Source organism: Plantactinospora sp. B6F1, from assembly GCF_040120695.1.
In the GTDB taxonomy this organism is placed as follows: Bacteria; Actinomycetota; Actinomycetes; order Mycobacteriales; family Micromonosporaceae; genus Plantactinospora.
Window position 1 is genome coordinate 1 of record NZ_JBEEAC010000037.1, and the last position, 57,671, is coordinate 57,671.

Here is a 57,671-nt window from a genome sequence, read left to right on the forward strand (position 1 = left end):
CAAGATCCTCAGCGTCCTACTGACAGACGGGCTCACAGCGCCAAGACGAGACGACGACATCCGGACGGCCCAGCCCGATTTTCACCCCGCTCGGGGTCGCGCCGCCAGGCACGCGGACTACTGACAGCGAGGAGCCGGACAGCCGGGCCGATCCCCAACGCGGGGCGGTAGTCCTTCGAGGCTTGCCAGTTCAGGGAAATATTGCCTTCCGGCGTCGGTGCGTCGGGTGAAGGCACTATTTCCCGGTCCGCCCACCCGTCGCCCCTGCAGACGAAGCGCTGGCACGACCTCCGGGACCCGACATCGGGCCATCACCAACTGCACTAGCCTGACTTTGCGGTGTTTGTTCAATTTATGTCTGATTCCAGCACGGCGTCATCCAGGCGTACCTGGGTGCCCGGCTCCTCGACGCCGTCCTCCCGCCGTTTCGCGACGCGCTGTCGGACCATCCAGACGCGCTGTCGGACCATCCACCGGAATCGGGGCGGCAGCCGGAATCGGGGCGGCAGTCAGCACCTGAGCGCGAGTGGTTCTTCCTGACGCTGGCGTTCGGGCACCGCTCGGCCCGGGAACTGCTCGCCGCGCTCACCCTCTACTCCTGCTACTCCGTCGGCGACCCCGGCCGGCAGGAGACGGCCAGGCAGGTGGTCGCCTGGCTGCACGAGGCCGCCACGGAGTGGAGCACGCCGGTCGACGTACGGCCCGGGCGGAGTCAAGATCTTCCGGGGAGACCGGACCAAGGCCGTCGAGACGTTCGCCGCCGCGTTGGACATCGACAGCCGGCTCACCGAGTCCCGGCACCGGCAGTTGGTCGACCAGATCGCCGACCGCTGGCCCGACCTGCATGAAGACCATTCGATCACGGACCGGCCGCTGGAGGAGGCGAAGCAGGTCCTGATCCGCCGGTTCGGCGCCGCCGCCCAGTTGCTCGACAGTCGACGGCGCGCCGGCATGGACGTCCCCGAACCCGGATACCAGCGGTTCTTCCAGATGATCCACCAGGCGGCGTCGTCGTACCGGATCCGGCTCACCGCCGTACGCGAAATCGCCCGGCTCGGGCCGGGCACGGTACGCGGACTGCCCGGGTGGCCGGAGCCGGCACCACCGCCCCGAACCGCGATCGGCACCGGTCCACCGGACGAGTCCGCCCCGCCCGTGAGATCGCCCGAGGAGCGCCAGATGCTCGCCTGGCTGGCCCCGCTGCACTGCGTATCGAGCAGGCCCGACGACGGGCCGGAAGACCACGAGGCGGCCCGGCAGAACCTGCGGCACTGGCTCGACCTGTTGACCGGGTCCGACACCGACGACCGGATCATCGACGAGATGCACCTCGCCCAGGGCTTCCGGCTCGCCGCAAACTGCCGGATCCCGGAAGACCGCGCGGCACACCGGCTACGGCTGATCGAACACGCCGAAACCGCACTCCGGCACAGTCGGTACTGGTACTCCCAGCTCGCTCTGGTACAGGCGCTCACCCTGCTGTCACTGCCGGAGGACCCGCGCCGTGGACTCCCGACGTACGGGCCCACGACCGACCCACGCGGCCTGGTCGACTTCTGGCTCAGCATCGCCGGCGGCGGAGCCGAGGCCCCCGCACCGGACCGACCGGCCGTGCACCCGTTCGTCCGGAAGGCCGGGGACCTCTGCGTGCAGGCGCTGCGAAGCGGGCACCCGGAACGGCACTGCTGGGTCGACGAGCAGGACATCGTCCGACGGATCGGCTCCTACACCTCGCAGCCGAACGTCCGGCGCTACCAGGACTCCTGGTGCCCGGAGGCGGTGGGGTGGACGGTCCTGACGAAGCAGGCGCAGCGCCTGCTCGCCGACGTCATGTTGTTGCTGAACCTCGCCGACCGGCCGAACAACCCGCCGGCCGACCGCGCCCGCCGGCTCGCGCAGGCGAACCGCACCGACCTGCCACCCTGCCTCACCGTCGATCCGACCCCGATGCAGCCCGGCCACAGTTGGCGGGCCAGCCGGCCAGCCGAACCCGGTTCGACCTGCCTCGGCGACTGCCCCTACCGGCTCTGCCCCCTGCCACCGCAGAGCGAAGGACTCGCGTACCCGATGGACGAGGTCTTCTGCGCGCGCCAGATCGACCTGGTTGGGCACCGATGGCCCTGGGTGCCCGGCTCGATCTCCTGGCTCACCTCACGGCACCGGGTCCGATGGTTCTGGCGCGAGATGTCCCAACGGATGCTGCCCTCCTGGCGGAAGTGAACCGGTCTGCACTCATGGACCCTGGTCGCCCTCCATCGGCGCCGGCTCCGGGGCGCCCGGTCCCCGGACGGTTCACGGCCCGCAGGTGACCTGTCCGGATCGACTCCCGTTGGTGTCCACGCCCGGGAAGCCGACGAAGGCCACGGCGTCGGCGTTGATCCCGGCCCCGGTGGCGGCATGCCCGATCACCGTCGAGCCGCAGCTGTGCCCGAGTACGACGTGGCGGGACGGCTCGCCGTCGTGGGTGGCCCGCAGTCCGTTCTGGAACTCATCGGATAGCCCCGCGGTCGGGTCCCCGGCGACCGGGGCGGCGAACGCTCATCGGACTCGCATCCCGCCGTAGCGCTGGCCGGCGCGCTCGTCCGAGCTCTGGTAGTTGTTGGCGGAGTCGATCAGGGACTGTCCGGACGCCTCGATCCGGCCGCCGAGCCCCTTGAGATATGCCTCCCAGCCGTCCGAGGCCTTGGTCACCGCGTCGAGGGTGGCCCAGCCCTTCACCCCGGGTCCAGCGGGCGGCACCAGTTGGCCCTCGACCGCCGCGACATTGCGCTTGAGTTCGGTGCCGTGGCTGACGATTTCGCCACCCACCGTCCGCACCCCGGGCACGTTGACCCGGACCGGCTGCGTCATTCCGCCTCCCCGTCAGGCTTCGGGGCCGTCACCCGGCAAACGGGGCCCGTCGGGGAAGCAATATACCAACGTCAACGTACCGGGCACGGCCATTCGATCGTCCACAACCGACAGGGTGGCCGCGCCGGCTCCTTGGGCGGCCGGGATCTGACCCGTTACGCCGCCCCGCGACCGGTCACTGACGGGTGTCCATCGACGTCTGGAGGGCGCGACGAGCCTGCTCACGAGCCTCGTCGGTGTTCTCTGGCTTGGGTGGGGTCGGCTTGGCGGCCATGGCGTGGCTCCTTCCAGGGCGGGTGGCGCCGCACGGCGCGGTCCACCGCGACAGGGTCCTGCTGATCGGCCGGGACGGGTCCGGGGTCTCCGGACGGGGCGGCCGGAACGGCGTGACCCCCGGGTCGATCGACCCTGGGAGGCAGGCGGTCTGCGACGGGTTGCCACACCTGGTCACGGGTGGGACGGGTGCGACAAACCCCAGGTGGCGTCGACGCTGGATAGCGCCGACCCTAGGTATCGTTCAGTTCCCTTACCCAAGTTATCGTTCAGGTCCACATCCTGTGCGGCATTCCCGCGATCCGGGACGGTGTCGGCTGGCCAGCCGACTCGGCGCCACAGCACGCCACCGGATGACCGGAGAGGACGACCGGGTCGCGGTCAGCGGGCGAAGAAGTGCCAGCCCACCCACCACCAGAAGCCGAACAGGGCGATTCGGCCGACCGGCACCGGGCCCACCTCGTACCGCATGACGTAGGCGCAGACGTCGCCGAAGGTCGGGATCCGGGAGCCCTCCCGGCGGGCGGCCCACTCGACCGCCACGAAGAGCAGCAGCGCCACGGTGAAGCCACCGATCGCGACGTACCTCATCGGCGCACCAGCCCCCAGAACGCGGAGAGCCACGCGAGGTAGCCGACCGAGCGGATCAACGAGTCGTCCAGCAGCGGGTCGGCGATCTTGGAGAAGGTCGGGAAGTCGTCCCGGGAGCCGAGCATGAAGGTGCTGGCCTCGAAGACCCCGAAGACGAGTATCGGCAGCAGCCACCAGACGGCGCCGGACCGCAGCCGGTGCGGTACCGGCCGCCGGGGCACCCGGTTGGAGAGCCCGATCCACACCAGCGCGCCGCCGGTGCCGATGGCGTAGATGTTCGCCTGCGTCGAGAACGACGGGAACTGCCCGCCGATCAGGGAAAGTACGGTGAGGGTCGGAACCGTGACGACCGGTCGGTCCCAGGCCCGGGGCAGATCCGCAGGAAGCTCCGGCTGCTGTTCCATGAGCCGATTGTCCCCGTGGCACCGCCCTGCGAAAAGGCAGATGCCGCCCGCGTCACTCCCGATCTTGCTGGTCCGCCGAGGTGGAGCCGCTCGGGGTAGCATCCGTCAGCCCCGCCCGGATCGCCTCGACAACCTCGGATGCCGACCCGTAACCGGTGAAGCCCGCCGCCAGCCGGTGCCCGCCACCGCCGAGGGCCACCGCCACCCGACTCACGTCGGTGGCGCCCTTGCTGCGCATCGAGACCGCCCACTCACCCTCCGCGACCTGCTTGAGTACGCAGCTCACGTCCGCCTCGGCGGTGCAGCGCACCGAATCGATCAGCGGTTCCAGGGTGTACGGGCGCTGCCCGTGCCGGGCCAGGTCGTCCAGGGTCGCGTACGTCCAGACCAGCCCCAGCCCACCGGCGGCCAACGGCTCCAACCGGGTACGTCCGAGCACGTCGCCGTAGAGCCGGACCGCGCCGAACGGCCGGGTGTCGAAGATCCGCCGGGAGATCTCGCCGGGACGGATACCGGTGGCCAGCAGCCGGGCGGCCATCTCGTGCACGGCCGGCGTCGTCATGTCGAACCGGAACGAGCCGGTGTCGGTGGCCAGTGCGACGTAGAGACACTCGGCGATCCCCGCGTCCAGCGGCACACCGAGCCGGACCAGCAGCTTCTCCACCACCACCGAGGTGGCGGCGGCGTCCGGGTCGACCAGGTGGATCCCGCCGAACCGGGTGTTCGAGGCGTGGTGGTCCAGCACGATGGCGGTACCGGCCCGGTCCAGCCGGTCGGCCAGGTCACCGAGCCGGGAGACGGCGGCGACGTCGAAGCAGATCACCAGGTCCGGGTCGGGGTCGGCGGCGGTAGCCGGGACCAGCAACTCCTGGCCGGGCATCGCCTGGAGCGGCTCCGGCACCTCCGGGCGCCCAGGGAAGGTGGCCTGGATCTGCCGTACGCCGAGCCGGCGCAGCCCGAGTCCGAAGCCGAGCATGCTGCCCAGCGCGTCCCCGTCCGGGTTGACGTGGCAGATCAGGAGTACCCGGCCGTCGGCGGGGAGCCGGGTGATCGCCGAGACCGCCGCCGCCCACTCGGCCTCGGTCGGCACTCCGGCTGTCGGTTGGGACACGTCGGTGAGCAGTACGCCGCTCACCGCCGGTCTCCGCCGTCTCCGGCCGGCGGCCGGTCCTCGTCCCGCCCCTCGTCGGAGTCGACCTCGTCGCCGTCGGAGTCGACCTCGTCGTCGGATGCGTCGAGCTTGTACGGCTGCGGCTCGCCCGCGTACGCGGCCCGGGCGGCCAGCCGCTGCACCTCCGCGTCGGCGGAACGGGCCGCCGCCAGCAGCTCGTCGATCTGCTTCACCTGGTCCTGCACGTCGTCCAGGACGAAGGTCAGGCTGGGCGAGTGACGTAGCCCGAGTGCCTTGCCGACGGTGCTCCGCAGCAGTCCCTTGGCGCTCTCCAGCGCGGCGCCGGTGGCCGCCTGGTCGGATGCGTCGCCGAGCACCGTGTAGAAGACGGTCGCGTCCCGCAGGTCGGGGGTGATCCGGGCGTCGGTAATGGTGATCATGCCGAGTCGGGGGTCCTTGATCTGGGTACGCACCACCGACGCCACCAGTTCCCGCACGCGCTCCGCATGCCGACGCACCTTGGCCTGGTCCGTCATCTCCGCACCTCCACGCCCATCTGCTTCCGGGCCGGACCGGCGGCGCTGGGCGCCGCGGCCGGACCGGCCGACCTGGGAAACACTACCCGCGCATCCTGCGGCCTCGCCGCCGCCGTCGCCATTGGCCGTACCGGCCGAATACCCCCGGCCAGCGGCCGATTCAGTCGTCCGCACCGTGCAACCGGCGCCGCACGGAGAGCAACTCGACCTCCGGCCGGCCGGCGACCAGCCGCTCGCAGGCGTCCAGCACCGTACCGACGTGCTCCGGCTCGGAGGCGACCAGGGCGACGGCGATCTGGGCCCGGCCGTACAGGTCCAGCGCCCCCACCTCGGCGGCCGAGACCTCGAACTTGCGCAGTGCGGCGACGATGGGGCGCACGTAGGACCGCTTCGCCTTCAGGGAGCGCGAGTCTCCGGGCAGCAGCAGGTCGAAAAGGGCGGTTCCGGTATACACGGCGGGAAGGGTACGGCATCTGCGCCCCGTTGCTCGACGCCTTTCCGCCCCACCCGCCGCCCCGGACCACCGGCGGTTCCGGACAGGCCGTCGACCCCGGACAGGCCGGTGGCCGGAACCGCACGGGTTCCGGCCACCGGTATCCGACTCGACTCGCTCAGGCGCGCGGCTTCTCGCGCATCTCGAACGTCTCGATGATGTCCCCGACCTGGACGTTGTTGAAGTTGCTCAACGTCAGACCGCACTCGAAGCCCTCCCGGACCTCGGTGGCGTCGTCCTTGAACCGCTTGAGCGAGCTGATCGTGACGTTGTCGGCCACGACCGTCCCGTCACGCAGCAGCCGCGCCTTGGCGTTGCGGCGGATGACACCGGACCGGACGATACAACCGGCGATGTTGCCGATCTTGGACGAGCGGAAGACGTCGCGGATCTCCGCGCTGCCCAGCTCGACCTCCTCGAACTCCGGCTTGAGCAGGCCCTTCAGCGCGGCGTCGATCTCCTCGATGGCCTGGTAGATGACCGTGTAGTACCGGATCTCCACACCCTCGCGGTCGGCGATCTCCCGGACCTTGTTCGAGGCCCGGACGTTGAAGCCGATGATCGTGACCGCCTCGGACGAGGCGCTGGCCAGCATGACGTCGCTCTCCGTGATGGCACCAACACCCCGATGGATGATCCGCAGTTGGACCTCCGCCGGAATGTCGAGCTTGAAGAGCGCATCCTCCAGCGCTTCCACCGAGCCGGAGCCGTCACCCTTGAGCACCAGGTTGAGCGAGGTCTTCTCGCCCTCCTTGAGCTGCTCCATGATCGTCTCAAGGCTCGGCCGCCGCTGCGAGTTGGCGAAGCTCGCCGCCCGCCGCCGGGCCTGCCGCTGCTCGGCGATCTGCCGGACCGTACGGTCGTCCTCGGCGGCCAGGAAGGTGTCACCCGCTCCCGGCACCGCGGTCAGACCGAGCACCATGACCGGACGCGCCGGCCCGGCCTCGGTGACCGGCTTGCCGTTCTCGTCCAGCATGGCCCGGACCCGGCCGTGCGCCCCACCGGCGACGATCGAGTCGCCGGCCCGCAGGGTGCCCTTCTGCACCAGCACCGTGGCCACCGCACCGCGACCCTTGTCCAGGTGCGCCTCGATCGCCACACCCTGGGCCGGCCCGTCGATCGGAGCGGTCAGCTCCAGCGACGCGTCGGCGGTGAGCAGGACCGCCTCGAGCAGGTCCTCGATGCCGATGCCCGGCTTGGCCGCCACGTTGACGAACATGGTGTCACCGCCGTACTCCTCGGCGACCAGACCGTACTCCGTCAACTGCTGGCGAACCTTGTCCGGGTTGGCCTCCGGCTTGTCGATCTTGTTGACCGCCACCACGATCGGCACGTCCGCCGCCTTGGCGTGGTTGAGCGCCTCGATCGTCTGCGGCATGACGCCGTCGTCGGCGGCGACCACCAGCACCACGATGTCGGTGACCTGGGCACCACGGGCACGCATGGCGGTGAACGCCTCGTGACCCGGGGTGTCGATGACGGTCAGCGCCCGGTCCTCACCCTCGTGCGGCACACGCACCTGGTACGCGCCGATGTGCTGGGTGATGCCGCCGGCCTCGCCCTCGACCACGTTCGCCTTGCGGATCGCGTCGAGCAGCTTGGTCTTACCGTGGTCGACGTGACCCATGACGGTCACCACCGGCGGGCGGCTGACCAGCCGGTCCGAGTCGACCTCGGCGTCCAGGTCGATGTTGAACTGGGCGAGCAGCTCGCGATCCTCGTCCTCCGGGCTGACGATCGAGATCTCGAAGCCGAGATGCTCACCGAGCAGCTGGAGCGTGTCGTCGGAGACGGACTGGGTCGCGGTGACCATCTCGCCCAGGTTGAACATCTCCTGGACCAGCGAACCGGGGTTCGCGTTGATCTTGTCCGCGAAGTCCGACAGCGACGCGCCGCGAGGCAGCCGGATGACCTGGCCCTGACCGCGCGGGGCGCCCGAGCTCATGGTCGGTGCGGACAGGTTGTCGAACTCCTGTCTGCGCTGCTTCTTCGACTTGCGACCCCGGGTCGGCTTGCCGCCCGGACGCCCGAAGGCACCCGCGGCACCGCCGCCACGGCCACGGCCACCACCACCGGGGCGACCGCCACCGGCCGGCGCACCGCCGCCGGGACCACCGCGGTAGCCACCACCGGCACCGCCGCCGCCACCGGGACCACCGCGGTAACCGCCTCCGCCGCCGCCACCGGGGCCGCCACGGAAGCCGCCACCGCCACCGCCACCGGGGCCGCCACGGAAGCCGCCACCGCCACCGCCGGGACGACCGGCGCCGCCACCGCCACCGGGGCGACCGGGGCCGCCACCGGGACGACCGGGCCGCTGCGTCGGCATGGACGCCGGACTCGGCCGGGGCGGCATCGAGGCCGGGCTCGGCCTCGGCGGCATGTTGGCCGGGTTGGGCCGAGGCCCACCCGAGGCAGCCGGACGCTGCCCGCCCGGCGTGATGCCGAACGGGTTGTTACCGCCACTGCGCGCCGGCGGACGGCCACCGGGCCGGCCGGGGCCGGGCGTCGGGGCGCCGGGCGGCGCGGGACGGGCGCCCGACGGGGCACCACCCGGGCGCGGCGGAACGGCACCCGGACCCGGCTTCGGCCGGTTCGTGGGGCCGCCGTCGGCCGGCGGTTCCCGCCGGACCGTGTCGTTGCGCTGCTGCCGAGCCGCCTGGGCGGCCTTGACCGTCGCCTCCTGCTCGGCCTTCAGCGCGGCCGCGCGCGCCTCGGCGGCGGCCAGCTCGATGTCGTGCGCGCTCGCCGGCTTGGCGACCGGCGTCGCCGTCTGCGGCGGACCGGGCACCGGGCCCTTGGGCTTCGTCGGCGGTGTCGGCCGACGGGGCGGTCCCGGCTTCGCGGCGACCTTCGGCTCTCCCGGACCCGGTGCCGGAGCCGCCTTGGGTGCCGGCGGTGGCGTCGGGGCGGCGGCTGGTGCCGCCGGCTCCGGAGACGCGACGAAGGCGCCACGCAGCCGCCGGGCCACCGGGGCCTCGACGGTGCTCGACGCTGACTTGACGAACTCGCCCATTTCCTTCAACTTGGCGAGAACGGTCTTGCTTTCGACCCCGAGCTCCTTAGCCAGCTCGTGTACGCGGGCCTTGCCTGCCACTGCACTCCTCACTCCGAGGTCGTGCGGGCAGCACCCGCAGCGACCTCACTCGTGCACTTGAAGCCTGGTCATTTCTGGGACTTCATCGTGTGCTCATGTCGGTCGTCCTACCTTGCTCGGGTTCCGTTGCGTCGATCCCGCCCGGCCGGATGGCCGGTCGTGGTCGTCGACGCCTTGGAGGTGCTCGGCCAACTCACTCGCGTCGGGTACGCCAGCGACACGCAGCGCCCGCCCGAAGGCCCGACGCCGCACTGCCAGCGTGAAGCAGGCCGGATCGGGGTGCAGGTGCGCTCCCCGCCCCGGCAGCTTACGGGTCGGATCGGGTCGGAGGCTGTGACCAGTCTCATCGCCGACCGCGACGATCCGCAGCAGCTGGCCGGCCGGCGCCCGGTGCCGACAGCCCACACAGGTGCGCTCCGGCTCCGCGCGTCGTACCACTGGGAAAGTCTACCCCTACCCGGCCGAGATCGCGCCGTCCGCCTCGGCCGCGTGATCAGGACCGCCCTGCCGTCCCGCCGACGCCTGGCTCGGCATCTGCTCGGTGTCGGGACGGATGTCGATCCGCCAACCGGTCAACCGGGCGGCAAGCCGGGCATTCTGCCCCTCCCGTCCGATGGCCAGTGAGAGCTGGAAGTCCGGCACGGTCACCCGGGCCGTACGCGTCGTCGCGTCGACCACCTCGACCCGGAGTGCCTTGGCCGGCGAGAGCGCGTTGCCGACGAACTGGGCCGGATCCTCCGACCAGTCGATGATGTCGATCTTCTCGCCGTGCAGCTCGCTCATCACCGCCCGGACCCGCTGCCCCATCGGGCCGATGCAGGCGCCCTTGGCGTTCACGCCCGCCACGGTGGACCGGACTGCGATCTTGGTCCGGTGGCCGGCCTCGCGGGCGATCGCGGCGATCTCCACGGTGCCGTCCGCGATCTCCGGCACCTCCAGGGCGAAGAGCTTCTTCACCAGGTTCGGGTGCGATCGGGAAAGGGTGATCTGCGGGCCACGGAAGCCCTTGGCCACGTGTACGACCACGCAGCGGATCCGCTGGCCGTGCTCGTACAACTCGCCGGGGACCTGCTCGGACTGGGGCAGTACCGCCTCGACCTTGCCGAGGTCGACCGAGACGATGCCCTTCTCGCTGCGCGCCTCGTGCGCCTGCACCACCCCGGTGACCAGGTCGCCGTCCCGGCCGACGTACTCGCCGAAGTGCACCTCGTCGGTGGCCTCGCGAAGCCGTTGCAGGATGACCTGTTTCGCCGTCATCGCGGCGATCCGGCCGAAGTCGTGCGGCGTGTCGTCGAACTCCCGGATCACCGCGCCCTCGGCGTCCTGCTCCTGTGCGTACACCAGGGCGGCACCGGTCTTGCGGTCGATCTCGACCCGGGCGTGTGCCTGGGCCCCCTCGGTGTGCCGGTACGCCGTCAGCAACGCCGTCTCGATCGCCGCGAGAATCGTGTCGAACGGGATCTCCCGCTCGCGCTCCAGGGCGCGCAACGCCGCGAGGTCGATGTTCACCGCTCCTCGCCCTCCACATCTTCGTCGTCGCCGTTGCCGACGTCGTCATAGTCATCATCGCCGGCACCGGTCGGATCGTCCTCGGCGATCTCGTCCAGCCGGCTGAACTCCACCTGGACCCGACCCGGCCCGAGATCGGGGTACGCCCAGCCGACCGGTCCGGCGTCGGTCTCCAGCACTACCCGCTCGTCGTCGGCCGCGACCACCCGGGCGGTCAGCTGCCGGTCCCCGGCCGCCGGCGGCCACTCGTCGACGCCGCCCGGCTCCGGGCGCTCACCCGGGCCTCGCACGGTCACCTTGACCAGCCGGCCGACGTTGCGTCGCCAGTGCCGGGGCCGGGTCAGCGGCCGGTCCACGCCGGGCGAGCTCACCTCGAGCTGGTACTCCCCGGCGACCAGGTCTCCACCGGTCTCCTCCGCCTGGTCGAGCGCCTTGGAGAGGAGCCGGGAGACGTCTGCCACCGCATCGAGGCTGACCCCGCCGTCGCCGTCCACGACCACCCGGACGACGTACCGCCGGCCGGCCCGGGACACCGAGAGGTCCTCCAGGTCGTAGCCGGCGGCGGTCACCACCGGTTCGATCACGGCACGGAGCCGGAGCCGACGCGCGGACGGGTCCTCGCGGGGACGGTCCGGAGTCCGGCGACCCGCCCTGGGCCGACCGGCGTTCCGGCCACGCTGCGTCATCTCCGCGCCTCCCTCGTGATCGCCGGTTCCGTCCGGCAGCCATACCAGCGTGCCACCGGACTGACGTGTCCGGCGGCTGCGCAGAGCGTAACGTGCTGGCGGGCCCGGAGCCCGATCGGCGCACCGACGACGCCGCGGTGAGCGCGCCGGCCCCGTCGGCGGCACCGATGGTGTTGACTTGCCGGGTGCGCAGCGGCAACACGAACCAGACGATCGGCGCGGCGGGGCGGTCCCGGCGCGAGGTGGTACAGGCCGTCGCCCTGGCGGCGCTGGTAGGTGCCACCGGCTCGCTCAGCGGCTGTGGGCTCTTCGGCGGCGAGCCCGATCCGCCGCCACCGGACCCACTGGCGCCGCTGATCACCGGTGCCCTCGACCTCGCCGCCCGGCACGAGGCCGCGATCGCCGCGTTTCCCGACCTGGCCGACCGGCTCCGCCCGGTCGCCGAGGCACACCGGGCGCACGCCGCGGAACTGTCCCGGGTGACCGGCACCGCCCTGCCGAGCCCCACCGCCACCGTCCCCGGCACCGACCCCGGCGCCGGGTCCTCCACGGCGCTCCTCGGCCAGTTGCGGGAGGCCGAGCGGCAGGGCCGGGAGGCCGCCGCGCAGGCTTGCGCCGGGGCGCCGGCCGACCGCGCCGCGCTGGTCGGCTCGATCGCCGCGGCCCGGGCGACGCACCTGGAGGTGCTCCGGTGACCGGGCGCGGCGACCGGCCCCGGGGAGAGCGGGACCAGGGGAAGGCGGTCTGATGTCCGAGGCGCTGGCGGCGGCACTGGCCGCCGAGCACGCGGCGATCTACGCGTACGGGCTGATCGGGGTACGGCTCTCGGATGGCGCCGCCGAGCAGGCCCGCTCCGCCGAGGCGGCACACCGCAGCCGGCGGGACGGGCTCGTGCTGCTCCTCACCGAACGGGGCGGTCCGGTGCCGGTGGCCGAGCCGGCGTACGAGCTGCCGTTCGCGGTCACCGACGAGGCGAGCGCGTTGCGACTGGCGGTCGAGGTCGAGGAGCGGACCGCGGCGGTCTGGCGGGCCGCGCTGCCGGCGACCGAAGGTGCCGACCGCACCCGGGCGCTGAACGGGCTCACCGACGCGGCGGTCCGGGCCACCCGGTGGCGCAGGACGGCCGGGGTCAACCCGGCCACGGTGCCGTTCCCGGGCCGCCCGACCTGACCGGGCCGACCGAACCGACCGGGCCGACCGAACCGACCGGGGCGGGGCGGGGCGTGGGGAAGTCTGCCCGCGGTCTTCGCAAGGACGGACGGCGGTGCGGGCCACCGGGGCGGGCGTCAGCCGGCACACTGTACCGATGTCCGCTCTGGAAAGACCGGTCTCGGCGTTCGGCCGGGCCGTACGCCGACTCGGCCACGCACGCTGGTTCGCCGCCTGCACGCCGCTACTGGTCCCGGCCGACCGGCTGGTCGCCAGGCTGACCCGGGGCCGGGTGGTGGCGCTCGGCGTGGTGCCGTCGCTGCTGATCACCACCACCGGGCGTCGGTCCGGGCGACCGCGCAGCAACCCGCTGCTCTACGTGCCCGACGGCGACGCGTTCGTGGTGACCGGCTCGAACTGGGGGCGCCCCGAGCAGCCTGCCTGGGCGCTCAACCTGCTCGCCGAGCCGAACGCCACGGTCACCGTCGACGGCAACCGGATCCCGGTCCGGGCCCGGCCGGTCACCGGCGCCGAACGGGAGCGGCTGTGGGGGCTGCTGGTCGCCGAGTGGCCGGCGTACCGGACCTATGTCCGGCGGGCCGGCGGACGCGACATCCGGGTCTTCCGACTCGAACGGCGTCCCTCCCCGCCCGGGTAGGTCAGCGGAGCACGGCGACCTCCGGCCCGGCGGCGGACCGCCGGATCGACGTACCGTCAGCTCACGCCGACGCCGACGAGCCGGCCGACCAGGTACGTCGCGGCGGTGGCCGCCGCGCCGAGCAGTAGTTGTCGGCCACCGCTGACCCACCACCTCCGGTTGGTGAACCGGGCGACGACCGCACCCGCGACGAAGAGGCCGAGACCGCCCACCCCGAGCGCCAGCCACAGGTTGGAGAAGCCGAGCAGGTAGGTGAGCAGCGGCACCACGGCCCCGACCGAGAAGCAGAGGAACGACGAGAAGGCGGCGGTCCACGGGCTGGGCCGCTCGTCGACGTCGACTCCCAGCTCCTCCTGGACGTGTACCCGCAGCGCCTCCTCCGGGTTGTGCCGGAGTACGTCCGCGACCTGCTCGGCGAGGTCCCGGGGCAGCCCTCGCCGCACCCAGGCGTCGGCGAGTTCCCGGGCCTCGCCGGACGGGTTCCGCTCCAGCTCGCGGCGCTCCTTGGCAACCTCGGCGGCCACCTGCTCGTTCTGCGACTGCACGCTGGTGTACTCGCCGAGCCCCATCGAGATCGCCCCGGCGACCAGCCCGGCGAAGCCGGTCAGCACGATGGTGTGCGACGCGGCCCCACCGCCGCCGACGCCCGCGATCAAGGCGATGTTGGTGACCAGCCCGTCCATCGCGCCGAACACGGCGGGACGCAGCCAGCCGCCGGAGACGTCGGCGTGGTGGGGCTCGCCGACCGACACGGCCGCGTCGGTCACGGGTGCCGGCCCGTCACGGCAGGGTGAGGATCTCGTGGCCATCCTCGGTGACGAGGATGGTGTGCTCGAACTGGGCCGTCCAGCGCCGGTCCTTGGTCACCACGGTCCAGCCGTCCTCCCAGACGTCGTACTCGTGGGTGCCGAGGGTGATCATCGGCTCGATCGTGAACGTCATCCCCGGCTCCATCACGTCGGTCGGCCGCGGGCTGTCGTAGTGCGGCACGTAGAGCCCGCTGTGGAACGCCTCGCCGATACCGTGCCCGGTGAAGTCCCGGACCACCCCGTAGCCGAACCGCTTGGCGTACGACTCGATCACCCGGCCGATCACGTTGATCTGCCGGCCCGGTGCCACCGCCCGGATGCCGCGCATCATCGCCTCGTGGGTCCGCTCCACCAGCAGCCGGGCCGGCTCGGCCACCTCGCCGACGCAGAAGGTGGCGTCGGTGTCCCCGTGCACCCCGTCCAGGTACGCCGTCACGTCGACGTTGATGATGTCGCCGTCCATCAGCACCGTCGAGTCCGGGATGCCGTGGCAGATCACCTCGTTGAGGCTCGTGCAGCACGACTTGGGGAAGCCCTTGTAGCCGAGGGTGGAGGGGTAGGCGTTGTGGTCGATCAGGAACTCGTGCACCACCCGGTCGATCTCGTCGGTGGTGACGCCGGGCTTGCAGTGCTCACCGGCGAGCTGGGTGGCCTGGGCGGCGATCCGGCCGGCGACCCGCATCTTCTCGATCGTCTCGGCGGACTGGACGTGCGAGCCGCGCCACTCCTTCGGCCGCTTCTTGCCGACGTACTCGGGGCGGACGATGTGGGAGGGCACCTGGCGCCACGGGGAGAGGGTGCCAGGGGTCAACGGCGCACGGACGGTCATGACTTCCAGCCTAACGTCGCCGCCCGGCCGCGCTCACGCCTCGGTGACCCGTTCGACACCCGGCGGCAGGTCACCCGGAGCCTCACAGCGGGGTGACGTAGGCGCCGGTGATCCCTCCGTCGACCACGAACTGGGCGGCGGTCATGAACGAGGCGTCGTCGCTGGCCAGGAAGGCGACCGCGGCGGCGATCTCGGCGGGCTCGCCGAACCGCCCCATCGGCACGTGCACGAGCCGCCGGGCCGCCCGCTCCGGGTCCTCGGCGAAGAGTTCCCGCAGCAACGGGGTCATGATCGGCCCCGGGCAGAGCGCGTTCACCCGGATCCCCTGCCGGGCGAACTGCACGCCCAGCTCCCGGGTCAGCGCCAGCACCCCGCCCTTACTGGCGGTGTAGGCGATCTGCGAGGTGGCCGCCCCCATCAGCGCGACGAAGGAGGCGGTGTTGACGATCGAGCCGCTGCCCTGGCGCAACATGTGCGGGATGACGTACTTGCAGCAGAGGTAGACGCTGGTGGTGTTGACCCGGATCACCCGCTCCCAGGCGTCCAGGCCGGTTTCCAGGATCGAGTCGTCCTCCGGCGGCGAGATGCCGGCGTTGTTGAACGCGATGTCGATCCGGCCGTGCCGGGCCGCGACCTGGTCGAAGAGATCGCGTACCTGCGCCTCGTCGCTCACGTCGCAGGCCACGAATTCGCCGCCCACCTCGTCGGCGGCGGTCCGCCCGGCGTCGTCCGCGATGTCGACGCAGACCACGTATGCCCCCTCGGCGGCGAGCCGGCGGCTGGTGGCCAGCCCGATCCCACTGCCGGCCCCGGTCACCACCGCCACCCGCCCGGCCAGTCGATCACTCAGCGCCATCGCGGCTCCTTTCCGTCGCCGGCCCCTGCACCGGCCCCTGCGCCGACCCCTGCACCGGCCCGTGCGCCGGCTCGGCAGGCACCGGCGCGCTTCCGGCATCCTCGCCGATGTTCCGGCCCGTGGTCGATAGCCGGGGCAGTCCGACTCCGGAAGAGGGTCACCTCGACCGGGCGTCGACGTCTCGTCACCGGGCGTCGACTCAGAGGCGTTCGAAACCGCGGCGCAGTTCCCAGTCCGTCACCGCCGCGTCGAAGGCGGCCAACTCCACCCGCGCCTGGTTGGCGTAGTGCGCCACCACCTCGGCCCCGAACGCGGCGGCGGCCAGCGGCGACGCCGTCCAGCGGCCGAGGGCGTCCCGCAGCGTACCCGGCACCCGGGGCGCGGACTCGTCGGCGTACGCGTTGCCGACGAACTCCGGCTCCAGCTCCAACTCCGCCTCGATCCCGTGCACCGCCCCCGCCACCAGCGCCGCGATCGCCAGGTACGGGTTGACGTCGGCACCGGGCAGCCGATTCTCCACCCGCAGCCCCTGGCCGTGCCCGACCAGCCGCAGCGCGCAGGTGCGGTTGTCGGCGCCCCAGCGCAGCGCTGTCGGGGCGAACGACCCGGGCTGGTACCGCTTGTACGAGTTCACGTTCGGCGCCAGCAGGAGGCTGAAGTCCGGGATCGTCGCCAGCAGCCCGGCCAGTACCCGGGTGCCGGTCGGCGACAGCCGGGCCGGACCGTCGCCGAGCATCGCGGACCGCCCGTCGGCACGGCGCAGCGAGAAGTGGATGTGGCAGGAGCTGCCCTCGCGCTCGTTCGGCTTCGCCATGAAGGTGATCGACATGCCCTCCTGGGCGGCGATCTCCTTGGCCCCGCTCTTGTAGACGACATGGTTGTCGGCACAGGTCAGGGCGTCGGCGAACCGGAAGGTGATTTCGTGCTGGCCGAGGTTGCACTCGCCCTTGGCACTTTCCGGGGTCAGCCCGGCGCCGGCCATCTCGGTGCGGATCCGCCGCAGCAGCGGCTCGACCCGGGCGGTACCGAGCAGCGAGTAGTCCACGTTGTAGAGGTTCGCCGGGGTCAGCTCGCGGTAACCCCGGCGCCAGGCCTCCTCGTACGAGTCGCGGTAGAGCACGAACTCCAGCTCGGTGCCGGCGTACGCGGTCAACCCGTGCCCGGCGAGCCGGTCGAGCTGGCGGCGCAGGATCTGCCGGGGCGAGGCGAGCACCTCTCCGCTGCCGTCCGGCCAACGCAGGTCGGCCAGGAGCATCGCGGTGCCGGGCTGCCAGGGGACCCGGCGCAGCGTACTCAGGTCGGGGACCATGGCCAGGTCGCCGTAGCCGCGTTCCCAGCTCGACATCGCGTACCCGTCGACGGTGTTCATCTCCACGTCGACGGCGAGCAAGTAGTCACAGCCCTCGCTGCCGTGCCGGAGCACCTCGGTGAGGAAGTACGGCGCATGGAACCGCTTGCCCTGCAACCGCCCCTGCATGTCCGTCAGGGCGAGCACCACGGTGTCGATCTCGCCGCCGTCGACGGCCACCCGGAGCGCCTCCAGGCTCAGCGCCGGAATTCGAGCCCTCATCGGCGTCTCCTTCGTCCGGATCCAGGGCGGGACGCAAGGTGTGACCGGCGTCACGCATCTGCCCGAGATCGTGCGCCTCTCGAAGATCCACGTCAACTGATGTGCGCCGGGTGACCGAGATCACGATCGCCACCCCCGGGTCGAGGTGTCTATTTGAAGAAGTCTTCAATTGCACACATGCAAGTTCCGTTGTACCAGGCGAAGGCCGACTTCTTCCGGATGCTCGGGCATCCGATCCGGATACGCGTGCTCGAACTCCTCGGCGAGGGTCCCCGACCGGTACGCGAGCTGCTGGCCGAGACCCAGGTGGAGGCCTCCAACCTGTCCCAGCAGCTCGCGGTGCTGCGCCGGGCCGGGATCGTGGTGTCGACCCGGGACGGCGCGACCGTCGTCTACGCGCTGGCCGGCCCGGACGTGGCCGACCTGATGCGGGCGGCCCGGCGCATCCTCACCGAGATGTTGCGGGGCCAGGCCGAACTGCTGGCGTCGCTGACGGTGGAGCCCGAGTGAACGCTGACGCCGGAGGCCGGGCGGGTGCCGACGCCGGAGACAGGGTGGGTTTCGCCGGCCTGTTGCCCGGCCGGGCCGACCTGGCCGCGGTACGCCGCAACCCCCGTGCCGATCTGCTCGCCGGGCTCACCGTCGCGGTGGTCGCGCTGCCGCTGGCGCTCGGCTTCGGCGTCGCCTCCGGACTCGGTGCCGCCGCCGGGCTGGTGACCGCCGTCGTCGCCGGTGCACTGGCGGCCGTCTTCGGGGGCTCCAACCTCCAGGTGTCCGGGCCGACCGGGGCGATGACCGTCGTGCTGGTCCCGATCGTCGCGCAGTTCGGACCCGGCGGGGTGCTCACCGTCGGCCTGCTCGCCGGCCTGATCCTGGTCGGGCTCGCGATCGTCCGGGCCGGACGCTACGCGCGGTTCGTACCCGCCCCGGTGGTGGAGGGCTTCACCGTCGGTATCGCGATCGTCATCTTCCTGCAACAGGTGCCGGCCGCCCTGGGGGTGCCGGCGCACGGCGAGCAGGTGCTGTCGATTGCCGTACGTGCGCTGGCGGCGTTCGCCGCGCACCCGCACTGGCCGTCGGCGGCCTTCTCGGTCGGGGTCGCGGTCCTGGTGCTGGTCGTGCTGAAGTGGCGGCCGCAGATGCCCGCCGCCCTGCTCGCGGTCGGGGCGGCAACCGTCTGTGCCCAGGTGTGGCACATCGACGTCGCCCGCATCGGCGCGCTGCCGTCGACGCTGCCCCAGCCGACGCTCGCCTTCCTCCGGCTGGACGCCGTCGGGATGCTGCTCACCTCGGCGGTCGCCGTCGCGGCGCTGTCGGCCCTGGAGTCACTGCTCTCCGCCACCGTGGCCGACGGGATGCGGCGCGGTGAACGGCACCACCCGGACCGGGAACTGTTCGGGCAGGGCATCGCGAACATCGTGACGCCGCTCTTCGGCGGGGTACCCGCCACCGCCGCCATCGCCCGGACCGCCGTCAACGTACGCGCCGGAGCGGTCTCCCGGCTCGCCGCCCTGTCGCACGCCCTCGTCCTCGCGGTGGTCATGCTCGCCGCGGCCCCGCTGGTCGCCGGCATCCCGATCGCGGCGCTGGCCGGGGTGCTGCTGGCCACCGCCGTCCGGATGGTGCACGTCGGCGTGCTGCGCGCGCTGGTCCGGGCCGGCCGCTCCGACGCGCTCGTCCTGGTGCTCACCGCCGGCGCGACGGTGCTGCTGGACCTGGTGGCCGCGGTGCTCCTCGGCCTGATCGTCGCCGGGGGCCTGGCCCTGCGCAAGGTCGCCGGCTCCATGCGGGTCGACCAGGTGCCGCACGGCGAACACCTGCCGCATCTCGCCGTGTACCGGCCGAGCGGACCGCTCTTCTTCGCCGCCGCGCACCGTCTCCGGCACGCGCTCTCCCGGGTCGACGGGGTCGACGTGGTGCTGCTGCGGCTGTCCCGGGTCACCGCGATCGACGCCTCCGGCGCGCTGGCCCTGCGCGACGCGATCGAGGACCTGCACCACCGGAACATCACGGTGCACCTGTCCGGGATCCGCCCGGAGCATCGCCGGGCGCTTGCCGCCCTGGGTGTGCTGGCCCTGCTGCGGGAGCGGGTGCACGTCGATGCCCCGACCGCGATCGCCGCCCTGCGCTCGGGATAGCCGCCGCCGGACGCTGCCCGGGTCCGGCGCCAACATCCGGGTGGCCGTCCGGGACGACCGCACGGCGGTGGCACAGTGGTGTCATGCGGATCGGTCTACTGGGACCGCTGGAGGTGGTGGCCGGCGACGCGCCGATGCACGTCGGCGGGGTACGGGTACGCGCGCTGCTGATCCGGCTCGCCCTGGACCCCGGCCGGGTCGTCAGCACCCAGGCCCTCGTCGAGGCGCTGTGGCCGGACGGCGGGCCCCGACGGCCGACGCACGCGCTGCACTCGCTCGCGTCCCGACTGCGGCACGCCCTACCCGACGGGTCGGTGCTGCGCTCGACACCGACCGGCTACCTGCTCGATGTCGCGCCCGCCTCGGTGGACACGTTCCGGTTCGAGCGGCTGGCCCGAGAGGGCAGTAGAGCCTTGGACGGTGGGAACGCGCCACTCGCCGCCGCCCGGCTGCGGGAGGCGGTCGCGCTGTGGCGCGGGGATCCGCTGGCCGACGTCGCCCAGACCCGGTACGCGGGGGCGGTGATCGCGCGGCTGCGGGAGTTGCGGCTGACGGCCGACGAAGACCTGCTGGCGGCGGAACTGGCGACCGGCGCCGCCGGACCGGCCATCGCCAGGCTGGAGCAGCTCACCACGACGTACCCGCTGCGGGAGCGGTTGCGTGTGCTGCTGATCCGGGCACTGCAGGCCGATGGCAGGCCGGCCGAGGCGCTCGCCGCCTACGAGGCGTACCGGAGGATGCTCGCCGACGAACTGGGCAACGACCCCGGGCCGGAGCTGCGGAAGATCCACCTGATGCTGCTACGCGGCGAGCCGACCGCGGTCACCGGGCGGGGCCACCAGAACGCCGGACCGGAGAAGAGCGCGGAGGCGGAAGCGGGCCGGCCTGCCCGGGGCAACCTGCCGGCGGCATTGACCAGCTTCGTCGGCCGGGACACCGAGCGGCGACGGATCGCGGAGCAGTTCCGGACGTACCGGCTGGTCACGCTGGTCGGGCCGGGTGGGGTCGGCAAGACCCGGCTCGCCGGTACGGTACTGGCCGACCTGCCCGGTCCGGCCTGGCTGGTGGAGCTGGCCCCGGTGACCGATCCCGACGACGTCCCCCGGGCCGTCGCGGCCCCGCTCGGCCTCCGGGTCACCGCCGACCTGCCGACCAGGCTGGTCGAGGTGCTGTCCGTCGGGGAGCCGCTGCTCGTGCTGGACAACTGCGAACATCTCGTCGACGCCGCCGCCCGGCTCGCCGCCGACCTCCTCGGCCGCTGTCCGCGACTGCGGGTGCTCGCCACCAGCCGCGAACCGCTGAACATCCCCGGCGAGGCGATCTGCCCGGTGCCGCCGCTCGACCCGGCCGACGCGGTACGGCTGTTCACCGATCGGGCCCGGTCCGTCCAACCCGACCCTCCTGCGGATCGGAGGGTGGCCGAGATCTGCCGCCGGGTGGACGGCCTGCCGCTGGCGATCGAACTCGCCGCCGCCCGGCTCCGGTCGATGTCCGTCACCGATCTCGCCGCCCGGCTCGACGACCGGTTCACGCTGCTCGCCCACGGAAGCCGCACCGCCCTACCCCGGCACCGGACGCTGCGCGCGGTCGTCTCCTGGAGCTGGGACCTGCTCGACGAGGCGGAGCGCGACGCGGCCGAACGGCTCGCCGTGTTCCCCACGAGCCTGACCGCGTCCGCCGCGGAGCACGTCGGGATCGGTTCGGAGCTCCTGCACGCCCTCGTCGACAAGTCCCTGCTCCAGTTCGACGCCGGCCGCGGCCGCTACCGCATGCTCGAAACGATCCGGGCGTACGGCCTGGAACGCCTCACCGACACCGGCCGGCTGGCCGCTGCCCGGGCCGCATTCACCGCGTGCTACCTCGACCAGGCCGAACGGGCCGCTCCGCACCTGCGTCGCGCCGACCAGCTTCCGTGGATCGCCCGGCTCACCGCCGAACGCGAGAACCTGAGCACCGCGCTGCGCCTCGCGGTCGAGGACGCCGACGCCACGACCGCCGTACGTCTGGGCGCCGCCCTCGGACAGTTCTGGACGATCCACGGCGACCACGCCGAGGGGGCGAGCCGGCTGCGCGACGCGCTCGGGGTGCCGGGCGCCGTGCCTGCGGACGTCCGGCTGGATGCGGTGGCGAGTTTCCTGCTCAGCGCCATGCTCGCCGGCGACCTCGCCGACGCGTCGGCGGTGGCCGGGCCGGTATCCGGAACCGGGCCGGTGGCCGCGCTCGCCCGGGCGCTGCTCGCCCTGGTCGACGGCGATCTCGGCGCCGGAATCTCCGCCCTCGACGGGCACCTGTCCCACCCCGAGCCGTGGACCCGGGCGATGCTCTGGCTGGCCCGGGCGTTCCTGCTCGGCACGGCCGGTGACGCCCACGCCGGTCGTCAGGCGCTGACCGACGCGGTCGCCGGCTTCCGCGAAGCCGGCGACCGCTGGGGCCTGGCCCTGTCGCTGATGTCGCTGGCCTCCACCCACCTGTCGGCCGGCGACTACGACCGGGCGGTCGCGGCACTGGACGAGACGATGGCGCTGCTCCGCGTTCTCGGCACCGACGCCGACCAGCGGGTCTGGGCGGCGATGGTCCGGATCGACGCGGGCGATCTCGCGACAGCCCGCGACGAACTGCGGGACGTGCTCGACCAGGCACCGTCGACCCGGCACGTCGCGCTGGCCCGGCTCGGGCTGGCGGACCTGGCCCGGTACGACGGAGACCTGGGGGAGGCGAAACACCTCCTTGAACTGGCCGACGTCGACGGCGACCCGGCGTACCGGGCGCTGTACTCAGCCGGAGCGGGCCGGCTCGCCGTCGCCACCGACGATCTCGACGCGGCGGCCCGACACCTCGGCCAGGCGTACGCGCTCGCGCTCACCATGCCCGACCTGCCGATGGTGGCCATGGTCGGGGTCGGAGTGGCCGATCTGCTCCGGCGCTCCGGCCGGTCGGCGCGGGCGGCCCAGGTGCTCGGCGCCGCACATGCCCTGGCCGGGGCGCCGAGCGCCCGAAACCCCGACGTGCTCCGGTTGACCCGGGACCTACCGGCCATGCTGGGCAGCGCCGGCTACCGGACCGCGTACGACCGGGGCAGACGCCTGGACCGCGACGGTGCGCTGGAGCTGGTCGGCGACATCTGAGGCGGCGGGCCAGTCGTCACACCGGCACGCCCTCCGCATCCCGTTTGGCGAGGAAGGCGTCCCGACACCCCCGGCAGCAGAAGCCGTACAGGGTACCGGCGATTTCGAGGGTGACGGCGTGCTCGTTGAGCGGGATGATCACCCCGCAGAGCGGGTCCCGGACCGCTCGTCCGGCGGCGAGGTCCGCCTCGTACGGCGCACCCAGCATGTCCACCAGGTCGGTGGAGGTCCTGGCCTCGCCGCCGATCCCGATGGACCCTTCCGTGACGCCGAGCACGTGCACCTGCACCCGGGCGGCGGCCGCACCCGCCGGTTCGGCCGGGGTCCCACCGCCGGCCTCGGAGAGCACCCTCGTCACGTGCGTGATGAGCACCTGGCTGAGGTCCTTGCGCCAGGGTGCGGGAACATACGCCCGGACGACGTAGCGGGCCGGATCGGCGGACGTGACCAGTTCCTCGCCGGTCACCCACACCTCCGGCTCGTGGATCACCACCTGGAACATCGTTCGGAAGACCTCCGCCGTGCCGGGTTGCGTCTGCGAACCATCCGAACCACCCCCCAACTCCGCCAGCGATCCGAGTCGCCTGGCCACCCGCGCGCGCTCCGCCGGGTCTAGCCGCCCCTTGACGGCGATCACCTCGATAAAGATCATTCTCTGCTACACCTCCTGTCCGGCAGGTTGGCACTCCCGGCTGTCAGAGCGCTCGCAGCCGTCTGTCGGAGCGCTCGCAGCCGCCCGCCTGTCGGAGCACTCCGAGTCGTGGCGGGTCGGACCGCTCGCAGCCGTGGCGGGTCGGACCGCTGCCAGTCGTGGCGTGTCGGCACTTGATTTTGGCAATATCATCCGGGGCATCGGCTAGGTTTTCCCGCATGAGCTTGCTGGGCGAAGCGGTGGCGGTGCTGGACGAGCGGGGCGTGCTGGACCGGCTGGGTCGGCTGATCCAGCAGGTCTACCGGCGCGCCGCGGACCGGCACGAGCCGGAGCTCGGCGACGACGCGATGAGCTTCGGCACCACCGTCTGGCGCAACCTGACCAACCTGGGCAAGGCCGAGTTCGACGGGGTGGACGGGATCCGGGTCCGGCTGGAGGACAACTCGCTGGAGATCCTCTGCGCCGGCTACGTCGTCCGGCTCTACTCGCTGCAGGGTGGGATCGAGTCGATCCGCTGGGAGGGCAGCGAGGCCCGGCTCGGCGGCGCGGTGGAGAACAGCCGCGACGGGCAGCTCGCCTTCGACGACGAGGGACAGTTCCCCGAGGTCTTCGCCGAGGTGGTACCGCCGAAGCGGCACATCCGGATCGCGCACACCGGCGACATCGTCACCGGCGAGGCGGTCGCCTACATCGGGTTGCCCCGGGACAACCGGGACAGCGGCTCGCCCTGGTTCGAGGTACGCCTCTGGTTCGGTGAGCCGGCCACCGCCGGGGCACCGCTGCCGGTCGTGGCCGGGGCGGTGCCGCAGCCCCGCATCGATGAGCCGCCGATCCCCGAGCTGGACCTGCTGGCCATCCAGCCCGACGACCGGAGCGGCCGGTCCGATGCGTTCGGCCCGACATTCGGCCGTCCGGGCGAGCGGTCCGCGTGACGGGTCGGCTCCGACCGCCGGTACCCGCCGCCGCAGCCGCCGCCGCGTTCGCGCCGCACGCGCTGGCGCTGGCCCGCCGATGGCGGCGGATGCGCAAGAACGAGTTGGCCCGGCAGGTCGGGGTGACGGCCGCGGCGGTCAGCCAGTACGAGTTGGGCCAGGCCCGTCCGTCGGCGGCCACGCTGGCCCGGCTGGCCCTGGCGCTCTCGATGCCGGTCGAGTTCTTCGCCGCCGGCTTTCCCGTCCCGGTCACCTCCGGGCAGGCGCACTTCCGCAGCCTGCGCACGACCAGCCAGGCCGAACGGGACCAGGCGGAGGCGTTCGGCGAACTCGCCTGGCGGGTGGTGGAGGTGGTCGAACGCCAGCTCCGACTCCCCCGGCTGCGCCTGCCGCACCTGGAGCTGGCCGAGCCGACCGGCCCCGCCGACGTACGCGCCGCCGCCGTCGCCGCCCGGGACGCGTTCGGCCTCGGGGGCGCCCCGGTACCGCACATGGTGCGGCTGCTGGAGTCGGCCGGCGTGATCGTGCTCGCCCTGCCGGACGTCTCCGAACGGGTCGACGCGTTCTCGCACTGGTACGGCCAGCGGCCGTTCGTCTTCCTCAACCCGGGCAAGGACGATCGGGCCCGGTCCCGGATGGACGCCGCGCACGAGTTGGGTCACCTGCTGATGCACCACGACGCCGAGCCGGGCAGCCAGCTTCTGGAGCGGCAGGCGACCGCGTTCGCCTCGGAGTTCCTTGCCCCGAGCGCCGTACTGCGCGACGAGTTGCCGCCCCGGCTCGACTTCGACCGGCTGCACGAGGTCAAGCGCCGCTGGGGGATCAGCCTGAAGGCGCTGGTCTACCGGGGTCACGACCTCGGCGTCTACCGGGAGCACACCTACCGGCGCGGGATGGCGCTGCTCGCCCAGTGGGGCTTTCCGGAGCCGGGCGACCTCGGCCCCCGCGAGCAGCCGTCGCTGCTCGGCAGGGCGGTCGAACTCCTCGGCCGGCAGCAGGTAACCGTCGACCGACTGGCGACCCTGGCCGGCCTGCCGCCGACGCTCACCGACGCGGTGCTGGCCGCCGCCACCGAGCACGTACCCGAACTGGACATCACCCTCAGTTGAGGCGACTTGACTCCGCAGCGTGGGCACCGACGCCGGTAATTGCGTTGCCGACCCGGCGTTACGCCGAGGATGATCAGAGCCGTGACAAGGCAGGAACCGCACACCGCACGTCGATGCCGACGTGCCGGGTCCCTGGCCTGACCGGACGGCATCGCGCAAGCCCGGCGCGCCGGTCCGGCATCGCCGGACCCGAACGGGCCCACCCGGGGCCCGACGCCGGGTTCTCGGACAACCCGGCCTCCCGCGGCGGCGCGGGGCGCGGTCACCTCTCTCATCAGGTACGGCGCAGGTCGTGCCAGCGCCCGCCCCGCGCCGCCGCACCGCACCGCGTCCGCACAGGCACAGGCACAGGCGCTCGCGCTCGCGCTCGCACTCGCATTGGCACCGGCAAGGGTCTGCGGATCCGCCTCGCCAGGATCAGGTGAGGACGAGGCCGACCAGCCAGACGGCGGTGATGCCGAGCGCCGCGGCCAACTCGACCAGCAGGGCGAGCCCGACCGCCGACAGCGCGTGCCGGGTGGACGGCCAGGCCTGCTTCGCGTCCCCGAGCCGGGCCAGTTCGGCGAGCCAGAGCCCGAGTACGAAGCCGAGCACCAGCCCGACCACCGGCACCACGAAGAAGCCGACCAGCCCGAGTACGCCCCCGGCGAGCAGGGAACTCGTCGGCACCCCGCTGCGCTTCAGGTTCCGCCCCGGCCAGAGGTACTTGATCGTGCTGCCGAGCAGCGTGATCACAGTGGCCAGGCCGAGCACCACCCATCGGCCGAACCCCTCGCCGTCACCGAAGAACGACCAGACCAGTACGCCCAGCCAGCACAGGATCAGCCCGGGGATGATCGGCACGATCACCCCGCAGACGCCGATCACGATCGCCACGCCACACAGGAGGGTCACCACTGACTCGGTGTCGGTCACGTCCACGCTCCCCAGGGTGCCCTACCGCCGCCGGTCACGCCGCACCCGCCACCCGGCGCCGCCACCCGGCACCTGACTGCTGGCCGCTGCCTGCTGTCTGCTGTCTGCTGTCTGCTGTCTGCTGTCTGCTGCCTGCTGTCTGCTGCCTGCTGACATCAGGTGACCCGGTCCCGACGTCGCTCGGCGCGGGCGGTCAGCCACCTGGTGATCTCGCCCTCCGGCGCCGGCGCCGCGAAGTAGCGGCCCTGGGCGGCGTCGCAGCCGAGCGCCCGGAGCTGGTCCGCCTGGCCGGGCGTCTCCACCGCCTCGGCGGTGACGGTCAACCCGAGCGCGTGGGCGAGCCGCACCAGCGCGTCGACGATCCGGCCGTCCACCAGGCCCTGCCGGTCGCTGGACCGGATCCCCTCGACGAACGGGCCGGCGAGCTTGAGGTTGTGGATCGGCAGCCGGCGCAGGTACGCCAGGTTGGAGTAGCCGGTGCCGAAGTCGTCGATCGCGAGGCGTACCCCGAGGGCGGCCAGCCGGCGCAGCGCGGGCAGCGGCTCGCCGGCGGTGGCCATCACCGCGCTCTCGGTCAGTTCGAGTTGCAGCAGGTCGGCCGGGAGCCCGGTCTGACGCAGCACGTCCGAGACCGTGCCGACGACGGCCGGGTCCCGGGCCTGCCGGGCGGCCAGGTTCACGCTGATCACCAGCCGGGCGTCGGGGAACTCCCGGTGCCATCGGCTGGCCGCCTCGCAGGCCCGGGTCAGCACCCAGCGGCCGAGCTCGACGATCAGCCCGGTCTCCTCGGCCAGCCCGATGAAGCCGTCCGGGCCGAGCAGCCCCAGCTCCGGATGTCGCCACCGGACCAGCGCCTCCACCGCACAGATCGCCTCGTCGGCCAGGGTCACGATCGGCTGGTACTCGACCATGAACTCGCCCCGCTGCAGCGCCGTGGACATGCCGGCGATCAGCGCCGACCGGGTCTGCTCGCGGGCCCGCCGCGCCGGGTCGTAGCTCACCCACCGGCTCCGCCCCTCGGCCTTGGCCCAGTAGAGGGTGACGTCGGCGGCCTTCATCAGCTCGGCGACCGAGGTGGTGGCGAGCGGCCCGGAGACCACGCCGATGCTGGCCGACACCGACAGCCGGTGCTCGCCGACCTGCACCGGCTCGGCGACCGCCGCCAACGCCAGGTCGGCCACGGCCTTGACCGCCCGGCAGCCGGCGTTGTGGTCGATCAGGATCACGAACTCGTCGCCGCCCATCCGGGCGACCAGGTGCCCCTGCTCCGCCACGCAGTCGGCGAGCCGCCGGGCGACGGTGACCAGCAGGTTGTCGCCCAGGTCGTGCCCGAGGCTGTCGTTGACCGCCTTGAAGCCGTCGAGGTCGAGGAAGCAGATCCCGACCCGGTCGTCCGGCGCGCCGGTGGCGAAGAGCTCGCCGAGCCGGTCGAAGAAGAGGGTACGGTTCGGCAGCCCGGTCAACGGGTCGTGCAGGGCCTGGTAGCGCAGCCGCTGCTGTAGCTCGTGCCGTTCGGTGATGTCCTCCACCATCGCCACGGTGAACCGGGGTCGCCCGTCGTCGTGCCGGATCAGCGAGACCGCGAGATCGGTCCAGACCGCGCTGCCGTCCTTGCGGTAGTAGCGCTTCTCGACCCGTACGGCGTCCTGCTTGCCCTCGATCAGCTCCTGGTACAGCTCCCACATCCCGGCCGCGTCGTCGGGATGGAACAGCGCGGCCACGTTGATCTCACGCAGTTCGGCGATGGAGTAGCCGAGCAGCTCGGCGAAGGCCGGGTTGACATCGACGATCTGCCCGTCGATGTCGGCGATGCCGATCCCGATCGCGGCGTCGACGAAGACGGCCCGGAACCGCGCCTCGCTGTCCCGCAGAGCCCGCTCGACCCGGTCCCGGGCCTCCAAGACGGACTGGGCGATCCGCTCCTGCTGACCGAGGGTCCGCTGGCGCAGCGCACCGGCGAATCCCGCCGACAGGGTGCCCTGGAGGGCGGCGATCCGGGGTGTCGCCACCGGCTCGGGGAGGTCCGGCAGGACGACCCGGCGGAACCGCTCGCCGAGGGCGCGTACCGACCGGTCCAGCACGTCCGGCCCGGTCAGGTGCGCCTCGACCAGGGCTCGGCCGACCTCGTACCCGGGCTGTGGGGTGAACGGTTCGGCCAGCACCGCCTCGGCCAGCCGTACGGTGTGTGCCAGCATCTGTCGCCGGTTCTCGGCGGTACTCGTCGGCACGTACCCGCAGCTGGCCACCTCCCGCGCCCAGCGTTCCGCGTACCGCTGCGCGCCGGGCTGGTCGACGCCCGGGCCAGCGGCGGAGAATGGCGGCTCGTCGTCCGCCGACTCGTCGCCGCCGGCTCCGGCGGCCGAGGTCGACACCGCTAGCCCGCGTCGCGGTCGTGCCGGCCGACGCCGCCGAACGCGCCGAGCCGCTCCGGGTGCTCGCCGGGATCGGTGGGCTCGTCCGGTCGCCACAGCGGCATGTGCACCACCCCGGGCTCGACGAGGGTGAAGTCGCCGAAGAACGCGGTGATCTCGGCCCGGGAACGGAGTGTGATCTCGGTCGACGTCCGGGCGGAGAGGCGCTGCGCGTCCAGCATCTCCGGAGGCTGGTCCTCGTAGGTCGAGTGCGAGATCAGCAGGTAGCTGCCGGGCACCGTGCCGGCGCGCAGGGTGGCCAGGATCCGCTGCGGGTCGTCCGAGTCGGGGATGAAGTGCACCACCCCGGCCAGCAGTACGGCGACGGGGCGGCGCAAGTCGATCACGCCCAGCTTCTCGGCCTCGGCCAGGATCCGCTCCGGCTCCCGCAGGTCGGCATGGATCACCCCGGTGTGTTCGTTGCCGGCCAGGATCGACCGGCTGTGCGCCACCGCCACCGGGTCGATGTCGACGTACGCGATCCGGGCGGCCGGGTTGAGCGCCTGGGCGACCTCGTGCACGTTGCCTACGGTCGGGATGCCGGAGCCGATGTCGAGAAACTGATCGATGCCCTCGTCGACCAGCATCCGTACGCCCCGGCGCAGGAACGCCCGACCGGCCCGCATCGTCTCGGCCAGGTTCGGTGTCATCCCGGCGATCTGCTCGGCGAGCTGCCGGTCGATCTCGAAGTTGTGTGCGCCACCGAGGAAGTAGTCGTAGACCCGGGCGGCACTGGGCCGGGTCAGATCGATGTCCGCGGGTAGCCCGTCCGGAAGTCGCATGTCCGCCTCAGCTCGTCACTCCGGCCCGTGCAGGGGCTGGTCGGCCACGACCTGTGCCCCCGGCAGGCAGCACCGGCGAACCGGCGGGTCGTGGTGATGGACCCACACTTTAGGGCCTGCCCAGCGGATCTTCTACCGGCGGCCCGGCGGCGGGATAGGTTTGGCCGCATGGCGCAGGCACAGTTCCTCCGGGAGACCGATGTCGATGGCCCGGTCGTCCGACCGGCCGCCGGGAGATGACCCGCCGGGAGGTCGAGGTGCCCCACCGGGAGGTCGAGGTAACCCGCCGGGATGTCGAGGTGCCCCGCCGGAAGGTTGAGGTGACCCGCCGGCAAGGTGCGGTGACCCGCGGGGAAGGTGCGGTGACCCGCCGGGAGGTTGGCGGCGTCCGCCGTCCGGCCGTCGCGCTCGCCGCCGCGACCTGCACGCTGCTCGGCACCGTCGCGGTGGCCGTCGCCGTGGCCGCCGGTCCGGCTTCGGAACTCGCCGCCTACGTCAGCGAGGCCGGCGCGTCGGGAAGTACGACGCTCTGGCCGTACCGGGTCGGGCTACTGGCCACCGCCGCCGGGCTGGTACTGCTCGGCGCGGCCCTGCCCGCCGCGTTGCGGCTGGCGGCCGGGCTGCTGGTGGCCAGCGCGGTCGCCACGGTGGTCTCGGCCGGGGTGAGCTGCCGCTCCGCCTGCCCGTTGCCGCCCTTCGACCAGGTGACCCTGGCCGACCTGGTGCACGGCGGCGCCAGCGTCGCGGCGGTGGCCGGCACGGTCTTCGCGATGCTGGCGGTGGCCGGGACGACCGGGGCGGCCCGGCCGCTGCGCCGGATCTCGGCGATCGCCGCCGCGGTCGCGCTGCCACTGTCGGCGGTCGCCGGCCTCGCCATGCTGCTGGTCGGCCGGAGCGTCCTGATGGGTGCGGTCGAACGGCTGCTCCTGCTCGACCTGGCCGGCTGGGCAGTCGCCACCGCGCTGACCATGGCGCTGACCCGGCCACCCGCCACGCTGGTCGTCTCCACACCCACGATCCCGAACCTCACTGACGGCGCCGCCGACCGGGAGCGGGATGGGCCACCGATGGGGAGCCTCAGCCGGTAGCTGTAAGGCGCCTCACGGAGACCTGTCCTTTCATTGCCGGCTGCGGCGTCGTATCGTCTCCTGACGATGACCAACGTCTGGTTTCTGACCGTGCGCCTCTATGTCGATCTGCGACTACAGGCCAGCGGCTGCTGTCTCGGCTGACCCGTCCCGCCGACCGCAGACCGCAGATCCGGCGTGCCCCCGGCCAGCAGACCGCGCCGCCGGATCCAGATGTAGGGATTCCGTTCGATGACTTCGGTATTCTCCGCCATTCGCAAGATTCCATTTTCCGCACAGATCCTCGCCGGTCTGGTCCTCGGCATCGCGCTCGGCTACCTGGCCCGGGCCGCCGACATCTCCTGGCTCGGCACCACCCTCGACGAGATCGGTGGCATCTTCGTCCAGCTGCTGCGGCTCGCCGTACCGCCGCTGGTCTTCACCGCCCTGGTGGTCAGCGTGGTCAGCCTGCGCGGGGTGGCCAACGCCGCCCGGCTGGCCCTGAAGACCCTGCTCTGGTTCGGCATCACCGCGCTGATCGCGGTCACCGTCGGTATCGGGCTGGGCCTGCTGACCAACCCGGGCCGGGGCGTCACCCTGGACGTCGCCGGTGCCCAGGCACCGGAGCGGACCGGCTCGTGGACCGACTTCCTCACCGGCATCATCCCGGAGAACCCGGTCGGCGCGTTCGTCGAGAACAACGTGCTCCAGATCGTCTTCCTGGCCGTGGTCGCCGGGGTCGCGTCACTGCTGGTCGGCGCCGCCGCCGAGCCGTTCGTCAACGTCAACAGGGCGCTGCTGGCGATCACCCACAAGGCGCTCTGGTGGCTGATCCGGCTCGCGCCGATCGGCACCCTCGGGCTGATCGGGCACGCCGTCGAGGCGTACGGGTGGGACCTGCTGGCGCCGCTGGCCAAGTTCACCACCGCCGTCTACGTCGGCTGCGCGATCGTGCTGCTGGTGGTCTACCCGCTGGTGCTGATCGTCGCCGGCAGGCTCAACCCGCTGCGCTTCTACGCCGGCACCTGGCCCGCGATCGAGCTGGCCTTCGTCTCCCGCTCGTCGGTCGGCACCATGCCGGTGACCCAGCGCTCGGTGGAACGGATCGGCGTGCCGCGCGAGTACGCGGCGTTCGCCGTGCCGTTCGGCGCGACCACCAAGATGGACGGCTGCGCCGCCATCTACCCGGCCCTCGCCGCGATCTTCGTCGCCCAGGTCTTCGGGATCGGCCTGAGCCCGCTCGACTACCTGCTGATCGCCTTCGTCTCGGTGGTCGGCTCGGCCGCGACCGCCGGGCTGACCGGGGCGCTGGTGATGCTCACCCTGACCCTGAGCACGCTGGGCCTGCCACTGGCCGGGGCCGGTCTCCTGCTCGCCATCGACCCGATCCTGGACATGATCCGCACCGCCACGAACGTCGCCGGGCAGGCGCTGGTGCCGACCGTGGTGGCCGCCCGGGAGGGCGTACTGGACCGGGCCGCGTACGACGCGGCCGGCCGCCGCGAACTGCTGGACGAGAACCCGCCCACCGACCACCCAACCCGCGACCCCGCCCCAGCCCCACAACCCGCCTGACGGTTGATCGTGGTCTTCTGCTGCCCCTGGAGGGGCAGCAGAAGACCACGATCCGTCTCCGGAACGGGGCAGCTCAGAACAGGACGGTGGCGAAGGTGCCGACCGAGCGGAATCCGCAACGCTCGTAGACCCGGCGGGCCGGGGCGTTGTAGTCGTTGACGTAGAGGCTCACCGTTGGGGCGACCCGGGCCAGCGCGTCCCGGACCACCGCCGCCATCGCGGCGACGCCGATCCCCCGCCCCCGCCAGGCCGGATCGACCCAGACCCCCTGGATCTGCGCGGTGCGCCGGGTGACGACCGCCAGCTCCGCCTTGAAGATCACCTGGCCGTCGACGATCCGGGCGTACGCCCGGCGGGCCCGGACCAGTTCGGCGACCCGCTGCCGGTACGCCCGCCCGCCATCCTCGGCCAGCGGCGAGACTCCCACCTCCTCGGTGTACATCGCCACCGCCGCCGGGAAGAGCGCCTCGATCTCGCCTGCCCGGACCGGATGCACGTCCGGGTCCGGCGCCACCCGCGGCACCGCCCCGGTGGCCAGCAGCGGCTGGTTCGGGCGTACGTCCCGAGCCGGTCCCCACCGCCCGGAGAGCCGCTCCCAGAGCCCGAGTACCCCCTCGGCCCGCCCCACGATCGACGAGCAGGTGCGTTCCTCGGCACCGAGCGCCTCGGCGAAGGCGGCGATCGCCGCTGCACCGGCGCAGACCGGGGTGACCTGGCCGCCCAGCCAACAGACTGCTTCGAGGTTGTCCCGCGAGCCGTAGCCGAGCACCCGGCCGTCCGCCCGCCACCAGGACAGACCGTTCGCGGCGACCCGCTCGGCCACCTGCGCGGCGGCGAAGGGGTCGTGGTCGAGGATCCGCTCCACCGCGCCGCGTTCGGCCTCTCCGAGCTGGCGTACCGGCACCATCAGCACGCCCTCCAGCGTGCCAGATCATCGGCCACGGAACGGGCCGGATCACCGCGCCGGCTCCGGGCGGGTCCGGACACCCCGGCCGTTACGCGGACTCCCGGATCACCAGCTCGGTGGGGAGGATGACCGCGGCGTGCGAGTCGCCGGCCAGGTGGCCGAGGAGCAGCCGGACCATCTCGGCGCTGATCCGCGCCCACGGCTGCCGGACGGTGGTGAGGCGCGGTACGGAGGTGGTGGCGACCTTCGAGTCGTCGAAGCCGCCGACCGCGACGTCGTCCGGTACCCGCTTGCCGGCCCGGTGCAGCGCGGCGATCGCGCCGGTGGCCATCAGGTCCGAGCTGACGAAGACGGCGTCCAGCTCCGGCACCTGGCGCAGCAGCCGCTCCATCGCCGCCTCACCGCCGTCGTGGGTGTAGTCGCCGGTCACCACCAGCCGGGGGTCGGTCTCGCCCAACACGTCGTGGTAGCCGGCGAGCCGGTCCACCCCGCCGGAGGTGTCCAGCGGGCCGGTGATGGTGCCGATGGTCCGGTGCCCCCGGGACCGCAGGTAGCTGACCATCTGCCGGGCGCCGCCCCGGTCGTCGGCGGCCACGTAGCTGACGTCGGAGTCCCGGCCGAGCGGGCGGCCGACGACGACGAACGGCAGGCCCCGGGAGTCCAACTCGTCCAACAGCGGGCTGCCGGCGTGGGTGGAGACCACCAGTGCGCCGTCCACGTGGCCTGCGGTGACGTACCGGCCGACCCGCTTGCGGTCCTCCTGGGTGCCGGCGATCGTCAGCAGCAGCGTGATGTCGTGCTCGGCCAGCTCCTGGGTGCAGCACCGGAGCAGGATGTTGAAGTTCGGGTCCTCGAAGAGCCGGTCCTGCGGCTCGGAGAGGATGAACGCCACCGAGTCCGAGCGCTGGGTGACCAGGCTCCGGGCATGCTGGTTGAGCACGTAACCGGTCTTGCGGATCGCCCGCCGGACGGCCTCCAGGGCCGGGCCGCTGACGTTGTGCCCGCCGTTGAGCACCCGGGAGACGGTGCCCCGGGAGACGCCGGCCACCGCCGCCACGTCGTCCATGGTCGGGCGGGGCCTCGTCCGGCGGATACGGCTGCGATCAGGCGCGGTCACCCTGTCATTGTCCCCGCGCCGGCAGCCGGCGGCGGCACCGGAGCTTGTGACACAGCTCGCCCCGGTTCCGCCGCCGTCCCGAGACAACCCGCTACGCCTTGGTCAACCCGGAGAGCAGGTCGATGCGCCAGTAGCGTTGCAGCGAGAGGAAGAGCGCCACCAGCGGGATGATCGACAGCAGCGACCCGGCGATCACCAGCCGGTAGAGCGCCGGCTGGGTGTTGCCCTGGTTGAGCAGCGTGTAGAGGCCGAGCGTCACCGGGAACCGCTCGTCGTTGGCGAGCATGATGAACGGAAGCAGGAAGTTGTTCCAGATCGCCACGAACTGGAGCAGGAAGACGGTGATCAGGCCGGGCACCATCATCGGCAGCGCCACCCGGCGGAAGATGCCGATCTCGCTGGCCCCGTCCACCCGGGCCGCCTCGACCACCGAGTCCGGTACCGCCGCCGCCGCGTAGATCCGGGCCAGGTAGATGCCGTACGGGCTGATGATGCTGGGCAGCAGCACCGACCAGTACGTGTCGGTCAGCCCCACCTTGGCCAGCAGCAGGTACTGCGGCACGGCCAGCGTGATCCCCGGGACCAGCACCCCGGCCAGCAGCACGTTGAACACCACCGACCGGCCGGGGAACCGGAACTTGGCCAGGGTGTAGCCGCTCAGCCCGGAGACGGCGGCGGAGAGCGCCGCTCCGACCCCGGCGTAGAGCACGGTGTTCAGCATCCACCGCCAGAACAGCCCGTCCCGGTACGTCGACAGGTCGGTCACGTTCGCGATCAGCGCGTCGCCGGGGGCGAAGGTCGAACTGGTGAAGAGGGTGGCCGCGTCCTTGCTGGCGGCAACCACCACCCAGGCCACCGGCAGCAGGCAGTAGAACGCCCCGATCAGCAGGATCGCGGTCGGTACCAGCCGGGATAGCCGGCCCGGGCCCCGGCCACCGGCAGGGGTCGGGGCCGGCGGCCCGGGTGCGGCGAGCGTGGTCGGGGTGGTGACGGTGTCGGCTCCGGCCATCTCACTTCTCCTGTCCGAAGGCCCGCTTCTGCACCAGGCGCAGGAAGCCCAGCGACAGGACCAGGGTGATCGCGGCGATCAGCACCGAGGTGGCCGCGGCGGCGTACCGGTCGTCGGTGGCGAACGCGTCGCGGTAGATCTTCATCAGCGGGGTCCAGGTCGACGAGATCGAGTTGGTCATCGGCGCCAGCGTCATCGGCTCGCTGAACACCTGCAACGTGGCGATCATGGTGAACAGCGTGGTCATCACCAGGGCCGGGGCGAGCAGCGGGATCTTGATCCGGAGCGCGATCTGGATCTCGGAGCAGCCGTCGAGCCGGGCCGACTCGTACAGCTCCGGCGGGATGGCCCGGAGCGCGGTGTAGAGCACGATCATGTTGAAGCCGACACCGCCCCAGAGCGCGATGTTGACCACCGCGTAGAAGACGACGTCGGTGCCGAGCAGGTCCGGCTCGGGCAGCCCGAACCGGGCCAGCAGGTCGTTCAGCGGGCTGGTCGCCGGCAGGTAGAGGAAGCCCCAGAGCAGGCTGGCGATCACCGCCGGCACCGCGTACGGCAGGAAGATCGCGGTACGGCTGAACTGGGCGAGCTGGGCCCGGGGCCGGTCCAGCAGCAGGGCGAAGAGCAGCGCCAGCCCCAGCATGGTCGGCAGCAGCAGCGCCCCGTAGCCGAGCACCCGCAGCACCCCGGACCAGAGTTCGGAGTCGGTGACGGCGTTGCGGTAGTTCTCCAGCCCGGCGAAGACCTCGGTCCGGGAGCCCCGGCCGAGCCCCAGCCCGGAGATCCGGACCTTGCGCAGGCTCAGGTACCCCGCGTACCCGATCGGGGCGAGGAAGAAGGCGAGGAACAGGATCACCGCCGGGGCGAGGAAGACGTACGGGATTCCCGTACGCCTTCCCCGGCGGCGCACCCCGGGGGTGGCCGTGGGCATCGACTCTCCGTTCGGTCGGCCGGTCGGTCTTGCCTGCCCGGCTGGTCAGCCGGCGATGGTGAAGCCGTTCTTGCGCATGTCGTCCACGGTCGCGGTCTGCATCGCGTCGACCGCCGCGCCGAACGGCGTCTTGGCGGTGATCGCCTTGCCGAACGCGTCCTGGTACGCCTCGTAGGTGACGTTGACGTTCGGTCCCCAGGTGACCCCGGCGGCGGTGTCGGCGATCTGCTTGGCCAGCGGGTAGAAGTCCGCCTGGTTGGCGAAGAAGTCCGGCGGTGAGGCCAGCGCCGGGCCGGACTGGGCCTCCCGGGCCGCCGGGTAGACGGCGCACTCCCGGACCAGCATGGTGGTGGCGGCCGGGTCGGTGTTAAGCCAGGTGGCGAAGCGGACCGCCGCCGCCTTGTGCCTGGAGGCCTCGGTGACCCCGGTGGAGGAGCCGCCCCAGTTGCCGGTCCGGTTCTCACCGGCGCTCCACTGCGGCAGCGGGGCCATCGCCCACTTGCCCTTGGTGGCCGGCGCGTTGCCGACCAGTACGCCGGGGGCCCAGACCGCGCTCGGCCAGGCCAGCAGGGTGCCGTCATTGAGCGACTTGTTCCACTCCGGGGTGTACATCGGCTTGCCGTCGACCACGCCCTCGCCGACCAGCCCGCCCCAGTAGTCGGCGACCTTCTTGGTGCCGGCGTCGTTGACGGTGACCCGCCAGGACTCGCCGTCGATCCCCCACCAGTTCGCGCCGGCCTGCTGGGCCAGCCCGGCGAACCAGCCCGGGTCGTTGGCCGAGAAGGTGGTGAGGAAGTGCTTCTTCGTCTTGCCGCGCAGCGTACGGGCGGTCTGCGCGAACTCCTCCCAGGTCTTCGGCACGGTCAGCCCGAACTGCGCGAAGAGGTCGGTCCGGTAGTAGAGCATCATCGGCGCGGCGTCCTGCGGGATCGCGTAGACGGCGTCGGTGCCGAGGGTCACCTGCTGCCAGCTGCCCTCGGAGAACTTCTCCGCAAGCGGCTTGGCCTGCTCGGCGATGTCGGCCAGTACGTCGTTGCTGACCAGGGTGGGCAGCGACTGGTACTCGACCTGGGCGAGGTCGGGCGGGTTGCCCGCCTTGGCCGCGGTGAGCAGCTTGGTGACCATGTCGCCGCCACCGGCCTGCTTGCTGAGCGTCACCTTGGTCTCCGGGTTGTCGGCGTTCCACCGGTCGACCAGCTTCTCGATGTTGGGCGCCCAGGACCAGAAGGTCAGCTCGACCGGGCCGGCCGGCTCTGCCGGGTCGTCGTTCGAGTTGGACGTGCAGGCAGCGACCAGGCTGGCGCCGAGAGCCACCGCCAGGATCTTCGCGCCGAGCGTACGGGTCATCTCAACCTCTCAGTTTCCGTGGTGTCATCGGCTCGTGATCGACCAGAAACAACTGGGAGCGCTCACAGTCTTGGACCCTGGATCGATCATGTCAAGACACGGTTTGGCACTTGTTTACCTTGTAGATCGGTGTGCAATCATGCCCACTACCGTTGGGAGCGCGCACAGTTCGGAGATCCCGCATGAGTCAGACCCCGCACCTTGTGGTAGCCACCGAGGACGTTGCCGGCCGGGCCGGGCCGCTGCCCCGGCTGGCCCGCCTGGCGTACGGCGGCGACTACAACCCGGAGCAGTGGCCGGAATCCGTCTGGGCCGAGGACGTCGAGCTGATGCGGGTCGCCGGGGTGAACCTGGTCAGCGTCGGGATCTTCTCCTGGGCCCTGCTGGAACCGGCCGAGGGTCGGTTCGAGTTCGGCTGGCTCGACCGGCTGCTCGACCTGCTGCACGACGGCGGGATCGGCGTCGACCTGGCCACCCCGACCGCCGCACCGCCGGCCTGGTTCCGCCGCCGCCACCCGCAGGCCCGGCTGGTGGACCGGCACGGCGTGCCGCAGGGCGGGGGCGCCCGACAGTCGTTCTGCCCCAGCTCACCCGCGTACGCCGAGGCCAGCGCGCGGATCACCGAACAGCTCGCCCGCCGCTACGCCGACCACCCCGCGCTGGTGCTGTGGCACTCGCACAACGAGTACGGCGGCGTCAACGCGCTCTGCTACTGCGCCACCTCGGCCGAGGCGTTCCGGGACTGGCTGCGTGACCGGTACGGCGGCGACCTGGACCGGCTCAACGCGGCCTGGGGCACCACGTTCTGGGGCCAGCGGTACGCCGACTGGGCGGAGATCGAGCCGCCGCTCGCCGCGCCGACCGCGGTGAACCCGGCCCAGCAGCTCGACTTCCTGCGCTTCTCCTCCAACGCACACCTGACGAACTTCCGGCGGGAGCGGGACATCCTGCACCGGCTCTCCCCCGGCGTGCCGGTGACCACCAACTTCATGATCGCCAACTGCAAGACGATCGACTACTGGCGCTGGGCCGCCGAGGTGGACGTGGTCTCCAACGACCACTACCTGCGGGCCGAGGAACCGGACAACCACATCGAGCTGGCGATGTGCGCCGACCTGACCCGGGGGGTGGCCGGGGGTCGGCCGTGGCTGCTGATGGAGCACGCCACCTCGGCGGTGAACTGGCAGCCCCGCAACATCGCCAAGCGCCCCGGCGAGCTGCGCCGCAACAGCCTGGCCCACCTGGCCCGGGGCGCCGAGTCGGCGCTCTTCTTCCAGTGGCGGGCGTCCCGGTTCGGCGCCGAGAAGTTCCACAGCGCGATGCTGCCGCACGGCGGCACCGACACCCGGATCTGGCGCGAGGTGGTGGCGCTCGGCGCCGAGTTGCCCAGCCTCGAACCGCTGCGCGGCACCCGGGTGGTCGCCGACGCGGCGGTGCTCTGGGACTGGGAGTCCTGGTGGGCCGTTGAGCTGGACTGGCGGCCGTCGGTCGACCTGGACTACCGGAAACGGATGGCGGCCTGGTACGAGCGGCTCTGGCGGGACCGGATCACCGTGGACTTCGCCCACCCGGAGCGGGCACTCGACGGCTACCCGCTGGTCGTCGTACCGAGTCTCTACCTGACCACGCCGGCCGCGGCGGAGAACCTGCGCCGGTACGTGGCGGGCGGTGGGACGCTGCTGGTCTCGTACTTCTCCGGGATCGTGGACGCCGACGACACCGTGCATCCCGGCGGCCATCCCGGTGCGCTGCGCGACCTGCTCGGGCTGACCGTGGAGGAGTTCCTGCCGCTGCGCTCCGGCGAGACGGTCCGGCTCGTCGAGACGGTGACGGCCGGGCCGGCCAGGGCTGGGACGACCGGGCCGACCGAGGCCGGGCCGACCGGGCCGACCGGGACGACCGGGCCGACCGGGGCTGGGACGACCGGGGCGACGGCGGGCGCGGAGATCAGCGCGGACGTCTGGGCGGAGGTGGTGGTGCCGCAGGGCGCCACGCCGGTGTGGAGCTATCGGGACGGTCCGGCCGCCGGTGGACCGGCGGTCACCCGGCACGCTCTCGGTGCCGGCCACGCCTGGTACGTCTCCACCCGGCTGGATACCGCCGGGCTGGCCCCGGTGCTCCGGGCGGCGTACCGGGACGCGGGCCTGGTCCCGCCGGACGGGGTGCCGGACGGGGTCGAGCTGGTCCGGCGCGCGGGTGCGGACGGCAGCCGGTTCCTGGTCGCGATCAACCACGCCGACCGCGACGCGGAACTGCCGGCCAGCGGCACCGACCTGGTCGACGGCACCGTCCACGATCGAGTGCTCCGGGTGCCGGCCGGCGGCGTACGGGTGCTGCGCACCTGATCCAGCGGTCGTGTCCCGTCCGTTGTCGATGTCGGGGCGGCTCGTTCGTCTAGCTGGTGACGGGCCGGCGACGGACTGGCCCTGGAGGCGGGGAGAGCACGATGGGAAAGCTCGTTGTGGTGGTGAACGTGACGCTCGACGGGGTCATGCAGGCACCGGGCGGGACGGACGAGGACACCCGGGGTGGCTTCCGGCACGGCGGTTGGGCCACCCCGTACGCCGACCACGTCATGGCGGAGACGATGGGCCGGGGCATGCGTGCGGACGGCGCGTTGCTCTTCGGCCGCCGCACGTTCGAGAAGTTCTGTGGCTACTGGCCGAGGCAGACCGACGGCAACCCGTACACCGAGGTCCTCAACCGCAAGCACAAATACGTCGCCTCGCGGAGCCTGGCCGAGCCTCTGCCCTGGCAGAACTCGTCCCTGCTGAAGGGTGACGCGACCGCGGCGGTGGCCGCGCTCACGCGCGAGGTCGAGGGCGACCTGGTCGTGCTCGGCAGCGGCGAGCTGGTGCGGTCGCTGGCCGGGGCCGGCCTGGTCGACATCTACACACTGTCGATCCACCCGATCACACTCGGCTCCGGGACGAAGCTGTTCGCCGAGGGCGAGACGGGGTACGACACACTGGAGCTGGTCGATGCCGTTCCGACCACGACCGGGGTGATCATCGCGACGTACCAGCGGCGGCGGCGAGCGTCGGAGACCTCTTGACATCGTTGGATGCGGATGGTTCTGTGAGCGCTCACAGGAGCAATCGCTCGCCATCCGCCTAAATCCAGCGTTATTGCAGCCAGCACCGGCAAACTTCGGGTTGTGAGCGCTCCCAATCACGGCGCTGGTGGGCGAGGTCGAGGCCCTGGCGGAGCCGCCTGGGCCCCTTGGTCGAGTCCACCGAGGAGCGTTTGTCGATGCAGCAGCCAAGAGTCGCCTCCGCCGCCGTCGCGCTGATCGCCACCGTCGTCGTGGCCCAGCCATCCCCGGCGGCGGCCGGAACCGGCACCGGGTTCTCCGTGCCGACGGCAACCGTGCCATCGGGAACCGTGCGGAACCCGGGTTTCGAGGCGGCCGGCCCGGACGGCTCGCCCGTCGGCTGGTCCGAGCGGGGCCAGCGGTCCGCCAGCTACGTCGAGCCGGGCGGCCGGTCAGGCGGGAACCGGCTCACCCACTGGGCCGACCGGTCGTACCGGGTGGAGACCGTCCAGCGGCTCACCGGGCTGCGCCGGGGCGACCACACCCTGCGGGTCTCGGTGCGGGCCAGCGGCGGCCAGCGCGACGCGTACGTCTCGCTCACCGGCTGCGGCGGGCCGGGCCGCCGCGTCGACCTGCCCCGCACCGGCGCCGAGTGGTGGGTGGAGGTGGCCCTGACCACCCGGGTCAGCACCGGCCGCTGCACCGTGGCGCTGGTCTCCGACGGCCACGCCGGGGACTGGGCGCACTTCGACGACCTGACGCTACGCCCGGCCACCCGGCCGGCCGGCGCCCCCGCGCTACGCATCGCCGGAGCCGACGTCTCGCACCTGACCAAGAACGAGCACCACGGCGCGGTCTACCGCGACCACCGGGGACGGCCCGGCGACGCGCTGCGGATCCTCGCGGAGAACGGCGTCAACTACGCCCGGCTGAAGGTCTGGGTCGACCCGGCCGACGGGTTCAGCGACAAGGCGGACGTGCTGGCCAAGGCGCGCCGGGCAAAGGCGCTCGGGATGGGCCTGCTGGTCGACTTCCACTACTCCGACACCTGGGCCGACCCGGGCAAGCAGTTCAAGCCCGCCGCCTGGGCGGAGCTGCCCTTCGACCAGCTCCGTAAGGCGCTCTACGACCACACCTACGACGTGGTGTCCAGCCTGCGCCGGCAGGGCACCCCGGCCGACATGGTGCAGGTCGGCAACGAGATCAACGGCGGGCTGCTCTGGCCGGACGGGCGCTGGGACAACTGGGACGGGCTGGCGGCGCTGCTCACCGCCGCCAGCACCGCGGTCACCGACGCCTCGCCACGCAGTCGGGTCGCGCTGCACCTGGCCGAGGGTGGCAACAACGGCGGGCACCGGTGGTGGTTCGACAACGCGGTCAGCCGGGGCGTGCCGTTCGACCTCGTCGCCGTCTCGCACTACACGTACTGGCACGGCCCACTCGGTACGCTCCAGGCCAACCTCCTCGACCTCACCGCCCGGTACGGCAAGCCGGTGCTGATGGTGGAGACCGGGTACGGCTTCACGCTGGCCGAGAACGACCACGAGACCAACATCTTCAACGCCTCGCTGCAACAGGCCGGCGGCTATCCGGCCACGCCCGCGGGGCAGGCCGACGCGATCCGCGACATGGTCACCACCGTCGCCGCCGTCCCCGGTGCGCTCGGCGTCTTCTACTGGGAGCCGACCTGGACCGCGGTCGCCGGAGCCGGCTGGGATCCGGCCGACCCGACCTCCGGGGACGGCTGGGAGAACCAGGCACTCTTCGACTACTCCGGCCGGGCCCTGCCCGGACTGCGGGTACTCGGCGACGCCGCCAGATGAACGCGACGCCACCCGATGAACGGACGCCACCCGATGAACGCGGCGCCGCCAGATGAACGCCAGGTGGGCCGGCGTACCGCCGCGACGCCGACGGCATCCGACCTGCCGGCCGGCGTACCAGCGCGGGTACGCCGGGCACCCATCCCCTCGACGGAAGGAAGTCCCATGAGCGGTCCGTCCCATCCGCTCCGTACGGCAGCCGCCGCTCTCGGCGCCGTACTGCTCGCCACCGGCCTGGTCGCCGGCCCCGCCCCGAGCCCCGTCCGCGCCGCCGCCACCATCAGCAACCCGGGCTTCGAGTCCTCCGGTGCCAGCCAGAGCCCGCCCGGCTGGTCCGAGTCGTCCGGCTCGGGCCAGCAGAGTGCCAGCTTCACCGAGGCCGGCGGGCGGTCCGGCAACTACCGCCTGTCGCACTGGGCCTCCGGCGCCTACCGGGTGGAGACCTACCAGCAGCTCACCGGGCTCGGCTCCGGGTCGTACACGCTGCGGGCCTGGGTCCGCTCCGGTGGCGGCCAGGTCGCCGCGTACCTGGCGCTGCGCAACTGCGGCGGCGCCGAGCAGCGAACCAACATCCCGACCACCTCCACCTGGACCCAGGTATCGGTGACCGCCCAGGTCACCAGCGGGCAGTGCACCGCCGCAGTGGTCTCCGACGCCCGGGCCGGCAACTGGATCAACGTGGACGACGTCGAGTTCACCGGCGGCGGCACCGGCAACCCGGGCGGGGGCGTCCCTATCCGCGGCGTCGACATCTCCACCCTGCTCAAGAGCCAGGACCGCGGCGGCGTCTACCGGGACGCGGCCGGCACCGAGCGGGACCCACTGCAACTGCTCACCGCGAACGGGGTCAACTACGCCCGACTGAAGGTCTGGGTCAACCCGGCCGACGGCTACAACAACAAGGCCCGGGTGCTGACCATGGCCAGCCGGATCAAGGCCCGGGGGATGCGGCTGCTGGTCGATTTCCACTACTCGGACAGCTGGGCCGACCCGGGCAAGCAGAACAAGCCCGCCGCGTGGAGCGGCTACAGCTTCAACCAGCTCCGGGACGCGGTCTACAACCACACGTACGACGTGCTGAACGCGCTGAGGGCGCAGGGTACGACGGCCGACATGGTGCAGGTCGGCAACGAGATCAACGACGGCATGCTCTGGCCGGACGGGCGCAGCAACAACTGGGCCAACCTGGCCGCCCTGCTGACCGCCGGCAGCAACGCGGTGAAGGCGGTGAACGGCTCGACCCAGGTGATGCTGCACCTGGCCGAGGGCGGCAACAACTCGCAGCACCGTTGGTGGTTCGACCAGGCCACCTCGCGAGGGGTGCCGTTCGACGTGATCGGGGTGTCGCACTACCTCTACTGGCACGGCTCCCTCGGCAGTCTCCAGGCCAACCTGAACGACCTCGCCTCCCGGTACGGCCGGCCGGTGCTGGTCGCCGAGACCGCGTACGGCTTCACCCTGAACGCCGACGACAGCGAGCCGAACATCTTCAACTCCTCGTTGCAGTCCGCCGGCGGCTATCCGGCCACCCCGCAGGGCCAGGCGGACGCGCTGCGGGCGGTCTTCGACGTCGTCCGCGCGGTGCCGAACGGGCGGGGCCTGGGGGTCTTCTACTGGGAGCCCACCTGGACGGCGGTGCCCGGCAACGGCTGGGACCCGACCAACCCGTCCTCCGGCAACGGCTGGGAAAACCAGGCGCTCTTCGACTACGGCGACCGTGCGCTGCCGGGTTTGGCGGTCTTCGGTTCGGTGTGACCCGGGTCGACCGGCCGGGACCGGTCGGCAGACCTGTGGCGGCTCCCCTCCGGCTGGTCCGGGCGGGAGCCGCCCTCGCGTGTTGGCGACGGGCGCCCGGTCGGCGGTGCCCGGGCACCCTCCCGTAGGATAGACGGCTGTAAATAAAACCCGTTACAAGCTGTTAGCGGTGGAGCGGACTCGGGATCGAGGTCCTTCAATGTAACCTGGTAGTCGGCGTCCGTTTACCAACCGGCCACCGGATGTATCCAGGAGGACAGGACCCATGCCCCAACTCGCCCTCTTTGCGGCGGACATCGTCGCAGTGACTCTGCTCGTGTTCGGGCTCTACTTTCCACGCCACCGGCGTCGCGACCTCGTCGCCGCGTACCTCGGCGTGAACATCGGGGTGATGGCGGTGGCGAGTTCGCTCGGCACCAGCAGCACCGGCACCGGCCTGGGTCTCGGTCTGGCGCTCTTCGGAGTGCTCTCCATCATCCGGCTCCGCTCCACCGAGCTCGACCAGCACGAGGTGGCGTACTACTTCTCGGCGCTGGCGCTCGGCATCCTCTCCGCTCTCGGCGGCGGTCCGGCGTGGCAGGTCCCGACCATGATGGCGCTGATCCTCGTGGTGATGTTCGTCGGCGACCATCCGCGACTGTTCCGCAACTACCGACGGCAGAGCATGTTCCTCGACTCGGCCATCACCGACCATGTCGCGCTGGTCGCCTACCTCGAACAGAAGCTCGGCGCCCGGGTCCACTCCGCCAGCGTCCAGCGCCTCGACCTGGTGAACGACACCACCCTGGTGGACGTCCGGTACTCGCACCCGTCGGTGCGGCAGGCGGTCCGTAACGTCCCGGTGACCAGCGGCGCGGTGCCACGATGACCACCGCCGTCGACTGCGCCCCACCGGCGCACCTGAAACCGATCTGCCTCGACGAGCTCACCGAACGGGCCGCGTTGCAGACCCGGGTGGACCGCAAGTACGTGCTGCCGGTCAGCGAGGCGCGGGACATCGTCGCCCAGGTCGGTCCGGACACCCTGGCCCTGGAGATCGACGGACGCCGCTGCTTCAGCTACCGCTCCGTGTACTTCGACACCCCGGAGCTGACCAGCTATCTGCTCACCGCCCAGCGCCGGCGTCGCCGGTTCAAGGTTCGCACCCGGACCTATCTGGACTCGGCGGAGTGCTGGCTGGAGGTGAAGACCCGGGGCCCCCGGGGCAACACCGTGAAGGACCGACTGCCGTACCAGCCGGACCACGAGACGAGCCTCTCGGCCGGGCGGCGGTTCGTCGAGGAGGTACTCGCGAGGGAGTCGATCGAGGTCGGGGACCGCGCCTTCGCCCCCGTCCTGGTCACCCGGTACCAGCGCAGCACGCTCTTCCTAACCGCGACGGTGAGCCGGGTGACCATCGACACCGAGCTGACCTGGGAGGGCGACACCGGTCCGCCGCTGCGGCTGCCGGGGCTGGCGGTGGTCGAGACCAAGACCGGCTCGACCGCGTCCTGCGTGGACCGCCTGCTCTGGGCGCGGGGTCACCGCCCGGTGCGGATCTCCAAGTACGCCACCGGGCTGGCCGCACTCCGGCCGGACCTGCCGTGCGCACCCTGGCGCCGCACCCTGCGCCGGCACTTCACCCTCCTCGGGGCCACCGACGGCCACCGAACCCACCCCGACGCCGAGCGGCCCGGCCCCAGCCTCGTGGCGAGCGCGGTCCGTCCCCCCACCAGCTCTGGAACGGAGTAGGAAATGCGCACACTCGGCTACTACCTGGCGGGCGCCCTGGTCGCCGCGGCGATGGGCCCGGCCCTGGGCCCCGCGCCGGGACCGGGCGGCGGGTCCGACCGTCCGGTGTCGGTCGCCCAGGACACGACGGCGGGCAGCGGCGGCGCGGCCGCCGGCGCACCGGCGAGCGGCCCCGCCGATCCGGCGGTGGCCCAGGCGGATCCGACCGGTGACATCACCTTCTCGGTGCCGAGCGGCACCTTCCAGGCAGAGGTCTCGGTCGCGCTGGGCAGCACGGTGAGCGGGGCGGAGGTCCGGTACACCACCGACGGCCAACCCCCCACGGCCAGCTCACCGGTCTACTCCGGAACCCCGCTGAGGTTCACCCGCACCACCCAACTGCGGGCCCAGGCGTACGTCGGCGGCGCCGCCACCGGCGAGCCCGGCACCGCCATGTACGTCGCCCGCGCGGTGAGCACCAACCACGACCTCCCGGTCCTGCTGCTGGACGCGTACGGGGCCGGGGCACCCGGGCGGGAGTACATCGACGCCGCCGTCATGCAGTTCTCCCCGGTGAACGGAACGACCTCGCTCTCCGCCGCGCCCAGCCTGGTCAGCCGGGGCGCCTTCCACCTGCGCGGACAGTCCAGCGCCATGTTCCCGAAGACGCCGTACCGGCTGGAGTTGCGGGACAACGCCGACGACGACGTCGACCTGCCGCTGCTGGGCATGCCGGCCGACTCCGACTGGGTGCTGCGCGGGCCGTACACCGACAAGGCGCTGATCCGGGACGCCTTCATGCACGGCCTGGGCCAGGACATGGGCCTGTACGCCCCGCGCTTCGCCTTCGCCGAGGTGTACGTGAACACCGACGCGCAGCCGGTGGCCACGAACGACTACCTCGGGGTCTACCTGATCATCGAGACCATCAAGAACTCGAAGAACCGGCTCGACCTTAAGCAACTCGACGAGGACGACATCACGCTGCCGAAGCTGACCGGCGGTTACATCTTCAAGTTCGAGTGGATGGCGGCGGAGGAGCCGATCCTGCCCTGCCAGGGCGCCGACGCGACCTGCTGGCACTACCTGGAGGTGGTCGACCCCGACCCGCTGCAACCCGAGCAGGCAGAATGGCTGCGGCAGCACATCCAGCAGTTCCACGACCTGTTGCGCAGTCCCGGGTTCGCCGATCCGGTGACCGGCTATTCGTCCTTCATCGACGTCGACTCCTTCGTCAACCAGCTCATCGTCAACGAGCTGAGCCGGGGCATGGACGCGTACCTGCGCAGCGCGTACTTCCACAAGGACCGGGACAGCAAGATCGTCGCCGGCCCGCTCTGGGACTTCGACCTGACGTTCGGGGTCGGTGGCTACTTCCAGAACGACCAGATCGCCGGCTGGCAGCACCAGCAGACCCGGTCCCCGAGTGCGAACGACTGGTTCCAGCGGCTGCTCCAGGACCCGGCCTTCGTCAACCGGGTCAAGGCTCGCTGGCAGCAGCTCCGCCAGGGGGTGCTCTCCAACGCCCAACTCCAGGCCCGGATCGACCGGTTGACCGCCCCGCTGACCGCCGCCGCACAGCGGAACTTCCAGCGCTGGCCGAACCTGAGCACCCGGATGCTCGGCCCGTTCTACACCCCGACCTCGCCGACCTGGCAGGGACAGGTGCAGTACATGCGGGACTGGATGTTCCAGCGGACGGCGTGGCTGGACACCACCGGCGGCTGGGGCTCCGGCGGTCCGACCAATCCGCCGACGACTCCACCGACGACTCCGCCGGCCACCACCCGGCCGCCGACGCCGCCCGCCACCACTCCGCCGGCCTCGGGCCGCACGTGTACGGCGACCTACAGCGTCGTCGGCCAGTGGAACGGCGGCTTCCAGGCCAGCGTACGGGTCACCGCCGGCTCGGCCGCGATCACCGGCTGGCGGGTCAACTGGACGTACGCCAACGGCCAGACGGTCAGCCAGTCCTGGGAGGCGACGGTCACCACCAGCGGTGCCTCGGTGACCGCGACCAACGTCGCGTACAACGGGGCACTGGGTGCCGGTGCCAGTGCCACCTTCGGGTTCCTCGGCACCTGGAACGGCACCAACAGCCCGCCCACCCCGACGTGTACGGCGTCCTGACCCTCCGCAACTAGCGCAAAGCCCCTGCCGGCGCCGACCCCCTGGTCGGCGCCGGCAGCGTGTTCCGGGCCACCCCGCCGAGCCGACAGCCTGGAGCCAACCCGGTTGTCGTCGATAGCTTGGCGATATATCGTGAACGTATCAGCGACACTCAGAGGAGGCTCGGATGGGGTTTCACCGAGGGTTTCACCAGATGCAGGAGGGCCGGAGGCGAGGCTTCGGCTTCGGCTTCCCGCCGCCAGGACACGGTTACGGGCACGGCCGGGGCGGTGGCCGGGGACGTGGCGGCGGCCGGGGACGGCGGCCGAACGTCCGCGTCGCGGTGTTGGCGCTGCTGACCGAGCGGCCGATGCACGGCTACGAGATGATCCAGGAGTTGGACTCGCGCACCGGCGGTGCCTGGCGGCCGAGCCCGGGGTCGATCTATCCGACCCTGCAACTCCTGGAGGACGAGGGTCTGATCGCCGGCAGCACCGAGTCGGGCGGCGGGCGGCGGCGCTTCGGGCTCACCGAGGCCGGGCAGGCGGAGGCGGCCGCGGCGGCGGAGCAGCCACCGTGGGCCGAGTTCGCCCAGGACACCATCAACAGTTGGCACGACATCCGCGAGGCCGGCTTCCAGGCGATGAACGCACTGCGCCAGGTCATGATGACCGGTACGGACGACCAGCGGGAGCGGGCCGCCCAGGTGCTCGACGAGACCCGGCGCAAGCTGTACGCCATCCTCGCCGAGTCGGAGTAGGCGGAGCCGGCGGGTAAGCCGGACTGGCGGTCGGGCAACCGGGACGGTTCGCCGGACGGCGCTCAGTGCGCCGTCACGGTTGCCCGACGGCGGTCAGTGCACCGTCACGGTTGCCCGACGGCGGTCAGTGCACCGTCACGGTGGGCTTGACGGCGGTCAGTGCACCGTCACGGTGGGCTTGACGGCGGTCAGTGCACCGTCACGGTGGGCTTGACGACCATGTCGCGCAGTTCCTCGGGCAGTTCGGCACCCATCTCGTCGGCGAGCCGCACGGCCTCCTCGATCAGGGTCTCCACGATCTGCCCCTCGGGCACGGTCTTGATCACCTTGCCCTTGACGAAGATCTGCCCCTTGCCGTTGCCGGAGGCCACCCCGAGATCCGCCTCCCGCGCCTCGCCGGGACCGTTGACCACGCAACCCATCACCGCCACCCGCAGCGGCACCGGCAGCCCTTCCAGACCGGCGGTGACCTCCTCGGCCAGCTTGTAGACGTCGACCTGGGCCCGGCCGCAGGAGGGACAGGAAACGATTTCCAGCCCGCGCTCGCGCAGCCCCAGCGACTCCAGGATGGCCGAGCCGACCTTGATCTCCTCCACCGGTGGGGCGGAGAGCGAGACCCGGATGGTGTCGCCGATCCCCTCCGCGAGCAGCGCGCCGAACGCCACCGCCGACTTGACGGTGCCCTGGAACGCCGGCCCCGCCTCGGTCACCCCGAGGTGCAGCGGATAGTCGCACGCCTCGGCGAGCTGCCGGTACGCCCGGATCATCACCACCGGGTCGTTGTGCTTCACCGAAATCTTGATGTCCCGGAAGCCGTGCTCCTCGAAGAGCGAGCACTCCCAGAGCGCCGACTCGACCAGCGCCTCGGCGGTGGCCCTGCCGTACTTGGCCAGCAGGCGCTTGTCCAGCGAACCCGCGTTGACCCCGATCCGGATCGGCACCCCGGCCGCCGAGGCCGCCGCCGCGATCTCCTTGACCTTGTCGTCGAACTGCCGGATGTTGCCAGGGTTGACCCGGACAGCCGCGCAGCCGGCGTCGATCGCCGCGAAGACGTACCTCGGCTGGAAGTGGATGTCGGCGATCACCGGGATCTGCGACTTCTTCGCGATCGCGGGCAGCGCCTCCACGTCGTCCTGCGACGGCACCGCCACCCGGACGATCTGGCAGCCGGAGGCGGTCAGTTCGGCGATCTGCTGGAGCGTCGAGTTGACGTCGGCGGTCAGCGTGGTGGTCATCGACTGCACCGACACCGGCGCGCCGCCGCCGACCAGCACCGAACCGACCTTGATCTGTCGGCTGACCCGCCGGGTCGCCAGCGGTGGCGGCGGTACGGCGGGCATGCCGAGGCTGACGGCGGTCACTCTGTCTTCACCTCTGGATCAGGGTTATCGGATTGACCACGTCGGCGGTGATGGTGAGCAGGGTGAACGCGCCGCCGATCAGGATCAAAGCGTACGTTACGGGCATCAGCTTGAAGTAGTCGACCCGCCCGGGGTCGGGCTTGCCGAGCCGGGCGAAGAGCCAGGACCGGACCCGTTCGAACCAGGCGATGGCGATGTGCCCGCCGTCCAGCGGCAGCAGCGGAAGCAGGTTGAAGACGCCGATGAAGAAGTTCAGCGAGATGAAGAGGAGGACGAAGACCTCCCAGAGCCCGTGCTGGACCGCCTCGCCGCCGAGCCGGCTCGCCCCGACCACGCTGATCGGGGTGTCGATGTCACGCTTCTCGCCGCTGATCGCCTCCCAGAGGGCCGGGACCTTCTGCGGGAGCCGCTGGAGCGCCTTGACGGTGTTGACCGCCATCTGACCGGTGAAGTCGGCGGTGGCCCCGAAGGCACCGGCCGGGCTGTAGGTGATGACCGGCGGAGTGCCGAGCCCGACCCCCAGGGCCGAGACCGGGCCGACCGGGCCGTCCACCTGGTCCTGCGGCGGGCGCTGCACCTCGGCCAGGTTGACCCGGGTGCCCTGGCTCGCGCCGTCCCGCAGGTACGTCACCTCCACCGGCCCGGGCTTGGTCGCCCGGATGGCGTCCAGCATGTCGCCCCAGTTGGCCACCGGCATGGTGCCGATCGCGGTGATCACGTCACCGTCGCGGAGGTTGGCCTGGGCCGCCGGGCTCGCCAGGTCGCCGGGCTGGCAGGCCCGGGCCTCGTTCTCCTGAACCACACAGGGCGCGATCTCGATCCGGGCCGGCTCGTTGCGGATCTCGGCGGTGGTGGTCGGGTAGTCGGGGTTGGGCAGCCCCATGAAGATGGCGGCGAACCAGAGGGTGACGATGGCGAGGGTGAAGTGCGCCACCGAACCGGCGGCCATCACGGCGGTCCGCTTCCAGAGCGGGTAGCGCCACATCGCCCGGGGCTCGTCGGCCGGGTCGACGTCGTCGTCCTGCGGCGTCATGCCGACGATCTTGCAGAATCCGCCGAGCGGGATCGCCTTGACGCCATACTCGGTCTCACCCCGCCGGAACGACCAGATGGTGGGGCCGAAACCGACGAAATAGCGGGTGACCTTCATCCCGAACCGCTTGGCCACGAGCATGTGCCCGGCCTCGTGCAGGCTCACCGAGATCAGGATCCCCAGGGCGAATGCCACCACCCCGAGCAGATACAGCATCAGGCTCCTTCCACCGCTTCCGCGATGATCTCCTGGGCATGCGCCCGCGCCCAGGACTCGGCGGCGAGCACCTCCTCGACGTTACCCGGTTCGGCGAAATCCGGTGCCGCCTCCAACACCCGCTCCAGGGTGTCGACGATGCCGAGGAACGGCAGCCGGCCGGCGAGGAAGGCGGCGACGCACTCCTCGTTGGCCGCGTTGTAGATCGCCGGGCGGCAGCGGCCGACCGTACCCGCCTGCTTGGCCAGGCGTACGGCCGGGAACGCCGCCTCGTCCAACGGCTCGAAGCGCCAGCTCTGCGCCGCCGTCCAGTCGACCGCGGGGGCGGCCCCGGCGACCCGGTCCGGCCAGCCGAGGGCGAGTGCGATCGGCAGCCGCATGTCCGGCGGGCTGGCCTGGGCCAGCGTCGAGCCGTCGACGAACTCGACCATCGAGTGGATCATCGACTGTGGGTGCACCACCACGTCGATCTGGTCGTACGGCACGCCGAACAGCTCGTGGGTCTCGATCACCTCCAGCGCCTTGTTCACCAGGTTGGCGCAGTTGATCGTGACCACCGGCCCCATGTTCCAGGTGGGATGGGCCAGCGCCTGCTCGGGCGTGACCCGGGTCAGCTCCTCCCGCCGCCGGCCCCGGAACGGCCCGCCGCTGGCGGTGAGGATCAGTCGGCGCACCTCGGCCCGGGTGCCGCCGCGCAGGCACTGGGCCAGCGCCGAGTGCTCGGAGTCGACCGGCACGATCTGGTCCGGTCGCGCCATGGCGGCCCGGACCACCGGTCCCCCAGCCACCAGCGACTCCTTGTTGGCCAGCGCCAGGGTACGCCCGGCGCGCAGCGCCGCCAGGGTGGGCGCCAGCCCCCGCGAACCGACGACGCCGTTGAGCACGATGTCGCACGGCCACTCGGCCAGCTCGGTCATCGCGGCCGGCCCAGCAACGATCTTGGGAAGTTTGAAGTCGCCGCTGGCCCAGCCCCGCTTGGTGGCCTCGGCGTAGAAGGCCAGTTGCAGGTCCTGGGCGGCGGACGACCTGGCCACCCCGACCGCCTCGACCCCCAGTTCGAGGGCCTGGGCGGCGAGCTGGGCCACGTTGCCACCACCGGCACCGAGCGCGACCACCCGGAACCGATCCGGGTTGCGCCGGACGATGTCGATCGCCTGGGTGCCGATCGAGCCGGTCGAACCGAGCAGGACGATCTCGCGCGGAGAACTCACCCCGCCATTCTTCCTGACCCCTGCTGGACCTTCGCTGGGAGCCTCGGCCCTCCAGTGTCCGGCCCCGACCGTCTCCGCTCGCGGGACCGCTCGAACAGGTCGTACGCTGGGTTTGCTCGGCCCCGAAAGGACAACACATGGCTGATCTTGACCACACCCCCGCACAGGCCGCCCGGGAGGCCGGACTCCGCGAGGTCTCGGAGGCGCTGCTCAACATCGAGCAGGCGATCAAGCGGACGGAACGGGCGAAGCGGACCGTCTCCATGACGGTCGGGTGCGACGACCTGGCCCGGATGCTGGACACGGCCGCCCGGAACCTGGAGATCGCTCGGAAGGACCTCTTTCAGGGCGCCTATTTCTCTGCGGATTCGCCTAAGCTCTTCTGACCATGCGCAGTGGTGAGCAGATCCGGGCGGCACTGGTCAAGTTCGTTAGCAGCTGGCAGACCTACGCTGGCCCTGAACGCTCCGAAGCACAGACCTTCCTCAACGAGCTGTTCGAGTGCTACGGACGCAACCGTAAGGACGCCGGAGCGCTCTTTGAGGATGCCCACTCGTCCACCGGCATCATGGATATGCACCTGCCCGGCCTGCTCATCGTGGAGATGAAGGCGCCGAAGGAGAGCATCCGGCTTGCTCGGCACCGCAAGCAGGCACTCGATTACTGGCACAACTCGGCCGACGTGACCGTAGGACGACCCGCGCCCCGATTCGTAGTGCTCTGTTCCTTCCACCGCTTCGAGATCTGGGAGCCCGGGAAGTATCCGAACGCCCCGCTGCTGGAGTTCGATCTCGCGGAACTACCCGACCGGTACGAGTCGCTGATGGTGCTCGCCGGAGACGAGCCACTGTTCCACCACAGCAGCCGTCAGTTGACGAAGGATGCCGCTGTCGCGGTGGCGAACGTCTATCAGGGTCTGCTCGGCCGTCAGGCCGCGCCGCCCGAGTCGATCCAGCGGTTCATCCTCCAGATGGTGTGGCTGTTCTTCGCCGAGGACTACGACATGATCGAGGGTCGGCCGACCGAACAGACGTTGAAGCTCCTCACCCAGGTTGGTGATGTCTGGTCCTCGTACCTCATGCTCGGTGGGCTCTTCACCTCGCTGAACGATCCGGATGACTTCGGCCGGCGGGGCGTTCTCAAGGGCACGCGGTACGTCAACGGAGACCTTTTCGACAAGCCCGCGTTGGTGCACCTAACCAAAGACGAGGCCGCCCAGTTGCTGCGAATCGCCGAGTACAACTGGCGGCAGGTCGACCCGACCATCTTCGGGTCGCTCATCGAAGGCTTCCTCAGCACGGACCGCAGTGCTCTCGGCGCCCACTACACTCACGAGATCGATATCCTGAAGATCGTCCGACCGACAATCGTCAAGCCATGGCGAGCGCGCATCGACGCGGTGGGCACCCCGGACGAGGGCGTTGCCCTGTTGCACGAGCTGTGCCAGTTTCGGGTGCTCGATCCGGCCTGCGGCTGCGGCAACTTCTTGTACGTCGCCTACCGAGAACTGCGCCACCTGGAACACACGCTCAAGGCGCGGATCACCGACTTGGCGAAGGCATCGGGCCTGCCCCCGCCGACCGGCCTGCCATACTTCCCGCTCCGCAACATGCAGGGGATCGACGTGGTGCCGATGGCCACCGCCGTCGCCCGGGTCACCCTCTGGATGGGGCACCGGCAGATGATTGAACAGTACGGCGCGGCCGAGCCGCCGCTGCCGCTGGTCAGCCTCGGCTCGATCCGGACAGCAGACGCCCTACGGGTCCCCTGGCCGGAGACCGACTGCATCGTCGGCAACCCACCCTTCCTCGGCTCGCAGTTCATGCGGGAGTCCCACGGTGACGACTACCTGAAGTGGCTGAGTAACACGTTCAACGTCGGCATCAAGGACTTCTGCGTCTACTGGTTCCGTCGCGCCCACCAGCATCTCAAGCCGGGTCAGCGCGCCGGCCTGGTAGGCACCAACTCGATCGCCCAGAACCGCGCCCGCTCGGCCAGCCTGGAGTACGTCACCAGCAACAACGGTGTGATCACCGATGCGGTCTCCAGCCAGGTCTGGCCGGGTGAGGCCAAGGTGCACGTCAGCCTGGTCAACTGGATCAAGTCACCCAGCGAACCACCGGCTGATTTCGTCCTTGATAACCTACCCGTCACCGGAATCACGGCAGAGTTGAAGGCTCCGGAGTCGTCGACCAGCAAGGCGCTGCCACTGACCCCAAATAAGGGCAGGTGCTTCCAGGGCCCCATCCCGGTTGGTGACTTCATCATCACCGACAGGGAGGCACGCTCGCTGTTGCATCGGCGGGATGCGGAGTACCGGGACGTCGTCCGCCCTTACATCGTCAGCGAGGACATCGCGGACGACCCCGGCCAACGGCCCAGACGTTGGGTGATCGACTTCGCGCGACAGCCGCTCGAAACCGCGATGAAGTACCCAGCCGCGCTGGACCTGGTACGCGAGCGAGTCAAGCCCGTGCGCGACACCAACAGCCGGAAGACGCGGAGGGAAAAGTGGTGGTTGTTCGGCGAGATTGCTGTCGGTATGCGTACAGCCCTGGCTGGGCTTCCTCGTTACATCGCAGCACAGGCACAGGGTAAGAGGCTGCTTTTGACGTGGTGCGAGCCGTGGACCTGCCCCAGCAACCTAGTTTACGTGTTCGCCTTCGGTGACGACTACTCGATGGGCGTGCTGTCGTCGTTCACGCACAGCGCTTTCGCGTGGTCTCAGTCATCGACCCTGAAGCGGGACATCAGGTACACGCCGACCTCGGCGTTCTTACCGTTCCCGTGGCCTTACCCGGTTACTGACGAGCAGCGGGAGTGGGTTGCTGAGGCGAGCCGACGCATGATCGCTCGGCGGCAGGAGATCTGCGCCGACGAGCAGTTCGGACTGACCCGGCTCTACAACCTGGTGGATGAGGGCGCCTACACGGAGTTGAAGGCGCTGCACCGCGATTTGGACGAGGCGGTGGCCGCCTGCTATGGCTGGCCAAAGTCGGTCGCGCAGGACAAGGACGAGATCACCCGTCGGCTACTCGCCCTGAACGCGCAGATCGCTGCGGGTCAGCGCCCCTACGCCCCGTTCACCGAGCGGGACGGCATGGCGATTGCGCACCAACTCGGCCTGCCGGTCACCTGAGCCAGCCATCGCGTTGGGACCTCGCCCAGCCGAACGGCCATCGGCAGCGACCGTCGGGGTACCACTCGCCCCACCTGGGAGCAGGCCGCGGTCGATCAGGAAGCGGGTCAGCTCGTCGGCCTGCCCGTCGGTCAGGCCGGCCCGTGGGATGTCCCAACACGCCAGGCCACCGGCCTGCCAGAGCACGAAGCCGAAGGGATGACTCCCGGCCCGCGCGACCAGATCCCAACTCAGCGCCATCCGCGCCCGCGCAGACTGCCAGGCCAACTCGTCGTCGGTCAACCGGTAGGTCCGGTCCGCGTACCACGTCGGGGGCAGTCGGGCCACCACCTGCCGGGCCATTATGAATGGCTTGACCATCCAGCAGATTCCCAGGCCGAACAGGACGGCGGCGCCGTAGGCTGCCCCGAGACGGTCCGGCTGGTAGGCCAGCGCCCCGGCCGAGACCAGCACCACCCCCAGCAAGCCGGTGAAGATCCGGCTGCGCAGCATGGTGACGGCGAAGAGTTGCCGGGCGTACGTCCGATCCCGGGCAGGGGTGAATACGATGTGCACGGCGAGACCCTACTCAGATCCGCCCACGCACCGCAGCCCGCTCCGGCCGGACAGGCACGCCGACGGCGGTCAGCGGGCGGCGGCCACGTCCCGGCCGGGTGACCCGCTCCTACCTCCGCACTGTCAGAGTTCATCGGTGGTGATCAGGCCATCCTGTAGGGCCCGGGCGACGAGGGCGGCCTTTGTCGGTGCCTCGCGGCCGAGGTTGGCGTACTTGATGCGTACCCGTTCGAGGCAGGAGTTGACCCGATGGACGGTGAGGTTGAGGCGGCGGGCGACCATCTCCTTCGACTCGGAGTGGAACCATTCGATCAGCACCTGCTGCTCGCGGGGGGAGAGCCGTGGGCGGTGGGGACGCTCGTCGGTGCCGAAGGCACCGGCGAGGGCGGGTGGGGTGTACGGGGTCCCGGCCGCGGCGGCCGTGATGGCGGCGACCAGGTGCTCCTCGCCCTCCGCCTTGGTGAGATAGGTGAAGGCGCCGATGTCCAGGGCGGCGAGGACGCTGTCCCGGTCGCTCCGCATGCTGTAGACGACCACCTGGCGACCCGCGTCGACGAGTCGCTTGAGGTCACCGTATGCGGGGCCGGCGATGTCCAGCTGGAGGTCCAGGACGACGACGTCGGCCCTGTCACCCGGGTCGAGCCAGGCGACGGAGACGGTCGGGCCGGCGGCGACGACGTCGATGGGCGGGTCGGCCAGGGCACACCAGGCGCGCACCCCGGCGATGACGACGGGGTGGTCGTCCACGACTACCGCAGTGATCATCGTTCCCCCTGTCAGCGCAGTCATCGCTCTTCTTGCCAGGCGGCCTGGATCCACAGGCGATCTCCGACGACCGTCATGGACTGCCGGACCCCGCCGCCGTCCGGCATCGGTGGTGGGGGCGGGCACGCGGCGACGACGCTGACGGTCACCGTCCCGCCGGTGCTGGCGACCGTGAGCCGGGCCCTGCCCCGGGCGGTGGCGAGGGCGGCTATGGCCGGCTCGATGAGCCGCTGGCGGACCAGCGGTGGCAGTTCGGGGCGGTCGCCGCACTCCGCGAAGGAGACCGCGACGCCGTTGCGCTCGGCCAGCTCGATGCAGGCCCGAAGCTCGTGCGACAACGAGTCGGCGGTGTCCTCGGCGGCGATCAGCCGGCGCATCCGGGCGGCCTCGGCCGCGCACATCCGGCGCACGGACTCGTCGCCCGGGTCCAGCTCGCCGGAGGCCAGGCCCGTGAGCAGGGGTACGGTGCCGGCCCCCAGCCCGGAGAGCCGGCTGGTCCGGTCCGCGTGCAGGTGCCGGGCGACCGCCTCCGAGGTGCGCACCCGTTCGGCGGCGCGCAGCGCCTGGGCGGACGAGGCCGCCATCCCCCGCAGCACGGCGGCGATCATCGCGATCGCGAGCTGGTAGGCGAGGACGGCCCAGGTCGCGCTGACCGCGCCGGCGACACTCAGGGCAGCCTGGCCGGCGAGGGCGGCCTGCCCGAACGTCATGAGGTAATGGGCGGCGAGCACGGCGACGAACGCCGGAATCCGGGCGTCCATC

Annotated in this window: 50 protein-coding genes and 1 pseudogene (1 of these 51 running past the window's edge); 21 read left to right on the top strand and 30 right to left on the bottom strand. The window is 71.7% G+C overall.

Annotation, left to right across the window (positions count from 1 at the left end):
- Window positions 1-765: 765 nt before the first annotated feature.
- Window positions 766-2,220, top strand: coding sequence for a hypothetical protein (locus tag ABNF97_RS29290; RefSeq protein WP_349340509.1), 1,455 nt, complete (start codon window positions 766-768; stop codon window positions 2,218-2,220).
- A gap of 87 nt (window positions 2,221-2,307) precedes the next feature.
- Here the strand turns inward: ABNF97_RS29290 and ABNF97_RS29295 are convergent.
- The 11 genes and pseudogenes from ABNF97_RS29295 to rimP form a co-directional block, all read right to left on the bottom strand.
- Window positions 2,308-2,493 (bottom strand): annotated as a pseudogene (locus tag ABNF97_RS29295) (alpha/beta hydrolase); the annotation flags it as partial.
- 45 nt (window positions 2,494-2,538) lie between these two features.
- A complete protein-coding gene (locus ABNF97_RS29300; protein WP_130464261.1) occupies window positions 2,539-2,850 on the bottom strand; it encodes a hypothetical protein in 312 nt (103 codons plus the stop codon).
- 654 nt (window positions 2,851-3,504) lie between these two features.
- Complete coding sequence (locus ABNF97_RS29305) at window positions 3,505-3,714, bottom strand: DUF6186 family protein (protein ID WP_130464262.1); 210 nt, start codon at window positions 3,712-3,714, stop codon at window positions 3,505-3,507.
- Entirely contained in the window at window positions 3,711-4,118 is a 408-nt protein-coding gene (locus ABNF97_RS29310) for a hypothetical protein (RefSeq protein WP_130464263.1), read from the bottom strand. Before ABNF97_RS29310 ends, ABNF97_RS29305 begins: the two co-directional genes overlap by 4 nt.
- Window positions 4,119-4,170: 52 nt before the next feature.
- Complete coding sequence (locus tag ABNF97_RS29315; RefSeq protein ID WP_486484785.1) at window positions 4,171-5,253, bottom strand: DHH family phosphoesterase; 1,083 nt, start codon at window positions 5,251-5,253, stop codon at window positions 4,171-4,173.
- Window positions 5,250-5,765 (bottom strand): 30S ribosome-binding factor RbfA, encoded by a 516-nt coding sequence (gene rbfA, locus ABNF97_RS29320; RefSeq protein WP_130464264.1) that lies wholly within the window; start codon window positions 5,763-5,765, stop codon window positions 5,250-5,252. Before rbfA ends, ABNF97_RS29315 begins: the two co-directional genes overlap by 4 nt.
- Before the next feature lie 160 nt (window positions 5,766-5,925).
- Window positions 5,926-6,219, bottom strand: coding sequence for a DUF503 family protein (locus ABNF97_RS29325; RefSeq protein WP_130464265.1), 294 nt, complete (start codon window positions 6,217-6,219; stop codon window positions 5,926-5,928).
- Between the two features lie 157 nt (window positions 6,220-6,376).
- Window positions 6,377-9,355, bottom strand: coding sequence for a translation initiation factor IF-2 (gene infB / locus ABNF97_RS29330; RefSeq protein ID WP_130464266.1), 2,979 nt, complete (start codon window positions 9,353-9,355; stop codon window positions 6,377-6,379).
- Between the two features lie 93 nt (window positions 9,356-9,448).
- The gene (locus ABNF97_RS29335) at window positions 9,449-9,793 is read right to left on the bottom strand and encodes a DUF448 domain-containing protein (RefSeq protein WP_130464267.1); all 345 of its coding nucleotides are present in this window, start codon (window positions 9,791-9,793) and stop codon (window positions 9,449-9,451) included.
- 15 nt (window positions 9,794-9,808) lie between these two features.
- Window positions 9,809-10,864, bottom strand: a complete 1,056-nt coding sequence (gene nusA / locus ABNF97_RS29340) for a transcription termination factor NusA (RefSeq protein ID WP_130464268.1) — start codon at window positions 10,862-10,864, stop codon at window positions 9,809-9,811.
- Window positions 10,861-11,550, bottom strand: coding sequence for a ribosome maturation factor RimP (rimP, locus tag ABNF97_RS29345; RefSeq protein WP_130464269.1), 690 nt, complete (start codon window positions 11,548-11,550; stop codon window positions 10,861-10,863). Before rimP ends, nusA begins: the two co-directional genes overlap by 4 nt.
- Window positions 11,551-11,792: 242 nt before the next feature.
- Between rimP and ABNF97_RS29350 the strand changes: the two genes are divergently transcribed.
- From ABNF97_RS29350 to ABNF97_RS29360, 3 genes are all read left to right on the top strand, one after another.
- The gene (locus ABNF97_RS29350) at window positions 11,793-12,245 is read left to right on the top strand and encodes a hypothetical protein (protein WP_130466207.1); all 453 of its coding nucleotides are present in this window, start codon (window positions 11,793-11,795) and stop codon (window positions 12,243-12,245) included.
- 52 nt (window positions 12,246-12,297) lie between these two features.
- Window positions 12,298-12,720: a ferritin-like domain-containing protein gene (locus ABNF97_RS29355; RefSeq protein ID WP_349340510.1), complete on the top strand. Its 423-nt coding sequence runs from the start codon at window positions 12,298-12,300 to the stop codon at window positions 12,718-12,720.
- A gap of 136 nt (window positions 12,721-12,856) precedes the next feature.
- Complete coding sequence (locus ABNF97_RS29360) at window positions 12,857-13,357, top strand: nitroreductase/quinone reductase family protein (RefSeq protein ID WP_349340511.1); 501 nt, start codon at window positions 12,857-12,859, stop codon at window positions 13,355-13,357.
- A gap of 56 nt (window positions 13,358-13,413) precedes the next feature.
- Here ABNF97_RS29360 and ABNF97_RS29365 read toward each other — a convergent pair whose 3' ends face one another.
- The 4 genes from ABNF97_RS29365 to ABNF97_RS29380 form a co-directional block, all read right to left on the bottom strand.
- The gene (locus tag ABNF97_RS29365) at window positions 13,414-14,124 is read right to left on the bottom strand and encodes a VIT1/CCC1 transporter family protein (protein ID WP_130464272.1); all 711 of its coding nucleotides are present in this window, start codon (window positions 14,122-14,124) and stop codon (window positions 13,414-13,416) included.
- Between the two features lie 13 nt (window positions 14,125-14,137).
- Entirely contained in the window at window positions 14,138-14,995 is an 858-nt protein-coding gene (gene map, locus ABNF97_RS29370) for a type I methionyl aminopeptidase (RefSeq protein WP_130464273.1), read from the bottom strand.
- 82 nt (window positions 14,996-15,077) lie between these two features.
- On the bottom strand, window positions 15,078-15,851 hold the full coding sequence (locus ABNF97_RS29375; protein WP_349340512.1) for a 3-oxoacyl-ACP reductase: 774 nt from the start codon (window positions 15,849-15,851) through the stop codon (window positions 15,078-15,080).
- Window positions 15,852-16,050: 199 nt separating this feature from the next.
- Entirely contained in the window at window positions 16,051-17,421 is a 1,371-nt protein-coding gene (locus ABNF97_RS29380) for a glutamine synthetase family protein (protein ID WP_349340513.1), read from the bottom strand.
- A gap of 177 nt (window positions 17,422-17,598) precedes the next feature.
- On the opposite strand from ABNF97_RS29380, the gene ABNF97_RS29385 reads away from it, so the two are divergent.
- From ABNF97_RS29385 to ABNF97_RS29395, 3 genes are all read left to right on the top strand, one after another.
- Entirely contained in the window at window positions 17,599-17,931 is a 333-nt protein-coding gene (locus ABNF97_RS29385) for a metalloregulator ArsR/SmtB family transcription factor (RefSeq protein WP_130464275.1), read from the top strand.
- Window positions 17,928-19,559: a SulP family inorganic anion transporter gene (locus ABNF97_RS29390; RefSeq protein ID WP_349340514.1), complete on the top strand. Its 1,632-nt coding sequence runs from the start codon at window positions 17,928-17,930 to the stop codon at window positions 19,557-19,559. Before ABNF97_RS29385 ends, ABNF97_RS29390 begins: the two co-directional genes overlap by 4 nt.
- 83 nt (window positions 19,560-19,642) lie before the next feature.
- Window positions 19,643-22,684: an AfsR/SARP family transcriptional regulator gene (locus tag ABNF97_RS29395; protein WP_349340515.1), complete on the top strand. Its 3,042-nt coding sequence runs from the start codon at window positions 19,643-19,645 to the stop codon at window positions 22,682-22,684.
- 16 nt (window positions 22,685-22,700) lie between these two features.
- On the opposite strand, the gene ABNF97_RS29400 is transcribed toward ABNF97_RS29395, so the two are convergent.
- Complete coding sequence (locus ABNF97_RS29400) at window positions 22,701-23,336, bottom strand: YHS domain protein (protein ID WP_130464277.1); 636 nt, start codon at window positions 23,334-23,336, stop codon at window positions 22,701-22,703.
- A gap of 218 nt (window positions 23,337-23,554) precedes the next feature.
- Here ABNF97_RS29400 and ABNF97_RS29405 point away from each other — a divergent pair, with 218 nt between their 5' ends.
- Both ABNF97_RS29405 and ABNF97_RS29410 read left to right on the top strand, forming a co-directional pair.
- A complete protein-coding gene (locus tag ABNF97_RS29405; protein WP_349340516.1) occupies window positions 23,555-24,268 on the top strand; it encodes a hypothetical protein in 714 nt (237 codons plus the stop codon).
- Window positions 24,265-25,377 (top strand): ImmA/IrrE family metallo-endopeptidase, encoded by a 1,113-nt coding sequence (locus ABNF97_RS29410; RefSeq protein WP_207230607.1) that lies wholly within the window; start codon window positions 24,265-24,267, stop codon window positions 25,375-25,377. Before ABNF97_RS29405 ends, ABNF97_RS29410 begins: the two co-directional genes overlap by 4 nt.
- 417 nt (window positions 25,378-25,794) lie before the next feature.
- On the opposite strand, the gene ABNF97_RS29415 is transcribed toward ABNF97_RS29410, so the two are convergent.
- The 3 genes from ABNF97_RS29415 to ABNF97_RS29425 form a co-directional block, all read right to left on the bottom strand.
- Window positions 25,795-26,298 (bottom strand): DUF456 family protein, encoded by a 504-nt coding sequence (locus tag ABNF97_RS29415; protein ID WP_130464279.1) that lies wholly within the window; start codon window positions 26,296-26,298, stop codon window positions 25,795-25,797.
- A 149-nt stretch (window positions 26,299-26,447) separates the two neighbouring features.
- Window positions 26,448-28,664: an EAL domain-containing protein gene (locus ABNF97_RS29420; RefSeq protein WP_130464280.1), complete on the bottom strand. Its 2,217-nt coding sequence runs from the start codon at window positions 28,662-28,664 to the stop codon at window positions 26,448-26,450.
- 2 nt (window positions 28,665-28,666) lie between these two features.
- A complete protein-coding gene (locus ABNF97_RS29425) occupies window positions 28,667-29,485 on the bottom strand; it encodes an SAM-dependent methyltransferase (protein ID WP_349340517.1) in 819 nt (272 codons plus the stop codon).
- Between the two features lie 236 nt (window positions 29,486-29,721).
- Here ABNF97_RS29425 and ABNF97_RS29430 point away from each other — a divergent pair, with 236 nt between their 5' ends.
- Window positions 29,722-30,573, top strand: coding sequence for a DUF998 domain-containing protein (locus ABNF97_RS29430; protein ID WP_130464282.1), 852 nt, complete (start codon window positions 29,722-29,724; stop codon window positions 30,571-30,573).
- Between the two features lie 252 nt (window positions 30,574-30,825).
- Window positions 30,826-32,127, top strand: coding sequence for a cation:dicarboxylate symporter family transporter (locus ABNF97_RS29435; RefSeq protein ID WP_130466211.1), 1,302 nt, complete (start codon window positions 30,826-30,828; stop codon window positions 32,125-32,127).
- A 73-nt stretch (window positions 32,128-32,200) separates the two neighbouring features.
- Here the strand turns inward: ABNF97_RS29435 and ABNF97_RS29440 are convergent, their stop codons facing one another.
- The 5 genes from ABNF97_RS29440 to ABNF97_RS29460 form a co-directional block, all read right to left on the bottom strand.
- The gene (locus tag ABNF97_RS29440; RefSeq protein WP_130464283.1) at window positions 32,201-33,040 is read right to left on the bottom strand and encodes a GNAT family N-acetyltransferase; all 840 of its coding nucleotides are present in this window, start codon (window positions 33,038-33,040) and stop codon (window positions 32,201-32,203) included.
- Between the two features lie 82 nt (window positions 33,041-33,122).
- Window positions 33,123-34,151: a substrate-binding domain-containing protein gene (locus tag ABNF97_RS29445; protein ID WP_207230608.1), complete on the bottom strand. Its 1,029-nt coding sequence runs from the start codon at window positions 34,149-34,151 to the stop codon at window positions 33,123-33,125.
- A 91-nt stretch (window positions 34,152-34,242) separates the two neighbouring features.
- Window positions 34,243-35,160 (bottom strand): carbohydrate ABC transporter permease, encoded by a 918-nt coding sequence (locus ABNF97_RS29450; RefSeq protein WP_349340518.1) that lies wholly within the window; start codon window positions 35,158-35,160, stop codon window positions 34,243-34,245.
- 1 nt (window position 35,161) lies between these two features.
- Entirely contained in the window at window positions 35,162-36,091 is a 930-nt protein-coding gene (locus ABNF97_RS29455) for a carbohydrate ABC transporter permease (RefSeq protein ID WP_349340519.1), read from the bottom strand.
- Between the two features lie 45 nt (window positions 36,092-36,136).
- Window positions 36,137-37,438 (bottom strand): ABC transporter substrate-binding protein, encoded by a 1,302-nt coding sequence (locus ABNF97_RS29460; RefSeq protein ID WP_349340520.1) that lies wholly within the window; start codon window positions 37,436-37,438, stop codon window positions 36,137-36,139.
- A gap of 182 nt (window positions 37,439-37,620) precedes the next feature.
- On the opposite strand from ABNF97_RS29460, the gene ABNF97_RS29465 reads away from it, so the two are divergent.
- The 8 genes from ABNF97_RS29465 to ABNF97_RS29500 all read left to right on the top strand — a co-directional run bounded on the left by ABNF97_RS29465 (window position 37,621) and on the right by ABNF97_RS29500 (window position 48,629).
- Complete coding sequence (locus tag ABNF97_RS29465) at window positions 37,621-39,783, top strand: beta-galactosidase (protein WP_349340521.1); 2,163 nt, start codon at window positions 37,621-37,623, stop codon at window positions 39,781-39,783.
- Window positions 39,784-39,884: 101 nt separating this feature from the next.
- Window positions 39,885-40,493, top strand: coding sequence for a dihydrofolate reductase family protein (locus ABNF97_RS29470; RefSeq protein ID WP_130464288.1), 609 nt, complete (start codon window positions 39,885-39,887; stop codon window positions 40,491-40,493).
- Between the two features lie 197 nt (window positions 40,494-40,690).
- Entirely contained in the window at window positions 40,691-42,295 is a 1,605-nt protein-coding gene (locus ABNF97_RS29475) for a glycoside hydrolase family 53 protein (protein WP_349340522.1), read from the top strand.
- A 165-nt stretch (window positions 42,296-42,460) separates the two neighbouring features.
- Window positions 42,461-44,050, top strand: a complete 1,590-nt coding sequence (locus tag ABNF97_RS29480; protein WP_130464290.1) for a glycosyl hydrolase 53 family protein — start codon at window positions 42,461-42,463, stop codon at window positions 44,048-44,050.
- A 265-nt stretch (window positions 44,051-44,315) separates the two neighbouring features.
- Complete coding sequence (locus tag ABNF97_RS29485) at window positions 44,316-44,918, top strand: DUF4956 domain-containing protein (protein WP_130464291.1); 603 nt, start codon at window positions 44,316-44,318, stop codon at window positions 44,916-44,918.
- The gene (locus ABNF97_RS29490) at window positions 44,915-45,781 is read left to right on the top strand and encodes a VTC domain-containing protein (RefSeq protein ID WP_130464292.1); all 867 of its coding nucleotides are present in this window, start codon (window positions 44,915-44,917) and stop codon (window positions 45,779-45,781) included. The genes ABNF97_RS29485 and ABNF97_RS29490 overlap by 4 nt, the downstream gene beginning before the upstream one ends.
- 3 nt (window positions 45,782-45,784) lie before the next feature.
- Entirely contained in the window at window positions 45,785-47,890 is a 2,106-nt protein-coding gene (locus tag ABNF97_RS29495; protein WP_349340523.1) for a CotH kinase family protein, read from the top strand.
- A gap of 166 nt (window positions 47,891-48,056) precedes the next feature.
- Window positions 48,057-48,629 (top strand): helix-turn-helix transcriptional regulator, encoded by a 573-nt coding sequence (locus tag ABNF97_RS29500; protein WP_130464293.1) that lies wholly within the window; start codon window positions 48,057-48,059, stop codon window positions 48,627-48,629.
- Between the two features lie 188 nt (window positions 48,630-48,817).
- Here the strand turns inward: ABNF97_RS29500 and ispG are convergent, their stop codons facing one another.
- The 3 genes from ispG to dxr are packed head-to-tail and all read right to left on the bottom strand — an operon-like array spanning window position 48,818 to window position 52,450.
- Window positions 48,818-49,990, bottom strand: coding sequence for a flavodoxin-dependent (E)-4-hydroxy-3-methylbut-2-enyl-diphosphate synthase (gene ispG / locus ABNF97_RS29505; protein WP_130464294.1), 1,173 nt, complete (start codon window positions 49,988-49,990; stop codon window positions 48,818-48,820).
- Between the two features lie 7 nt (window positions 49,991-49,997).
- Window positions 49,998-51,239, bottom strand: a complete 1,242-nt coding sequence (locus tag ABNF97_RS29510; protein WP_130464295.1) for a site-2 protease family protein — start codon at window positions 51,237-51,239, stop codon at window positions 49,998-50,000.
- Window positions 51,239-52,450 carry a 1-deoxy-D-xylulose-5-phosphate reductoisomerase gene (dxr, locus tag ABNF97_RS29515; RefSeq protein WP_130464296.1) on the bottom strand — a complete coding sequence of 404 codons (1,212 nt, stop codon included), beginning with the start codon at window positions 52,448-52,450 and terminating at the stop codon, window positions 51,239-51,241. The genes ABNF97_RS29510 and dxr overlap by 1 nt, the downstream gene beginning before the upstream one ends.
- Window positions 52,451-52,587: 137 nt before the next feature.
- Here dxr and ABNF97_RS29520 point away from each other — a divergent pair, with 137 nt between their 5' ends.
- Both ABNF97_RS29520 and ABNF97_RS29525 read left to right on the top strand, forming a co-directional pair.
- The gene (locus ABNF97_RS29520) at window positions 52,588-52,836 is read left to right on the top strand and encodes a hypothetical protein (protein ID WP_349340524.1); all 249 of its coding nucleotides are present in this window, start codon (window positions 52,588-52,590) and stop codon (window positions 52,834-52,836) included.
- Window positions 52,837-52,838: 2 nt separating this feature from the next.
- A complete protein-coding gene (locus tag ABNF97_RS29525) occupies window positions 52,839-55,589 on the top strand; it encodes a DNA methyltransferase (protein ID WP_349340525.1) in 2,751 nt (916 codons plus the stop codon).
- Here ABNF97_RS29525 and ABNF97_RS29530 read toward each other — a convergent pair.
- The 3 genes from ABNF97_RS29530 to ABNF97_RS29540 form a co-directional block, all read right to left on the bottom strand.
- Complete coding sequence (locus ABNF97_RS29530) at window positions 55,482-56,144, bottom strand: hypothetical protein (RefSeq protein WP_349340526.1); 663 nt, start codon at window positions 56,142-56,144, stop codon at window positions 55,482-55,484. The two genes, ABNF97_RS29525 and ABNF97_RS29530, sit on opposite strands and share 108 nt — an antisense overlap.
- Window positions 56,145-56,267: 123 nt before the next feature.
- Entirely contained in the window at window positions 56,268-56,909 is a 642-nt protein-coding gene (locus ABNF97_RS29535) for a response regulator (protein WP_349340527.1), read from the bottom strand.
- Window positions 56,910-56,929: 20 nt separating this feature from the next.
- Window positions 56,930-57,671: the end of a sensor histidine kinase gene (locus ABNF97_RS29540; RefSeq protein WP_349340528.1), read on the bottom strand. The gene runs 1,496 nt beyond the window's last position; 742 of the gene's 2,238 nt are visible here — the last part of the coding sequence; the start codon falls outside the window, past its right edge; its stop codon occupies window positions 56,930-56,932.

Bases quoted from the DNA above. Each gene is read 5' to 3' on its own strand.
- ABNF97_RS29405 (WP_349340516.1), top strand. From the start codon at position 23,555: ATGAGCTTGCTGGGCGAAGCGGTGGCGGTGCTGGACGAGCGGGGCGTG.
- ABNF97_RS29465 (WP_349340521.1), top strand. From the start codon at position 37,621: ATGAGTCAGACCCCGCACCTTGTGGTAGCCACCGAGGACGTTGCCGGC.
- ABNF97_RS29475 (WP_349340522.1), top strand. From the start codon at position 40,691: ATGCAGCAGCCAAGAGTCGCCTCCGCCGCCGTCGCGCTGATCGCCACC.
- ABNF97_RS29380 (WP_349340513.1), bottom strand. From the start codon at position 17,421: ATGAGGGCTCGAATTCCGGCGCTGAGCCTGGAGGCGCTCCGGGTGGCC.
- ABNF97_RS29495 (WP_349340523.1), top strand. From the start codon at position 45,785: ATGCGCACACTCGGCTACTACCTGGCGGGCGCCCTGGTCGCCGCGGCG.
- map (WP_130464273.1), bottom strand. From the start codon at position 14,995: ATGACCGTCCGTGCGCCGTTGACCCCTGGCACCCTCTCCCCGTGGCGC.
- ABNF97_RS29480 (WP_130464290.1), top strand. From the start codon at position 42,461: ATGAGCGGTCCGTCCCATCCGCTCCGTACGGCAGCCGCCGCTCTCGGC.
- ABNF97_RS29510 (WP_130464295.1), bottom strand. From the start codon at position 51,239: ATGCTGTATCTGCTCGGGGTGGTGGCATTCGCCCTGGGGATCCTGATC.
- ABNF97_RS29310 (WP_130464263.1), bottom strand. From the start codon at position 4,118: ATGGAACAGCAGCCGGAGCTTCCTGCGGATCTGCCCCGGGCCTGGGAC.
- ABNF97_RS29450 (WP_349340518.1), bottom strand. From the start codon at position 35,160: ATGGCCGGAGCCGACACCGTCACCACCCCGACCACGCTCGCCGCACCC.
- ABNF97_RS29430 (WP_130464282.1), top strand. From the start codon at position 29,722: ATGACCCGCCGGGAGGTCGAGGTGCCCCACCGGGAGGTCGAGGTAACC.
- ABNF97_RS29470 (WP_130464288.1), top strand. From the start codon at position 39,885: ATGGGAAAGCTCGTTGTGGTGGTGAACGTGACGCTCGACGGGGTCATG.
- ABNF97_RS29425 (WP_349340517.1), bottom strand. From the start codon at position 29,485: ATGCGACTTCCGGACGGGCTACCCGCGGACATCGATCTGACCCGGCCC.
- ABNF97_RS29375 (WP_349340512.1), bottom strand. From the start codon at position 15,851: ATGGCGCTGAGTGATCGACTGGCCGGGCGGGTGGCGGTGGTGACCGGG.
- ABNF97_RS29360 (WP_349340511.1), top strand. From the start codon at position 12,857: ATGTCCGCTCTGGAAAGACCGGTCTCGGCGTTCGGCCGGGCCGTACGC.
- ABNF97_RS29400 (WP_130464277.1), bottom strand. From the start codon at position 23,336: ATGATCTTTATCGAGGTGATCGCCGTCAAGGGGCGGCTAGACCCGGCG.
- ABNF97_RS29455 (WP_349340519.1), bottom strand. From the start codon at position 36,091: ATGCCCACGGCCACCCCCGGGGTGCGCCGCCGGGGAAGGCGTACGGGA.
- ABNF97_RS29535 (WP_349340527.1), bottom strand. From the start codon at position 56,909: ATGATCACTGCGGTAGTCGTGGACGACCACCCCGTCGTCATCGCCGGG.
- ABNF97_RS29490 (WP_130464292.1), top strand. From the start codon at position 44,915: ATGACCACCGCCGTCGACTGCGCCCCACCGGCGCACCTGAAACCGATC.
- ABNF97_RS29520 (WP_349340524.1), top strand. From the start codon at position 52,588: ATGGCTGATCTTGACCACACCCCCGCACAGGCCGCCCGGGAGGCCGGA.
- rbfA (WP_130464264.1), bottom strand. From the start codon at position 5,765: ATGACGGACCAGGCCAAGGTGCGTCGGCATGCGGAGCGCGTGCGGGAA.
- ABNF97_RS29305 (WP_130464262.1), bottom strand. From the start codon at position 3,714: ATGAGGTACGTCGCGATCGGTGGCTTCACCGTGGCGCTGCTGCTCTTC.
- ABNF97_RS29395 (WP_349340515.1), top strand. From the start codon at position 19,643: ATGCGGATCGGTCTACTGGGACCGCTGGAGGTGGTGGCCGGCGACGCG.
- ABNF97_RS29460 (WP_349340520.1), bottom strand. From the start codon at position 37,438: ATGACCCGTACGCTCGGCGCGAAGATCCTGGCGGTGGCTCTCGGCGCC.
- ABNF97_RS29355 (WP_349340510.1), top strand. From the start codon at position 12,298: ATGTCCGAGGCGCTGGCGGCGGCACTGGCCGCCGAGCACGCGGCGATC.
- ABNF97_RS29485 (WP_130464291.1), top strand. From the start codon at position 44,316: ATGCCCCAACTCGCCCTCTTTGCGGCGGACATCGTCGCAGTGACTCTG.
- rimP (WP_130464269.1), bottom strand. From the start codon at position 11,550: ATGACGCAGCGTGGCCGGAACGCCGGTCGGCCCAGGGCGGGTCGCCGG.
- ABNF97_RS29300 (WP_130464261.1), bottom strand. From the start codon at position 2,850: ATGACGCAGCCGGTCCGGGTCAACGTGCCCGGGGTGCGGACGGTGGGT.
- ABNF97_RS29500 (WP_130464293.1), top strand. From the start codon at position 48,057: ATGGGGTTTCACCGAGGGTTTCACCAGATGCAGGAGGGCCGGAGGCGA.
- ABNF97_RS29385 (WP_130464275.1), top strand. From the start codon at position 17,599: ATGCAAGTTCCGTTGTACCAGGCGAAGGCCGACTTCTTCCGGATGCTC.
- ABNF97_RS29525 (WP_349340525.1), top strand. From the start codon at position 52,839: ATGCGCAGTGGTGAGCAGATCCGGGCGGCACTGGTCAAGTTCGTTAGC.